Annotated in this window: 64 protein-coding genes (1 of these 64 running past the window's edge); 5 read left to right on the plus strand and 59 right to left on the minus strand. The window is 68.8% G+C overall.

Annotated features, from left to right (window positions below; genetic code table 11):
* Nucleotides 1-576 precede the first annotated feature (576 nt).
* From rplQ to JD276_RS10915, 31 genes are all read right to left on the minus strand, one after another.
* Nucleotides 577-1,086, minus strand: coding sequence for a 50S ribosomal protein L17 (rplQ, locus tag JD276_RS10765; protein WP_200115662.1), 510 nt, complete (start codon nt 1,084-1,086; stop codon nt 577-579).
* 45 nt (nt 1,087-1,131) lie between these two features.
* Nucleotides 1,132-2,118 (minus strand): DNA-directed RNA polymerase subunit alpha, encoded by a 987-nt coding sequence (locus JD276_RS10770; protein ID WP_200115663.1) that lies wholly within the window; start codon nt 2,116-2,118, stop codon nt 1,132-1,134.
* A gap of 109 nt (nt 2,119-2,227) precedes the next feature.
* A complete protein-coding gene (gene rpsK, locus JD276_RS10775) occupies nt 2,228-2,626 on the minus strand; it encodes a 30S ribosomal protein S11 (RefSeq protein WP_200115664.1) in 399 nt (132 codons plus the stop codon).
* Nucleotides 2,627-2,677: 51 nt separating this feature from the next.
* On the minus strand, nt 2,678-3,046 hold the full coding sequence (gene rpsM, locus JD276_RS10780; RefSeq protein ID WP_200115665.1) for a 30S ribosomal protein S13: 369 nt from the start codon (nt 3,044-3,046) through the stop codon (nt 2,678-2,680).
* Nucleotides 3,047-3,186: 140 nt separating this feature from the next.
* Nucleotides 3,187-3,300, minus strand: coding sequence for a 50S ribosomal protein L36 (gene rpmJ, locus JD276_RS10785; RefSeq protein WP_009199219.1), 114 nt, complete (start codon nt 3,298-3,300; stop codon nt 3,187-3,189).
* Between the two features lie 73 nt (nt 3,301-3,373).
* A complete protein-coding gene (gene infA, locus JD276_RS10790; RefSeq protein ID WP_200115666.1) occupies nt 3,374-3,595 on the minus strand; it encodes a translation initiation factor IF-1 in 222 nt (73 codons plus the stop codon).
* Between the two features lie 152 nt (nt 3,596-3,747).
* Complete coding sequence (map, locus tag JD276_RS10795; RefSeq protein WP_200115667.1) at nt 3,748-4,587, minus strand: type I methionyl aminopeptidase; 840 nt, start codon at nt 4,585-4,587, stop codon at nt 3,748-3,750.
* Complete coding sequence (locus JD276_RS10800; protein WP_200115668.1) at nt 4,588-5,178, minus strand: adenylate kinase; 591 nt, start codon at nt 5,176-5,178, stop codon at nt 4,588-4,590.
* Nucleotides 5,175-6,497: a preprotein translocase subunit SecY gene (secY, locus tag JD276_RS10805; protein ID WP_200115669.1), complete on the minus strand. Its 1,323-nt coding sequence runs from the start codon at nt 6,495-6,497 to the stop codon at nt 5,175-5,177. Before secY ends, JD276_RS10800 begins: the two co-directional genes overlap by 4 nt.
* A 201-nt stretch (nt 6,498-6,698) precedes the next feature.
* Nucleotides 6,699-7,160 carry a 50S ribosomal protein L15 gene (gene rplO, locus JD276_RS10810; RefSeq protein ID WP_200115670.1) on the minus strand — a complete coding sequence of 154 codons (462 nt, stop codon included), beginning with the start codon at nt 7,158-7,160 and terminating at the stop codon, nt 6,699-6,701.
* Nucleotides 7,157-7,345, minus strand: a complete 189-nt coding sequence (gene rpmD, locus JD276_RS10815) for a 50S ribosomal protein L30 (RefSeq protein WP_200115671.1) — start codon at nt 7,343-7,345, stop codon at nt 7,157-7,159. Before rpmD ends, rplO begins: the two co-directional genes overlap by 4 nt.
* Nucleotides 7,345-8,055 carry a 30S ribosomal protein S5 gene (rpsE, locus tag JD276_RS10820; protein ID WP_200115672.1) on the minus strand — a complete coding sequence of 237 codons (711 nt, stop codon included), beginning with the start codon at nt 8,053-8,055 and terminating at the stop codon, nt 7,345-7,347. Before rpsE ends, rpmD begins: the two co-directional genes overlap by 1 nt.
* Entirely contained in the window at nt 8,052-8,426 is a 375-nt protein-coding gene (gene rplR / locus JD276_RS10825) for a 50S ribosomal protein L18 (RefSeq protein WP_200115673.1), read from the minus strand. Before rplR ends, rpsE begins: the two co-directional genes overlap by 4 nt.
* A 3-nt stretch (nt 8,427-8,429) precedes the next feature.
* Nucleotides 8,430-8,966: a 50S ribosomal protein L6 gene (gene rplF, locus JD276_RS10830; protein WP_200115674.1), complete on the minus strand. Its 537-nt coding sequence runs from the start codon at nt 8,964-8,966 to the stop codon at nt 8,430-8,432.
* A 6-nt stretch (nt 8,967-8,972) separates the two neighbouring features.
* Nucleotides 8,973-9,371: a 30S ribosomal protein S8 gene (gene rpsH / locus JD276_RS10835; RefSeq protein WP_200115675.1), complete on the minus strand. Its 399-nt coding sequence runs from the start codon at nt 9,369-9,371 to the stop codon at nt 8,973-8,975.
* Between the two features lie 119 nt (nt 9,372-9,490).
* The gene (gene rplE, locus JD276_RS10840; protein ID WP_307866547.1) at nt 9,491-10,069 is read right to left on the minus strand and encodes a 50S ribosomal protein L5; all 579 of its coding nucleotides are present in this window, start codon (nt 10,067-10,069) and stop codon (nt 9,491-9,493) included.
* Nucleotides 10,066-10,428: a 50S ribosomal protein L24 gene (rplX, locus tag JD276_RS10845; RefSeq protein WP_200115677.1), complete on the minus strand. Its 363-nt coding sequence runs from the start codon at nt 10,426-10,428 to the stop codon at nt 10,066-10,068. Before rplX ends, rplE begins: the two co-directional genes overlap by 4 nt.
* Before the next feature lie 3 nt (nt 10,429-10,431).
* On the minus strand, nt 10,432-10,800 hold the full coding sequence (rplN, locus tag JD276_RS10850; RefSeq protein ID WP_200115678.1) for a 50S ribosomal protein L14: 369 nt from the start codon (nt 10,798-10,800) through the stop codon (nt 10,432-10,434).
* 30 nt (nt 10,801-10,830) lie between these two features.
* On the minus strand, nt 10,831-11,103 hold the full coding sequence (rpsQ, locus tag JD276_RS10855; RefSeq protein WP_200115679.1) for a 30S ribosomal protein S17: 273 nt from the start codon (nt 11,101-11,103) through the stop codon (nt 10,831-10,833).
* Between the two features lie 2 nt (nt 11,104-11,105).
* The gene (rpmC, locus tag JD276_RS10860) at nt 11,106-11,420 is read right to left on the minus strand and encodes a 50S ribosomal protein L29 (RefSeq protein WP_200115680.1); all 315 of its coding nucleotides are present in this window, start codon (nt 11,418-11,420) and stop codon (nt 11,106-11,108) included.
* Nucleotides 11,420-11,839 carry a 50S ribosomal protein L16 gene (gene rplP / locus JD276_RS10865; RefSeq protein WP_200115681.1) on the minus strand — a complete coding sequence of 140 codons (420 nt, stop codon included), beginning with the start codon at nt 11,837-11,839 and terminating at the stop codon, nt 11,420-11,422. Before rplP ends, rpmC begins: the two co-directional genes overlap by 1 nt.
* Nucleotides 11,840-11,841: 2 nt before the next feature.
* Nucleotides 11,842-12,600: a 30S ribosomal protein S3 gene (gene rpsC, locus JD276_RS10870; RefSeq protein ID WP_200115682.1), complete on the minus strand. Its 759-nt coding sequence runs from the start codon at nt 12,598-12,600 to the stop codon at nt 11,842-11,844.
* A complete protein-coding gene (rplV, locus tag JD276_RS10875; RefSeq protein ID WP_200115683.1) occupies nt 12,600-12,983 on the minus strand; it encodes a 50S ribosomal protein L22 in 384 nt (127 codons plus the stop codon). Before rplV ends, rpsC begins: the two co-directional genes overlap by 1 nt.
* Before the next feature lie 26 nt (nt 12,984-13,009).
* Nucleotides 13,010-13,291, minus strand: a complete 282-nt coding sequence (rpsS, locus tag JD276_RS10880) for a 30S ribosomal protein S19 (protein ID WP_105804995.1) — start codon at nt 13,289-13,291, stop codon at nt 13,010-13,012.
* Between the two features lie 24 nt (nt 13,292-13,315).
* Nucleotides 13,316-14,152, minus strand: a complete 837-nt coding sequence (rplB, locus tag JD276_RS10885) for a 50S ribosomal protein L2 (protein ID WP_200115684.1) — start codon at nt 14,150-14,152, stop codon at nt 13,316-13,318.
* A gap of 24 nt (nt 14,153-14,176) precedes the next feature.
* A complete protein-coding gene (gene rplW, locus JD276_RS10890; RefSeq protein ID WP_200115685.1) occupies nt 14,177-14,476 on the minus strand; it encodes a 50S ribosomal protein L23 in 300 nt (99 codons plus the stop codon).
* Entirely contained in the window at nt 14,473-15,126 is a 654-nt protein-coding gene (rplD, locus tag JD276_RS10895) for a 50S ribosomal protein L4 (RefSeq protein ID WP_200115686.1), read from the minus strand. Before rplD ends, rplW begins: the two co-directional genes overlap by 4 nt.
* A gap of 3 nt (nt 15,127-15,129) precedes the next feature.
* Nucleotides 15,130-15,786: a 50S ribosomal protein L3 gene (gene rplC, locus JD276_RS10900; protein WP_200115687.1), complete on the minus strand. Its 657-nt coding sequence runs from the start codon at nt 15,784-15,786 to the stop codon at nt 15,130-15,132.
* 13 nt (nt 15,787-15,799) lie between these two features.
* Complete coding sequence (rpsJ, locus tag JD276_RS10905) at nt 15,800-16,108, minus strand: 30S ribosomal protein S10 (protein WP_200115688.1); 309 nt, start codon at nt 16,106-16,108, stop codon at nt 15,800-15,802.
* Between the two features lie 439 nt (nt 16,109-16,547).
* Nucleotides 16,548-17,684 carry an MraY family glycosyltransferase gene (locus JD276_RS10910; protein ID WP_200115689.1) on the minus strand — a complete coding sequence of 379 codons (1,137 nt, stop codon included), beginning with the start codon at nt 17,682-17,684 and terminating at the stop codon, nt 16,548-16,550.
* The gene (locus JD276_RS10915; protein WP_200115690.1) at nt 17,681-19,480 is read right to left on the minus strand and encodes a polysaccharide biosynthesis protein; all 1,800 of its coding nucleotides are present in this window, start codon (nt 19,478-19,480) and stop codon (nt 17,681-17,683) included. Before JD276_RS10915 ends, JD276_RS10910 begins: the two co-directional genes overlap by 4 nt.
* Before the next feature lie 245 nt (nt 19,481-19,725).
* Between JD276_RS10915 and JD276_RS10920 the strand changes: the two genes are divergently transcribed.
* The gene (locus JD276_RS10920) at nt 19,726-19,962 is read left to right on the plus strand and encodes an antitoxin (protein WP_200115691.1); all 237 of its coding nucleotides are present in this window, start codon (nt 19,726-19,728) and stop codon (nt 19,960-19,962) included.
* 90 nt (nt 19,963-20,052) lie between these two features.
* Here the strand turns inward: JD276_RS10920 and tuf are convergent, their stop codons facing one another.
* From tuf to rpoB, 24 genes are all read right to left on the minus strand, one after another.
* Nucleotides 20,053-21,246, minus strand: coding sequence for an elongation factor Tu (gene tuf, locus JD276_RS10925; protein ID WP_200115692.1), 1,194 nt, complete (start codon nt 21,244-21,246; stop codon nt 20,053-20,055).
* A gap of 160 nt (nt 21,247-21,406) precedes the next feature.
* Nucleotides 21,407-23,521, minus strand: a complete 2,115-nt coding sequence (gene fusA / locus JD276_RS10930) for an elongation factor G (protein ID WP_200115693.1) — start codon at nt 23,519-23,521, stop codon at nt 21,407-21,409.
* Nucleotides 23,522-23,638: 117 nt separating this feature from the next.
* The gene (gene rpsG / locus JD276_RS10935; protein WP_024356767.1) at nt 23,639-24,109 is read right to left on the minus strand and encodes a 30S ribosomal protein S7; all 471 of its coding nucleotides are present in this window, start codon (nt 24,107-24,109) and stop codon (nt 23,639-23,641) included.
* On the minus strand, nt 24,109-24,483 hold the full coding sequence (gene rpsL / locus JD276_RS10940) for a 30S ribosomal protein S12 (protein ID WP_200115694.1): 375 nt from the start codon (nt 24,481-24,483) through the stop codon (nt 24,109-24,111). The genes rpsG and rpsL overlap by 1 nt, the downstream gene beginning before the upstream one ends.
* 271 nt (nt 24,484-24,754) lie before the next feature.
* Nucleotides 24,755-25,402: a spermidine/putrescine ABC transporter substrate-binding protein gene (locus JD276_RS10945; RefSeq protein ID WP_200115695.1), complete on the minus strand. Its 648-nt coding sequence runs from the start codon at nt 25,400-25,402 to the stop codon at nt 24,755-24,757.
* Nucleotides 25,399-25,992 (minus strand): DUF6121 family protein, encoded by a 594-nt coding sequence (locus tag JD276_RS10950; RefSeq protein ID WP_200115696.1) that lies wholly within the window; start codon nt 25,990-25,992, stop codon nt 25,399-25,401. The genes JD276_RS10945 and JD276_RS10950 overlap by 4 nt, the downstream gene beginning before the upstream one ends.
* Entirely contained in the window at nt 25,989-27,047 is a 1,059-nt protein-coding gene (locus JD276_RS10955) for a hypothetical protein (protein ID WP_200115697.1), read from the minus strand. The genes JD276_RS10950 and JD276_RS10955 overlap by 4 nt, the downstream gene beginning before the upstream one ends.
* A gap of 147 nt (nt 27,048-27,194) precedes the next feature.
* Entirely contained in the window at nt 27,195-28,109 is a 915-nt protein-coding gene (locus JD276_RS10960) for an NAD(P)-dependent oxidoreductase (RefSeq protein ID WP_233615621.1), read from the minus strand.
* Nucleotides 28,110-28,160: 51 nt separating this feature from the next.
* Nucleotides 28,161-29,618 carry a four-carbon acid sugar kinase family protein gene (locus JD276_RS10965; protein WP_200115698.1) on the minus strand — a complete coding sequence of 486 codons (1,458 nt, stop codon included), beginning with the start codon at nt 29,616-29,618 and terminating at the stop codon, nt 28,161-28,163.
* 11 nt (nt 29,619-29,629) lie between these two features.
* Nucleotides 29,630-30,019 (minus strand): RidA family protein, encoded by a 390-nt coding sequence (locus JD276_RS10970; RefSeq protein ID WP_200115699.1) that lies wholly within the window; start codon nt 30,017-30,019, stop codon nt 29,630-29,632.
* 65 nt (nt 30,020-30,084) lie between these two features.
* A complete protein-coding gene (locus tag JD276_RS10975) occupies nt 30,085-30,858 on the minus strand; it encodes an SDR family NAD(P)-dependent oxidoreductase (RefSeq protein ID WP_200115700.1) in 774 nt (257 codons plus the stop codon).
* Nucleotides 30,855-31,823 (minus strand): sugar phosphate isomerase/epimerase family protein, encoded by a 969-nt coding sequence (locus JD276_RS10980; RefSeq protein WP_200115701.1) that lies wholly within the window; start codon nt 31,821-31,823, stop codon nt 30,855-30,857. Before JD276_RS10980 ends, JD276_RS10975 begins: the two co-directional genes overlap by 4 nt.
* The gene (locus tag JD276_RS10985; protein WP_200115702.1) at nt 31,820-33,109 is read right to left on the minus strand and encodes an NAD(P)/FAD-dependent oxidoreductase; all 1,290 of its coding nucleotides are present in this window, start codon (nt 33,107-33,109) and stop codon (nt 31,820-31,822) included. Before JD276_RS10985 ends, JD276_RS10980 begins: the two co-directional genes overlap by 4 nt.
* Nucleotides 33,106-33,888, minus strand: a complete 783-nt coding sequence (locus JD276_RS10990; RefSeq protein ID WP_200115703.1) for an amino acid ABC transporter ATP-binding protein — start codon at nt 33,886-33,888, stop codon at nt 33,106-33,108. Before JD276_RS10990 ends, JD276_RS10985 begins: the two co-directional genes overlap by 4 nt.
* Nucleotides 33,885-34,847 carry an amino acid ABC transporter permease gene (locus tag JD276_RS10995; protein WP_200115704.1) on the minus strand — a complete coding sequence of 321 codons (963 nt, stop codon included), beginning with the start codon at nt 34,845-34,847 and terminating at the stop codon, nt 33,885-33,887. The genes JD276_RS10990 and JD276_RS10995 overlap by 4 nt, the downstream gene beginning before the upstream one ends.
* A gap of 7 nt (nt 34,848-34,854) precedes the next feature.
* Nucleotides 34,855-35,847: an ABC transporter substrate-binding protein gene (locus JD276_RS11000; protein ID WP_200115705.1), complete on the minus strand. Its 993-nt coding sequence runs from the start codon at nt 35,845-35,847 to the stop codon at nt 34,855-34,857.
* A gap of 118 nt (nt 35,848-35,965) precedes the next feature.
* Nucleotides 35,966-37,126, minus strand: coding sequence for an alpha-hydroxy acid oxidase (locus tag JD276_RS11005; protein WP_200115706.1), 1,161 nt, complete (start codon nt 37,124-37,126; stop codon nt 35,966-35,968).
* Nucleotides 37,127-37,170: 44 nt separating this feature from the next.
* Nucleotides 37,171-37,938 (minus strand): amino acid ABC transporter ATP-binding protein, encoded by a 768-nt coding sequence (locus JD276_RS11010; RefSeq protein WP_307866543.1) that lies wholly within the window; start codon nt 37,936-37,938, stop codon nt 37,171-37,173.
* Nucleotides 37,935-38,903: an amino acid ABC transporter permease gene (locus tag JD276_RS11015; RefSeq protein WP_200115707.1), complete on the minus strand. Its 969-nt coding sequence runs from the start codon at nt 38,901-38,903 to the stop codon at nt 37,935-37,937. The genes JD276_RS11010 and JD276_RS11015 overlap by 4 nt, the downstream gene beginning before the upstream one ends.
* Before the next feature lie 11 nt (nt 38,904-38,914).
* Nucleotides 38,915-39,832 carry a transporter substrate-binding domain-containing protein gene (locus JD276_RS11020; protein ID WP_200115708.1) on the minus strand — a complete coding sequence of 306 codons (918 nt, stop codon included), beginning with the start codon at nt 39,830-39,832 and terminating at the stop codon, nt 38,915-38,917.
* A 31-nt stretch (nt 39,833-39,863) separates the two neighbouring features.
* Entirely contained in the window at nt 39,864-40,826 is a 963-nt protein-coding gene (locus tag JD276_RS11025) for an NAD(P)-dependent oxidoreductase (protein ID WP_200115709.1), read from the minus strand.
* Between the two features lie 113 nt (nt 40,827-40,939).
* Nucleotides 40,940-41,647, minus strand: a complete 708-nt coding sequence (locus tag JD276_RS11030; RefSeq protein ID WP_200115710.1) for a GntR family transcriptional regulator — start codon at nt 41,645-41,647, stop codon at nt 40,940-40,942.
* A gap of 199 nt (nt 41,648-41,846) precedes the next feature.
* On the minus strand, nt 41,847-45,740 hold the full coding sequence (locus JD276_RS11035; RefSeq protein ID WP_200115711.1) for a DNA-directed RNA polymerase subunit beta': 3,894 nt from the start codon (nt 45,738-45,740) through the stop codon (nt 41,847-41,849).
* Nucleotides 45,741-45,780: 40 nt separating this feature from the next.
* The gene (rpoB, locus tag JD276_RS11040) at nt 45,781-49,278 is read right to left on the minus strand and encodes a DNA-directed RNA polymerase subunit beta (protein WP_200115712.1); all 3,498 of its coding nucleotides are present in this window, start codon (nt 49,276-49,278) and stop codon (nt 45,781-45,783) included.
* Nucleotides 49,279-49,555: 277 nt separating this feature from the next.
* On the opposite strand from rpoB, the gene JD276_RS11045 reads away from it, so the two are divergent.
* Genes JD276_RS11045 through JD276_RS11060 form a run of 4 tightly spaced genes read left to right on the plus strand, consistent with a single transcriptional unit; the run spans nt 49,556 to nt 51,914 of the window.
* Nucleotides 49,556-50,245 carry a phosphatase PAP2 family protein gene (locus JD276_RS11045; RefSeq protein WP_200115713.1) on the plus strand — a complete coding sequence of 230 codons (690 nt, stop codon included), beginning with the start codon at nt 49,556-49,558 and terminating at the stop codon, nt 50,243-50,245.
* 10 nt (nt 50,246-50,255) lie between these two features.
* Nucleotides 50,256-50,594, plus strand: coding sequence for a glutaredoxin domain-containing protein (locus JD276_RS11050; RefSeq protein WP_200115714.1), 339 nt, complete (start codon nt 50,256-50,258; stop codon nt 50,592-50,594).
* A complete protein-coding gene (locus tag JD276_RS11055) occupies nt 50,591-51,469 on the plus strand; it encodes a spermidine synthase (protein ID WP_200115715.1) in 879 nt (292 codons plus the stop codon). The genes JD276_RS11050 and JD276_RS11055 overlap by 4 nt, the downstream gene beginning before the upstream one ends.
* The gene (locus JD276_RS11060) at nt 51,462-51,914 is read left to right on the plus strand and encodes a SprT-like domain-containing protein (protein WP_200115716.1); all 453 of its coding nucleotides are present in this window, start codon (nt 51,462-51,464) and stop codon (nt 51,912-51,914) included. The genes JD276_RS11055 and JD276_RS11060 overlap by 8 nt, the downstream gene beginning before the upstream one ends.
* Before the next feature lie 15 nt (nt 51,915-51,929).
* Here JD276_RS11060 and JD276_RS11065 read toward each other — a convergent pair whose 3' ends face one another.
* The 4 genes in view from JD276_RS11065 to JD276_RS11080 are tightly spaced (at most 14 nt apart) and all read right to left on the minus strand, a layout consistent with a single transcriptional unit that may run on beyond the window.
* Nucleotides 51,930-52,502 (minus strand): NUDIX hydrolase family protein, encoded by a 573-nt coding sequence (locus JD276_RS11065; RefSeq protein ID WP_200115717.1) that lies wholly within the window; start codon nt 52,500-52,502, stop codon nt 51,930-51,932.
* Complete coding sequence (locus tag JD276_RS11070) at nt 52,499-53,341, minus strand: ATP-binding cassette domain-containing protein (RefSeq protein ID WP_200115718.1); 843 nt, start codon at nt 53,339-53,341, stop codon at nt 52,499-52,501. The genes JD276_RS11065 and JD276_RS11070 overlap by 4 nt, the downstream gene beginning before the upstream one ends.
* Nucleotides 53,338-54,378: an ABC transporter permease gene (locus JD276_RS11075; RefSeq protein ID WP_307866544.1), complete on the minus strand. Its 1,041-nt coding sequence runs from the start codon at nt 54,376-54,378 to the stop codon at nt 53,338-53,340. The genes JD276_RS11070 and JD276_RS11075 overlap by 4 nt, the downstream gene beginning before the upstream one ends.
* A 14-nt stretch (nt 54,379-54,392) precedes the next feature.
* On the minus strand, nt 54,393-54,455 hold the 3' portion of the coding sequence (locus tag JD276_RS11080) for a substrate-binding domain-containing protein (RefSeq protein ID WP_200115720.1). 927 nt of this gene lie beyond the right edge of the window; 63 of the gene's 990 nt are visible here — the last part of the coding sequence; its start codon lies beyond the right edge, outside the window; its stop codon occupies nt 54,393-54,395.

The raw sequence follows: 54,455 nt of genomic DNA on the forward strand, positions 1-54,455 counted from the left end.
TGTGTCCAAAAGGAATCTCCCACACCCACCACACAGGCAGGTGCCGGGGATAATAAAATTTGGCATTTGACAATCAAGTGCACACTATTGAGTTCTCAAGGACCAGACACCCCCCGTACACACCCTGACCGGGCTTCCGAGAGACACTGCCACTTCCCCGACCACCACGTGACCGGAGAGCGCATACGAACCGGCGGGACCACTTCCTGGCCCCGCTGCGTTGCGCTGACAAGGGAATACATTACGCACCCCGACCCGTACCCCGCAACACGACCCCACATCCCGGGCGTGTCGCACACCCCCACATGCATCCCCCACACGCACCCCGCTCCCCCACACGCACCCCCGCCCCCAAGGTGGCGGCCCGTTCAGCGGTCACGGAAACGCAGCAACGCGGCGCACACCGCACCTCCCCGACCACCGAAAACACGCGAACACCGCAGACACGCGATCAGCACCGCAGACACGCGACCACCACCGCAGACACGCGAGCGGAGAGCCCGCTCCGCCCGGATACGCGAGAACCCCGCCACGCGGTGCGTGACGGGGTTCTCGACGATCGCCGGAGCGCCGACCCTACTCGGCCTTCTCCTCGGCAGCAGCCTCAGCGGGAGCCTCGGCCTCAGCGGTCTCCTCGGCCTCAGCGGTCTCCTCCGCGGGAGCCTCCTCGGCCTGCGGCTCCTCGGCGACCGGAGCCTCGGCCTTCTGGGCCTTCGGCTTCGGGTTCACCGGCTCGAGCACCAGCTCGATCACCGCGAGGGGGGCGTTGTCGCCCTTGCGGAAACCGGTCTTGATGATGCGGGTGTAGCCGCCCTCACGGTTCTCGACGAGCGGAGCGATCTCGGTGAAGAGCTCGTGCACCACGGACTTGTCGAGAATCTGACGCATGACGCGACGGCGGGCGTGCAGGTCGCCGCGCTTCGCGAAGGTCACCAGACGCTCGGCGACGGGCTGCAGCCGCTTCGCCTTGGTCTCGGTGGTCTGAATGCGCTTGTGCTCGAACAGCTGTGCAGCCATCTGGTTCAGCATCAGGCGCTCGTGAGCGGGGCCGCCTCCGAGGCGGGGGCCCTTGTTGGGCTTGGGCATTGTTTACTCCAGTAGATGTGCGATCAGGCGGACGGCGCCGGATCGTTAGTTGTTGTCGTCTTCGTAGCTGTAGAACTGAGCGCCGTCGAAGCCGGGCACCGCGTCCTTCAGCGACAGGCCCATCTCGGTGAGCTTGTCGCGCACCTCGAAGACGGACTTCTGGCCGAAGTTGCGGATGTTCATGAGCTGCGCCTCGGAGAGCGCCACCAGCTCGCTCACCGTGTTGATGCCCTCGCGCTTGAGGCAGTTGTAGCTGCGCACCGAGAGATCCAGATCCTCGATCGGGATCGAGAGCTCCCCGTCGCTGGCCACCTCGACCGGCGCGGGACCGATCTCGACGCCCTCTGCAGCGGTGTTCAGCTCGCGCGCAAGACCGAACAGCTCGACCAGGGTCGAACCGGCCGAGGCGATCGCGTCGCGGGGGCTGATGGCCGGCTTGGTCTCGACGTCGACGACCAGACGATCGAAGTCGGTGCGCTCACCGGCGCGCGTGGCTTCCACGCGGTAGGTGACCTTCAGCACCGGCGAGTAGATCGAGTCGACCGGGATGCGGCCGACCTCTGCGTCCTCGTTGCGGTTCTGCGCGGCGGAGACGTAGCCGCGGCCGCGCTCGATGGTCAGCTCGAGCTCGAACTGGGCCTGATCGTTCAGCGTGGCGATGACGAGCTCGGGGTTGTGCACCTCGACCCCGGCCGGAGCCGAGATGTCAGCGGCGGTGACCTCACCGGCGCCGGTCTTGCGCAGGTAGGCGGTGATCGGCTCGTCGTGCTCGCTGGAGACCACGAGATCCTTGATGTTCAGGATGATCTCGGTCACGTCCTCGGTCACGCCGGGGATCGTGGTGAACTCGTGAGCGACGCCCTCGAAGCGCACGCTCGTGACGGCCGCGCCGGGGATCGAGGAGAGCAGGGTTCGGCGGAGCGAGTTGCCGAGGGTGTAGCCAAAGCCCGGCTCGAGGGGCTCGATGGCGAAGCGCGAACGGTACTCGGAGATTGACTCTTCAGTCAGAGTGGGTCGCTGTGCAATGAGCACGGTGTTGGTTCCTTTCGCTGGAGTCCGCTATATGACTCGTGCGGTATCGGGATAGAGGATGGGGATGGTGCGCGGGCCCCGCCCGCGCACCATCACGCGCTCGTGCTCCTTAGACGCGGCGCCGCTTGGGCGGGCGGCAGCCGTTGTGCGTCTGGGGGGTGACATCGTTGATCGAACCAACCTCGAGACCCGCGGCCTGCAGCGAGCGGATCGCGGTCTCGCGGCCCGAACCCGGGCCCTTCACGAAGATGTCGACCTTCTTCATGCCGTGCTCCTGCGCCTTGCGAGCGGCGGACTCGGCCGCGAGCTGCGCGGCGAACGGGGTCGACTTGCGCGAGCCCTTGAATCCGACGCCGCCCGAAGAGGCCCAGCTGATCACGGCACCGGTGGTGTCGGTGATCGAGACGATCGTGTTGTTGAAGGTCGACTTGATGTGGGCCTGGCCCACGGCGACGTTCTTCTTGTCCTTGCGACGCGGCTTCCGAGCCGCGGTCTTGGCTGCTGCCATGAGTGATGTTCTCCTGAAAAGCTCTGTGTGATGGTCGCGGTGAACCGGTGGTTACTTCTTCTTGCCGGCGACGGTGCGCTTCGGACCCTTGCGGGTGCGAGCGTTCGTCTTGGTGCGCTGACCATGCACGGGCAGGCCCTTGCGGTGGCGGAGACCCTGGTAGCTGCCGATCTCGACCTTGCGGCGGATGTCGGCGGCGACCTCGCGGCGGAGATCACCCTCGACCTTGAAGTTGCCCTCGATGTAGTCGCGGAGGGCGACGAGCTGCTCGTCGGTCAGATCCTTGACACGGATGTTGCCGTCGATGCCGGTGTCGGCGAGGGTCTTCAGCGCGCTGGTACGGCCGACGCCGTAGATGTAGGTGAGTGCAATCTCTACTCGCTTGTCGCGAGGGATGTCGACTCCTGCGAGACGTGCCATTCTGGCTCTCCTCTGTGATGGTGGAGGTGTGGTGCGCATCGGGGGTTCGGGCCTCCGCCCCGAGGTGTCCCCCTTCGCCGAGCTCAGGGTTCTTCGATGCGCTGGATCAGATGTTGAGTTGTGTGATGGTTCCGCGTCGGTTAACCCTGGCGCTGCTTATGGCGCGGGTTCTCGCAGATCACCATGACGCGGCCGTGGCGGCGGATGACCTTGCACTTGTCGCAGATCTTCTTGACGCTGGGCTTGACCTTCATGATGTTTCCTTTGCGTAGTTCGCTGTCCTCGTGCTCGCGGGGTGCCGCGAGCCGTTACTTTCCAGCGTTCGACCTACTTGTAGCGGTAGACGATACGACCGCGGGTCAGGTCGTACGGGGTCAGCTCCACGATCACGCGATCCTCGGGGAGGATCCGGATGTAGTGCTGGCGCATCTTGCCCGAAATGTGTGCGAGGACCTTGTGCCCGTTGGTCAGCTCAACGCGGAACATCGCGTTGGGCAGTGCCTCGAGAACCTGGCCCTCGATTTCGATGACGCCGTCTTTCTTGGCCATAGCCTCACTATCGCTCGTGTAGATGATTACTGGTCATGCGAATGCTGAGCGCCGCGTCGGACGTCGCCCGATGAAGACACAAAGCACCAAAGAGCAACGATACACCGAAACGCCCGGCTTGTAAAGCCGGGCGTTTCGCTACGGAGACGTCCTCAGGGGATCGGGACCGGGGTGATGCCCAGGGGCGCGAGGCCGGCCGCTCCCCCGTCCTCGGCGGTGAGCACCCAGATCCCGTCGGCGTGGACCGCGACCGAGTGCTCCCACTGGGCGCTCAGCGAACCGTCGGCCATCGAGACGGTCCAGTCGTCGTCCTGCACCACCGTGTCGATGCCGCCAGCCGAGATGATCGGCTCGATGGCCACGACGAGCCCGGGCTTCACCTCGGGGCCCTTCCGGCTGACGGGGACGTTGAACACCGGCGGATCCTCGTGCATCCGCCTGCCGATCCCGTGACCGATGTAGTCCTCGAGGATCCCGAAGTCGCTGTTGGCCCGGACGTACTCCGCGACGGCCTCGCCGATCTCATTGACGTGCTTCGCCGTCGCGAGCCGCGCGATGCCGCGCCACATGGCCTGCTCCGTCACGTGGCTGAGCCGCTCGATGTCGGCCGTGCGGTCGGGCCGCGCCGGGTCCGGGAGCGCGACCGTGATGGCGGCGTCGCCGTTCCAGCCGTCGATGATGGCGCCCGCGTCGAGAGCGACGATGTCGCCGGGTTCGAGCGGGCGATCGGTCGGGATCGCGTGCACGACGTGCTCGTTGACGTTCGCGCAGATGGTGTGCCGGTACCCCGGCTCGAGCGCGAAGTTCGGGGCGCCCCCGCGAGCGCGGATCGCGTCCTCGGCGATCGCGTCGAGCTCGAGCGGCGTGATGCCCGGGCGCACCGCGTCGCGCATCGCCGCCAGAGCGGCGCCCGTGGCCTCCCCCGGCGCCCGCATCAGGCGCAGCTGAGCGGGCGACTTGTAGATGGAACGGCGCAGGATCCCGCGGGCCATCTACCGATCGCCCAGCTTCGCGTCGAGGCCCGCTGCGATGCGCTCCGCGACGTCGTCGATGCTGCCCAGGCCGTCGACGCGGACCAGGATCCCCCGCTCGGTGAAGAGGTCGACGAGCGGAGCCGTCTGCTCGGCGTAGACCTCCTGACGGTGGCGGATCACCTCTTCGGTGTCGTCGGCGCGGCCCTCGATCTCGGCGCGCTTCAGCAGGCGCGCCACGACCTCGTCCACATCGGCCTCGAGCAGCACGACCGCGTCGAGGGCGTCGCCGTCGAGCATGCCGTCGAGGGCGTGCACCTGGTCGACGTTCCTGGGGTAGCCGTCGAGCAGGAAGCCGTCTGCGGCGTCGCTCTGCTGCAGACGGTCCGCGACGATCTCGTTGGTGAGCGAGTCGGGGACCAGCTCGCCGCGCTCGATGATCTGCTGGACCCGCGCGCCGAGCTCCGTGCCGCCCTTGATGTTGGCTCGGAAGATGTCGCCCGTGGAGATCGCGGGAACGCCGTAGCGCTCGGCGATCTTCGAGGCCTGGGTGCCCTTGCCCGCGCCGGGCGGGCCGATGATGAGCAGGCGAGCGGTACGGGTTTCGATCATTTCAGGAGTCCTTCATAGTGGCGCTGCTGGAGCTGCGCATCGATCTGCTTCACCGTCTCGAGGCCCACGCCCACGATGATGAGGATCGATGCGCCGCCGAACGGGAAGTTCTGGTTCGCTCCGAAGAAGGCGAGCGCGATCAGCGGGATGAGCGCGATGACGCCGAGGTACAGCGATCCGGCGCTCGTGATGCGGGTGAGCACGTAGTTGAGGTACTCGGCGGTGGGGCGGCCGGCCCGGATGCCCGGGATGAAGCCGCCGTACTGCTTCATGTTGTCGGCGACCTCTTCCGGGTTGAACGTGATCTGCACGTAGAAGAAGGTGAAGCCGATCGTGAGCAGGAAGAACACGACCATGTAGAGGGGCTGGTCGCCCTGCACGAGGTTGTTGGAGATCCAGACGACCCAGGGCTTCGGCTCCTCGCCGATGCCGGGCTCGTTGAACTGCGCGATCAGCATCGGCAGGTACAGGATCGCCGAGGCGAAGATGACGGGGATGACGCCCGCCATGTTCACCTTGATCGGGATGTAGGTGCTCGAGCCGCCGTAGGTGCGACGGCCCACGACGCGCTTGGCGTACTGCACCGGGATCCGGCGCTGCGACTGCTCGACGAACACCACGGCCGCGACGACGACGAGGCCGACCGCGATGACGAAGAAGAAGACCTCCCAGCCCTGCGAGTCCTTGATCGTCCACAGCGCGCTGGGGAAGGTCGCCGCGATCGAGGTGAAGATGAGCAGCGACATGCCATTGCCCACGCCGCGCTCGGTGATGAGCTCGCCGAACCACATGATCAGGCCGGTGCCGGCCGTCAGCGTGATGATCATGATGAGGATCGCCCACCACTCCTGCGAGATCAGGTTGGAGCAGGCGGGGCTGTTCGAGGCGCCGAAGAGCATGCCCGAGCGCGCCACCGTGATGAGGGTCGTCGACTGCAGGATCGCGAGCGCGATGGTCAGGTATCGCGTGTACTGGGTGAGCTTCGCCTGGCCCGCCTGCCCCTCCTTGTGCAGCGCCTCGAAGTGCGGGATGACCACGCGGAGCAGCTGCGTGATGATGGAGGCGGTGATGTACGGCATGATACCGAGCGCGAAGATCGAGAGCTGCAGCAGCGCGCCGCCGCTGAAGAGGTTGATCATCTCGTAGAGGCCGGAGGTGCCGGACTGGTTCGCGACGAGACACGCCTGGACGTTGTCGAAGTTCACGAACGGCGCGGGCACGAACGACCCCAGCCGGAACAGGGACACGATGGCGAGCGTGAAGACGATCTTCCGCCGCAGATCGGGCGTCTTGAAGATTCGTCCGATGGCGCTGAACAAAACCTGCCTCCTGGGAGCGTCGTTGAGGGCTTCGCCTCACGACGATAACCGATACCCCAGCAGCCTACACGGCACCAGGGCGCATACGTTTCGGAACGCTCAGGTCGAGCGCCCCGGATAACAGAATAGAGGGACGGTCCGGATCCGGCACTCACGCCGGACCCGCACCGTCCCCCTCAATTCCGAACCGTGTTCGAAATCTTACTTGATCTCTCCGCCTGCGGCGACGATCTTCTGCTCCGCGGAGGCGGAGACCTTGTCCACCTGCACGGTCAGCTTGACCTGGAGATCGCCGTCGCCCAGCACCTTGACGGGCTGGTTCTTGCGGACAGCGCCCTTGGCCACGAGGTCGGCCACGGTCACGTCGCCGCCCTGGGGGTACAGCTCCGCGAGCTTCGCGACGTTGACCACCTGGTACTCGGTGCGGAACGGGTTCTTGAACCCGCGCAGCTTCGGGGTGCGCATGTGCAGCGGCATCTGCCCACCCTCGAAACCGGCCTTCACCTGGTAGCGCGCCTTGGTGCCCTTGGTGCCGCGACCCGCGGTCTTACCCTTGGATGCCTCGCCGCGACCCACGCGGGTCTTGGCCTTCTTCGAGCCCGGAGCGGGGCGAAGGTGGTGAGCCTTCAGCACCTGCTCGCGCTCCTCGTTGTTCTCGCTCATGCGTCGATCTCCTCAACCTCTACCAGGTGAGCGACCGTGCGGACGTAGCCGCGGTTGGCCTGGGTGTCCTCGCGGACGACCGAGTCGCCGATCCGCTTGAGGCCGAGGCTCCGCAGCGTGTCGCGCTGGTTCTGCTTCTCACTGATAACGGACTTCGTCTGCGTAATCTTCAGGCTCTTGGCCATTACGCACCTGCCTTCGCCTTGGCGGCAGCGTCGGCCGCGGCCTTCGCCTCGGCGCGCACGATGCGGGCCGGAGCGACGCGGTCGAAATCGAGACCGCGGCGAGCAGCGACGGAGCGGGGCTCCTCCAGCTGCTGCAGCGCCTCGACGGTCGCGTGCACGATGTTCAGGGTGTTGGACGAGCCGAGCGACTTGCTCAGCACGTCGTGGATGCCCGCGCACTCGAGGACGGCGCGGACGGGGCCGCCGGCGATCACACCGGTACCCGCGGCAGCGGGGCGCAGCAGGACGACGCCGGCCGCGGCCTCACCCTGCACGGGGTGGGGGATGGTGTTGCCGATGCGGGGCACGCGGAAGAAGTTCTTCTTGGCCTCCTCGACACCCTTGGAGATGGCGAGGGGCACCTCCTTCGCCTTGCCGTAGCCGACGCCCACGGTGCCGTTGCCATCGCCCACCACGACGAGCGCGGTGAAGCTGAAGCGGCGACCGCCCTTGACGACCTTGGACACGCGGTTGATGGTGACGACGCGCTCGAGGAACTGGCTCTCGGTGCGATCGCGCCCGCCGCGCTCGCCACGGGTGCCGCGATCGCGGCTGCCGCGGCGCTGCTCGCGGGGCTCGTTGCGGTGGTCCTGAGCCGGGGCCTGCGCGGCCGCGGACTCAGTGGCCTGGGTCTCTGCAGACACTTCCTGCTCCTTCGTTTCGTTGCTCACAGGGTCAGCCCTCCCTCGCGAGCACCATCTGCGATGGCGGCGACGCGACCCGCGTACTTGCTTCCGCCGCGGTCGAAGACCACGGCCTCGACACCGGCGCCCTTCGCGCGCTCGGCGACGAGCTCGCCGACCTTGCGCGCCTTGGCCGTCTTGTCGCCGTCGAAGGCGCGCAGATCGGCTTCCATGGTCGATGCCGAGGCCACGGTGAAGCCCTTGGAATCATCGATCACCTGGACGAAGACGTGACGCGCCGAGCGGGTCACGACGAGACGGGGACGAGCCTCCGTGCCGACGATCTTCTTACGCAGCCGGGCGTGACGGCGGATGCGCGCCGCCGAACGGCCCTTGGCCCGAGTAACTGAAGCGGCCATGGGTTACTTACCAGCCTTTCCTGCCTTGCGGCGGACATTCTCGCCCGCGTAGCGAATGCCCTTGCCCTTGTAGGGCTCCGGCTTCTTCAGCTTGCGAATGTTCGCAGCGGCCTCTCCGACCGCCTGCTTGCTGATTCCGCTCACGGTGATCTTGGTGTTGCCCTCGACCGAGAGGGTGATGCCCTCGGGGGCCTCGACGTTCACCGGGTGCGAGAAGCCCAGCGCGAGCTCCAGGCCGGAGCCCTTCTGCTGCACGCGGTAGCCGGTGCCGACGACCTCGAGGCCCTTGGAGTAGCCCTCGGTGACACCGATGATGTTGTTGTTGATGAGCGTGCGGGTCAGCCCGTGCAGAGCGCGCGACTCGCGCTCGTCGTCGGGGCGGGTGACCAGCACCTGGCCGTCCTCGAGGGCGACGCGGATGGGCTCGGCGACGACGAGCGCGAGCTCGCCCTTCGGGCCCTTGACCGTGACCGACTGCCCGTCGATCGAAACGGTGACGCTGCCGGGGACGGTGATGGGAAGCTTACCGATACGTGACATGACGGACTACCACACGTAGGCGAGGACTTCTCCGCCTACGCCCTTCTGCTCGGCCTCGCGGTCGGTGAGGAGCCCCGAGGAGGTGGACAGGATCGCGATGCCGAGGCCGCCGAGCACGCTCGGGATCTCGGTCGAGCGTGCGTAGACCCGCAGACCGGGCTTGGACACGCGCTTGAGGCCCTCGATGGAGGGCTCGCGGTTGGGGCCGTACTTCAGCGACATGGTGAGGGTGGTGCCGACGCGCGCGTCCTCCACCTTCCAGTCCGCGATGTAGCCCTCGCGCTTGAGGATCTCCGCGATCCGCTCCTTCAGCTTCGAGCCGGGGAGCGAAACGTCGTCATGATGCGCGCCGTTGGCATTGCGCAGCCGGGTCAGCATATCTGCGACCGGATCAGTCATCGTCATGAGTGACTCTTCTTTCTCGCCTGGTATCGCAAGCCGGTACACGACTTACGACCTGGGTGACACGGATGCAGGCGCCCCGGGGTGATCCCCGGGGCGCCTGCCCCGCTTGGACTATTCAGTTATTCGGCCTTGAACGGGAAGCCGAGCGCGCGAAGCAGCGCACGACCCTCGTCGTCGGTCTTGGCAGTGGTCACGACGGTGATGTCGAAACCGCGCACCCGATCAATCTTATCCTGATCGATCTCGTGGAACACACTCTGCTCGGTCAGACCGAAGGTGTAGTTCCCGTTCCCGTCGAACTGCTTGGCCGACAGACCGCGGAAATCGCGGATGCGGGGCAGCGCGAGGTTGATGAGGCGGTCGAGGAACTCCCAGGCGCGGTCGCCGCGGAGGGTGACGTGAGCGCCGATCGCCTGCCCCTCGCGCAGCTTGAACTGCGCGATGGACTTGCGGGCCTTCGTCACCATCGGCTTCTGACCGGTGATCTTCACGAGGTCGGCGATAGCCCCCTCGATCACCTTGCTGTCGCGAGCGGCCTCGCCGACGCCGGTGTTCACGACGACCTTCACGAGGCCGGGAACCTGCATCACGTTCTCGAAGCCGAACTCCTCGGTCAGCGCCGGAACGATCTCGCTGCGGTACTTCTGCTTCAGGCGCGGCTGGATTTTGCCAGCGGGCGCAGCAGTCTCAGTCATCAGAGGTCCTTCCCAGACTTCTTGGCGTAGCGGACGCGGACGGTCTTCTTCTTCCCGTCCTTCTCGACCTCTTCGACGCGGAAGCCGACGCGAGTGGGCTTCTTGGTCTCGGGATCGACGAGCGCGACGTTGGAGACGTGGATCGGTGCCTCGTGGGTCTCGATCCCGCCCTCGTTGGTGCCGCGGGCGGACTGGCCCTGACGCACGTGCTTCGTGACGTAGTTCACGCCCTCGACCACGACGCGATCACTGTCGCTCAGGACCGCGATCACCTTGCCCTGCTTGCCCTTGTAGCCGCCGCGCTCCTGCGACGGGCCCGAGATGACCTCGACGAGGTCACCCTTCTTGATCTTGTTAGCCATGGACTAGATCACCTCCGGTGCGAGCGAGACGATCTTCATGAACTTCTTGTCGCGAAGCTCACGGCCGACCGGCCCGAAGATACGGGTGCCGCGGGGCTCCCCGTCGGCCTTCAGGATCACGGCGGCGTTCTCGTCGAAGCTGATGTACGAGCCGTCTGCGCGACGGGTCGACTTGCGGGTGCGGACGATGACGGCCTTGACCACGTCGCCCTTCTTCACGTTGCCGCCGGGGATGGCGTCCTTGACGGTCGCGACGATGGTGTCACCGACACCCGCGTAGCGGCGCTTCGAACCCCCGAGCACACGAATCGTGAGCAGCTCCTTGGCGCCGGTGTTGTCGGCGACCTTGAGCCTGGATTCCTGCTGAATCACTTGTAACTCCTTCTTCCGTAAGCCGGAGGCTTACTTCGCCTTCTCGAGGATCTCGACGAGGCGCCAGCGCTTCGTGGCGCTCAGGGGACGGGTCTCGTGGATGAGCACGAGATCGCCGATGCCCGCGCTGTTCGCCGCGTCGTGCGCCTTGACCTTCGACGAGCGGCGCATGACCTTGCCGTACAGGGGGTGCTTCACGCGATCCTCGACCTCGACGACGATGGTCTTGTCCATCTTGTCGCTGACGACGTAGCCGCGACGGGCCTTACGGTAGCCGCGCTGTTCCTTCTCGACCTCAGCCATTCCTAGGCCTCCTTCGTCTCAGCGGCGGCGTCCGCCTGCTCGGTCTTCTTGGTGCTCTTCTTCGCCTTGGCGGGAGCCTGCTCCACGGGGGCCGGGGTGGCCCGGATCCCGAGCTCGCGCTCGCGGAGGACCGTGTAGATGCGCGCGATGTCGCGCTTCACCTGGCGCACACGACCGTGGCTCTCCAGCTGGCCGGTGGCCGACTGGAAACGCAGGTTGAAGAGCTCGGTCTTCGCCTTCTTGAGCTCCTCGGCCAGACGCTCGTTCTCGAACGTGTCGAGTTCGGTGATGGCCAGTTCCTTGGTACCGATCGCCATTACGCGTCGCCCTCCTCGCGCTTGATAATGCGGGCCTTGAGAGGCAGCTTGTGGATGGCGCGGGTCAGCGCCTCACGAGCGAGCTCCTCATCGACACCGGCGACCTCGAAGAGGACGCGGCCCGGCTTGACATTGGCCACCCACCACTCGGGGGAGCCCTTACCGGAGCCCATGCGGGTCTCGGCGGGCTTCTTGGTGAGGGGGCGGTCGGGGTAGATGTTGATCCACACCTTGCCGCCGCGCTTGATGTGACGGGTCATCGCGATACGAGCGGACTCGATCTGACGGTTCGTCACGTACGCGGGGGTCAGCGCCTGGATCCCGAACTCGCCGAAGGCGACCTTGTTGCCGCCCTTCGACTGGCCGCTGCGGCTGGGGTGGTGCTGCTTGCGGTACTTGACTCGACGGGGAATCAGCATGCTTACTTCTCCGCTCCTGCTGCGGCGGGCGCAGCCTCGGCCTGAGCGCCCCGGGGCGCACGGCGGCGGTCGCCGCGATCGCGCGACGGCTTCTGGGCCGCCTGCTCGCGAGCGAGTTCCTTGTTGGTGAGGTCGCCCTTGTAGATCCAGACCTTCACGCCGATGCGGCCGAAGGTGGTCTTCGCCTCGTAGAAGCCGTAGTCGATGTTCGCGCGGAGGGTGTGCAGCGGCACGCGCCCCTCGCGGTAGAACTCCGAACGGCTCATCTCGGCGCCGCCGAGACGGCCGGAGACCTGGATCCGGATGCCCTTGGCGCCGGCGCGCTGCGCGCCCTGCAGGCCCTTGCGCATCGCGCGGCGGAACGCCACGCGGGCGGCGAGCTGCTCGGCGATGCCCTGGGCGACCAGCTGAGCGTCGGCTTCGGGGTTCTTCACCTCGAGGATGTTCAGCTGGATCTGCTTGCCGGTGAGCTTCTCGAGCTCGGCGCGGATGCGCTCGGCCTCGGCGCCGCGGCGGCCGATGACGATGCCGGGGCGCGCCGAGTGGATGTCCACGCGGACGCGGTCGCGGGTGCGTTCGATCTCGACGCGGGACACGCCCGCGCGATCCAGCTGCTTCGTCAGGTGCTGACGGATCCGGATGTCCTCGGCGAGGTAGTCGGCGTAGCGCTGACCCTTCTTCGTCGAGTCCGAGAACCAGCGAGACACGTGGTCAGTGGTGACCCCGAGGCGGAAGCCGTAGGGATGAATCTTCTGGCCCATTACTTGGCTCCCTTCTTCGCGGTTGCGAGCTCATCCGCGGTCTGAAGCACGACCGTGATGTGGCTCGTCCGCTTGTTGATGCGGAATGCGCGGCCCTGTGCACGAGGGCGGAAGCGCTTGAGCGTCGCACCCTCGTCGACGAAGGCGCGGGCTACGACGAGCTCGTCCTCGTTGAGACGCAGGTTGTTCTGGTCGGCCTTGACGCGCGCGTTGGCGATCGCCGAGGCGACGAGCTTGAACACCGGCTCCGATGCTGCCTGCGGTGCGAACTTCAGGATGGCCAGGGCCTCCTGCGCGTTCTTGCCGCGGATCAGATCGATGACGCGACGGGCCTTCTGGGGGGTGATGCGGATATGACGCACGCGGGCGATCGACTCCACCATTTCTCTTCCTCCTTCACGTCACCGCGTTAGCGGCGACGGCCCTTCTTGTCGTCCTTCACGTGACCACGGAAGGTGCGGGTCGGGGCGAACTCGCCCAGCTTGTGACCGACCATGGTCTCGGTGACGAACACCGGGATGTGCTTGCGACCGTCGTGCACCGCGATGGTGTGCCCCAGCATGGCGGGGATGATCATCGAGCGGCGCGACCAGGTCTTGATCACGTTCTTGGTGCCGGCTTCGTTCTGGGCAACCACCTTGTTCAGCAGGTGGTTGTCGACGAAGGGGCCCTTCTTGAGACTACGAGGCATCTTCTACTCTCTCCTACCTGCCGACTAACGCTTCTTGCCAGTGGTCCGGCGACGCACGATGAGCTTGTCGCTTTCCTTGTTCGGACGGCGCGTGCGGCCTTCCTTCTGGCCCCAGGGGCTGACCGGGTGACGACCGCCCGAGGTGCGGCCCTCGCCACCACCGTGCGGGTGGTCGACCGGGTTCATGACGACACCGCGGACGGTCGGGCGGACGCCCTTCCACCGCATGCGGCCGGCCTTGCCCCAGTTGATGTTCGACTGCTCGGCGTTGCCCACCTCGCCGACGGTCGCGCGGCAGCGCGCGTCGACGTTGCGGATCTCGCCCGAGGGCAGGCGCAGCTGGGCGTAGGGGCCGTCCTTCGCCACGAGGCGGACCGACGCTCCGGCGGAGCGCGCCATCTTGGCGCCGCCGCCCGGCTTCAGCTCGATCGCGTGGATCACGGTACCGGTGGGGATGTTCTTCAGCGGCAGGTTGTTGCCCGGCTTGATGTCGGCCGAGGGGCCCGACTCGACGGTGTCGCCCTGCTTCAGCTTGTTCGGAGCGATGATGTACCGCTTCGCGCCGTCCTCGAAGTGCAGCAGCGCGATGCGCGCGGTGCGGTTGGGATCGTACTCGATGTGCGCGACCTTGGCGTTCACGCCGTCCTTGTCATTGCGACGGAAGTCGATGACGCGGTACTGGCGCTTGTGGCCACCGCCGATGTGACGGGTGGTGATCCGGCCCTGGTTGTTGCGGCCGCCGGTCTTCGGCAGCGGGCGGAGCAGCGACTTCTCGGGGGTCGAGCGGGTGATCTCTGCGAAATCGGCGACGCTCGAGCCGCGACGACCCGGGGTCGTCGGCTTGTACTTACGAATAGCCATGTTGTGTTCCTCTTCGCTTCCGAGCTACAGCGCAGCCGTGAAGATGTCGATGGAGCCCGACTTCAGGGTGACGATGGCACGCTTGGTGTCCTTGCGCTTGCCGAGGCCGGTCCTCGTGCGGCGCGTCTTGCCCTTGCGGTTGAGCGTGTTGATCTTGTCGACCTTCACACCGAAGACCTCTTCGATGGCGAGCTTGATCTCGGTCTTGTTCGCGTTCGGAGCCACCTCGAAGGTGTACTGGCCGTTGGCGTCGATGAGACCGTAGCTCTTCTCGGAGACGATCGGACGGATGATGACGTCGTGCGCGTTCTTGTTCAGGCTCACTTCGTGTCCTCCTTGGCGGCGCGGCCAGCGACGAACGCGTCGAAGGCGGCCTTGGTGAAGACGAGATCGTCGCTGACGACCACGTCGTAGGCGTTGAGCTGATCCTGGAAGAGGACGTGCACGCCCTGCAGGTTGCGCAGGCTCAGGATGCTGACCTGATCCTCGCGGTCGACGACCACGAGCACGCGCTTGCCGGGAGCGACCGAGCCGAGGTACTCGCGCGCGGTCTTGGTGCTCGGCTTGTCGCCCAGGCCGAAGGACTCGACGACGTGCAGGCGGTTCGCGCGGGCGCGGTCCGAGAGCAGGCCGAGGAGCGCCGCGGCGATCATCTTCTTGGGGGTGCGCTGCGAGTAGTCGCGGGGCACGGGTCCGTGGACGATGCCGCCGCCGCGGTGCTGCGGCATGCGGACCGAGCCCTGGCGTGCGCGGCCAGTGCCCTTCTGCTTGAACGGCTTGGCGCCCGAACCTGAGCGCTCACCGCGGCCCTTGGCCTTGTGGGTGCCCTGGCGCGCAGCGGCGAGCTGAGCGGTGACGACCTGGTGGATCAGCGGGACGTTGGCCTCGACGCCGAAGATGGCCTCGGGAAGGTCGACAGACCCAGCCTTCTTGCCCTTCGCGTCGACGACCTCGAGCTTGGTAGCGGTAGCCATGAACTACGCCCCCTTCACAGCGTTGCGAACGAATACGAGACGGCCGCGCCCGCCCGGAACCGCACCCTTCACGAGGATGAGGCCCTTCTCGGCGTCGATCGCCTGGACGGTCAGGTTCTGCACGGTGACGCGGTCGCCGCCCATGCGGCCGGCCATGCGCTGGCCCTTGAACACGCGACCGGGGGTCGCGGCGCCGCCGATCGAGCCCGGCTTGCGGTGGTTGCGGTGCGCACCGTGGGATGCCGAGACGCCCTTGAAGTTGTGACGCTTCATGGTGCCGGCGAAGCCCTTGCCCTTCGAGGTGCCGACGACGTCGATCTTCTGACCGGCTTCGAAGGTGGTGTCGACGGTGAGCTCCTGACCCAGGCTGTACTCGGCGGCGTCCGCCGTGCGCAGCTCGGTGAGGTGACGGCGGGGGGTGACCCCGGCCTTCGCGAAGTGACCGGCGGTGGGCTGGTTCACCTTGCGGGGATCGATCTGACCCGCGGCGATCTGCACGGCGCTGTAGCCGTCGACCTCGGGGGTGCGGATCTGGGTGACCACGTTGGGGGCCACCTCGATGACGGTGACGGGAACGACCTTGCCGTTCTCGTCCCAGACCTGAGTCATGCCGAGCTTGGTGCCCAGGAGACCCTTCACGTTCTTCTCTGCGTGAGACATATCCGGACCCCCTTTAGAGCTTGATCTCGATGTTGACATCGGCCGGAAGGTCGAGACGCATGAGCGAGTCGACGGCCTTGGGGGTGGGATCGACGATGTCGATCAGGCGCTTGTGGGTGCGCTTCTCGAAGTGCTCCCGGCTGTCCTTGTACTTGTGAGGCGAACGGATCACGGCGATCACGTTCTTCTCCGTGGGAAGCGGCACGGGGCCGATCACGGTCGCGCCCGCGCGGGTGACCGTGTCGACGATCTTGCGCGCGGAGGTGTCGATGACCTCGTGGTCATACGACTTCAGTCGAATGCGGATTTTCTGTCCCGCCATGTGACTCTCTACTTTCTACTTGCGTCGTACCGCGCTGCTCGTGGCCCGCGCGGCATTGGACGTCTTGCGTATCAGCGCCCTGGCACCGGAGTGCTGGGTCTCTGTTCACCTGTCAATATCGCCACTTCCGTGACAACCCCGCACACACACGAAGACGGCCGGACGAAGTCTGGCCGCCGAATGGCGTGCGGGTCTTGTTCGCTACCCGCGGCCTAGCCCCGGCCCGGGAGAACCCGAGCGGCTATGCACTGCCTGGCAGTGATCCCCGCAAGGCGAGGAGTACTGAACTCATCTATTTTGCCACAGGGCTCAGGGACTTTGCAACCCGGGCGTGTCGCGGCTCGCGGCCGGGAGCTCGCTTCTCGCATCGAGCCTCCGCGGGGGCATCGGAACCACGGTGGTTTCGATGCGACCGGTCGGGACACGGGGCCGGGCGACGCTAGGCGGAGGCGGGGAGCAACCGAGGCAGCGCGAGGTACAGCACGAGCACCGCCAGGCCGAGGACGAGCAGCAGCAGCCACCACACCGGGGCCACCACGCAGGAGACGAGGCCGAGCGCGGAGGCGAGCAGCGACGCGCCCGCCGTCATCCCCGAGGCCTGCACGTGGGAGTAGCCGAGCTGCTGGATCCGCTGGTAGACGTGCTCCTTGTGCGGCTCGTCCCACTTGTGCCCCGACCGCACCCGCTTGACGAGGGTGACGCCGACGTCGCCGAAGTAGATGATCATCGGCCCGATGGTCGCGAGGATCGGCACGCCCGCGAGCAGGGCGGCGAAGCTCGTGATCGCGATCGCCCCGCCGAGCAGGTAGCTGCCGACATCGCCGAGGAAGGCGCCGGGCTTTGTGAGGTTCCACGGCAGGAACCCTGCGAACGCCGCGGCGATCACGATCCCCGCGATCGTGAGCCACGGCAGCCCCGTGAGGCCGCCCGCGACGGCGAACGCGAGCCCCGCGATCACGCCGTGGAAGCCGCTGATGCCGTTCAGCCCGTCCATGAAGTTCGCGACGTTGATGTAGCTCGAGACGAACAGCAGCGCGTAGGGCACGAGGACGATCCCGAGCCAGAGGGGCAGCGGCGTCGCGCCGACCGCCTCCGAGAGCGGCGCCGACGCCTCCGCAGCCGCCGGATCCCACCCCTGCCACTGGAACCCGGCGACGAACGCGAAGTCGCCCCCGACCGGCGGGAAGCTGAAGAGCAGGACGAGCGCGACCGGCACCAGCAGCCCGAGCAGCAGCAGGCACGCGCTGCGCATCTTCACGCTGAGCCCGCGCAGATCCTCGCCCAGGCCGAGCAGACCGGCCAGCACCGAGCCGATCAGCACGACGAGCAGCAGATCCCAGCGCTGGAACCCGGGCCCCGTGGACAGCAGCCAGACGGCCGCTCCGCCTCCGGCGACCATCGCGAGGAGCACCGCGAGCCCGAGCCCGCGGAGCACCGGACGGGTGTGCGAGGAGCGCTCGTTGGGAACGTCCATGATGCCGAGTCGGACGAGCAGCGGACGCACCGCGACCGGGAGCGCGAGGCTGAGCAGGAGCGTCAGTGCGCCCGCGACCACGGCGATGTGCAGGCCGCTCATCGCACCCGCCCCCCGGCCTCGTCGGTCAGACTCATGCGGGCGATCCAGCCGGCGTGGTCGAGCACCTCGGGGGACATGGAGTCGACCTTCGCGTGCGAGATCATCGGGTGGAACGGGCGCTCGCCCCGCTCCCCCGCTCCCACGAGCTCCTCGTGCAGCTTCTCGCCGTGCCGCAGCCCAGTGAAGACGATCTCGACCTGCTTGCCCGACTGCGCGATCATGCGCTTCGCGACGTCGAGGATCCGCACCGGCTCCCCCATGTCGAGGATCAGCACCTCGCCCGGGCGCCCGATGCCTCCGGCCTGGATGACGAGCTGGCTCGCCTCGGGGATCGTCATGAAGAATCGCGTCACGTCGGGGTGCGTGACCGTGAGCGGCCCGCCCGACTCGATCAGCGCGCGGAAGGTCGGCAGCATCGATCCGCGGCTGCCGATGACGTTGCCGAAGCGCACCGAGAGGTAGCGCCGGCCTGTTTCCTGCGCCATCCAGGCCGTGAGCTTCTCGGCGACGCGCTTCGAGTGCCCCAGCACGCTGGTGGGGTTCGCGGCCTTATCCGTCGACACGTTCACGAACGTCCCGACTCCGGCGGCTCGAGCGGCCCTGAGCACGTTGAGGGTTCCGAGGACGTTCGTCTTCCACGCCTCGTCCGGATACTGCTCGAGCATCGGCAGGTGCTTGAGCGCCGCCGCGTGGAACACCACCTGCGGCTTGCGCTCCAGGAAGATCTGCTTGAGCGCGACCTCGTCGCGGATGTCGGCGAGCACGACGTCTCTCGTGTCGAGCAGCCCGTGGCCGCTGATCGAGAGCTGTGTCTCCTGCAGGGCCGTCTCGTCGCGGTCGAGCATCACGAGCTCGCGCGGGGCGAAACGGGCGAGCTGCCGGCACAGCTCCGCGCCGATGGAGCCGCCCGCTCCGGTGACCAGCACGACCCGATCCTGCAGGTACTCGGCGATGGACTCGGTGTCCAGGCGCACCGGATGCCGCCCGATGAGATCCTCGATCGACAGCTCCCGCGTCTCGCTCATCGCCGCCGAGTTGCGCAGCAGCTGCTCGAGCGGCGGCAGCACGAGCGCCTTCAGGCCCGCGGAGTCGGCGGCATCGTCGACGCGGCGCATGAGCGAGGCGTCGGCGTCGCCGATGCACACCATGAGCGTCGTCGCCCCGGTGTCGAGGGCGAGCCGCTTCAGATCCTCGAGCGCGCCGAGCACCCGGATCCCGCGCACCTCGTGGTTCCGCTTCGTCGCATCGTCGTCGATGAACCCCACCGGCAGGGCCGAGGCGTTCGGATCGGTGAGGAGGCGCTTGACCGTCTGGGTGCCGAGATAGCCGGCGCCGTAGATCAGCGTGCGCTCGGCCTCCTCCCCCGGCTTGAGCTGCTTCTCGGCGGAGAGCCGCAGCAGGTAGCGCACGAAGCCCATGACGCTGAACGTGATCGGGGCCGCGATCACCAGGGTGCTCCGAGGGATCCCGTTGCCGTACCCGACCAGGTAGGCGAAGACCCACGCGATCACCATCACGGCGGTGATGTTCAGCACGAGCGCTCGCACCTCGTCGAAGCTGCCGAGCTCGTACCGGCTGCGGTAGAGCCAGAACAGCCATCCGCCGAGCAGCTGCAGCAGCGCGGTCACGCCGATGACGGCGAGGGTCCAGCCCCAGTGGATGCGGGAGAAGTTGAAGTCGAAGCGGAGCACGAGGGCGGCGAGGATGCCGACGGTCCACGCGAAGACGTCGAGGAGGTACAGGGGACCGTACTGACGCGTGAAATGCGCGAATCGTCCGGCAGGTGTCGTCGGCACTCGTTCTCCGTTCTCCTGCGGCCACCCGATGGCGGAAGCCCGGACGGGCTCACGATCGAGGATACCGGCCGGTCGGCGGCCGAGCTGACAGCTCGCTGGTGCGCCGCCCACACGGCGTCGCGCCTCTCCGGGAGCGCACGCTCGGGGCCTCACGGCGAAGGGCGCCGTAGACAGGCGCCGCGGGATCGCGGTATGAATGTTCCAGCGGGGGCGGGCCCCGCGAGCATACTCCGAAGGGGAAGCACATGAGCGCCGACGATCTGGGGAAGAGAGCATCGGATTTCACGAGGAAGGCGGGTGACTTCGCGGACCAGCACCGGGACAAGATCGAGGAGGCGCTGCAGAGCGAGCAGGCCGAGCAGGTGAGCGACAAGCTCCTCGACGGCGCGGCCGGGTTCGCGAACAGGGTGACCGGCGGCAAGTTCGCCGACCGGGTCGAGGGCGTCAGGTCGAACCTCGACGACCGCCTCGGCAACGAGTGACCTCGGCCCGAGGAGGCCGCAGACGGGAAAGGCCCCGGGGATCACCCCGGGGCCTTTCCTCTGCAGATCGATGCTGCGAGGCGTCTGAGACTACTCGACGATCTTGGTCACCGTGCCGGCGCCGACGGTGCGGCCGCCCTCACGGATCGCGAAGCCGAGGCCCTCCTCCATGGCGATGGGCTGGATCAGCTCGACCACCATGTCGGTGGTGTCGCCGGGCATGACCATCGGCTTGTCCTCGGGAAGGGTGATGACACCGGTCACGTCAGTCGTACGGAAGTAGAACTGCGGACGGTAGTTCGTCTCGAACGGGTTGTGACGGCCGCCCTCATCCTTCTTGAGGATGTAGGCGGTGCCCTCGAACTTGGTGTGCGGGGTGATCGAGCCCGGCTTCACGACGACCTGACCGCGCTCGACGTCCTCGCGCTTGGTGCCGCGGAGCAGCAGACCGCAGTTCTCGCCGGCCCACGCCTCGTCGAGCTGCTTGTGGAACATCTCGATGCCGGTGACGGTGGTCTTCTGCGTCGGGCGCAGACCCACGATCTCGACCTCGGAGTTGATGGCGAGGGTACCGCGCTCGGCGCGGCCGGTCACCACGGTGCCGCGACCGGTGATGGTGAAGACGTCCTCGACGGGCATGAGGAACGGCTTGTCCTTGTCACGCACGGGATCGGGGATGTTGTTGTCGACGGCCTCCATGAGCTCGACGATGGAGTCGACCCACTTCTCGTTGCCCTGCAGCGCCTCGTAGCCCGAGACGCGCACCACGGGGACGTCGTCGCCCGGGTAGCCCTGCTTGGAGAGCTCCTCGCGGACCTCCATCTCGACGAGCTCGAGGATCTCCTCGTCGTCGACCATGTCGCTCTTGTTGAGGGCGACGAGCAGGTAGGGGACGCCGACCTGCTTGGCGAGCAGGATGTGCTCCTTGGTCTGCGCCATCATGCCGTCGGTCGCCGCGACCACGAGGATCGCGCCGTCCATCTGAGCGGCACCGGTGATCATGTTCTTGATGTAGTCGGCGTGGCCGGGGGCATCGACGTGAGCGTAGTGACGCTTCTCGGTCTCGTACTCGACGTGCGAGATGTTGATGGTGATGCCGCGCTGGCGCTCCTCGGGAGCCGAGTCGATCGTGTCGAAGTCGCGCTTGACGTTGACGTCAGACGGGAACTTCTCGGCCAGAACCTGCGAGATCGCAGCGGTAAGGGTGGTCTTACCGTGGTCGACGTGACCGATCGTTCCGATGTTTACGTGCGGCTTGGTCCGCTCGAACTTGGCCTTCGCCACTATGGTCCTCCTCAGGACGTCAGGTACCGTTCTCCCCCGATGGTTTCGGAGGGCGCGAGTACGGGTTTCTTCACTATGTTACTTGCTCGGGCCTGCTCACGCGAGCCGAGCAGCCGACCCGGCGGCGGGATTCCCGCCCGCCGCCGGACCGCGGACGATGTTACTCGCCCTTAGCCTTCTGAACGATCTCATCGGCCACGGCCTTCGGCACCTCTGCATAGGAGTCGAAGGTCATCGAGAACACCGCGCGACCGCTGGTCTTCGACCGGAGGTCGCCGATGTACCCGAACATCTCGGAGAGCGGCACGAGCGCGTTGACGATCTTGACGCCGCTCGCGTCCTCCATCGACTGGATCTGACCGCGACGGGAGTTGATGTCGCCGATCACGTCGCCCATGTACTCCTCGGGGGTGCGCACCTCGACCGCCATCATGGGCTCGAGCAGCACGGGCTTCGCCATGCGCGCGGCCTCCTTGAAGGCCATCGAGCCGGCGATCTTGAACGCCATCTCCGACGAGTCCACGTCGTGGTACTGGCCGTCGAGCAGCGTCGCCTTGACACCCACGACGGGGAAGCCGGCGAGGATGCCGTACTGCATCGCGTCCTGGATGCCCGCGTTCACCGAGGGGATGTACTCCCGAGGCACGCGACCGCCGGTCACCTTGTCCTCGAACTCGTAGATCTTGTCGCCCTCGACCTCGAGCGGCTCGAGCGCGATCTGCACCTTCGCGAACTGACCGGAACCACCGGTCTGCTTCTTGTGGGTGTAGTCGTACTTCTCGACCGTCTTGCGGATCGTCTCGCGGTACGCGACCTGCGGCTTGCCGACGTTCGCCTCGACCTTGAACTCGCGCCGCATCCGGTCGACGAGGATGTCGAGGTGCAGCTCGCCCATGCCGGCGATGACGGTCTGGCCCGTCTCGGCGTTGAGGCTCACGCGGAACGTGGGATCCTCTTCGGCGAGCTTCTGGATCGCGGTCGACAGCTTGTCCTGATCGCCCTTGGTCTTCGGCTCGATGGCCACCTCGATGACCGGCTCGGGGAAGGTCATCGACTCGAGCACCACCTGGTTGTTCGGGTCGCAGAGGGTGTCGCCCGTGGTCGTGTCCTTGAGGCCGATCACCGCGTAGATGTTGCCCGCGGTCAGGTTGTCGACCGGGTTCTCCTTGTTGGCGTGCATCTGGAAGATCTTCCCGATGCGCTCCTTCTTGCCCTTGGTCGAGTTGACGACCTGCGCGCCCGAGTCGACCTGGCCCGAGTACACGCGGACGTAGGTCAGGCGGCCGAAGAAGGGGTGCACCGCGACCTTGAAGGCGAGCGCGGAGAACGGCTCCGAGGCGTCGGGCTTGCGATCGATCTCGATCGACTCGTCGCGCGGATCGTGCGCCTTGATCGAGCCCACGTCGAGCGGGTTCGGCAGGAAGTCCACCACGGCGTCGAGCATGGGCTGCACACCGCGGTTCTTGAACGCGGAGCCGCAGTACACCGGGAAGGTGTCGCCCTCGAGCACGAGCTTGCGGATGCCGCCCTTGAGCTCGTCGATCGTCAGCTCCTCGCCGCCGAAGAACTTCTCGAGCAGGTCGTCGTCGGACTCGGCGACGGTCTCGACGAGCTTCGCGCGGTACTCCTCGGCCTTCGCCTGGAGCTCGGCCGGGATCTCGCGGGTCTCGTAGGCGGCGCCGAGCGCGACGTCGCCCTTCGCGTCGCCCGGCCACACGAGCGCCTGCATCGAGAGCAGGTCGACGACGCCGACGAAGTCGGCCTCGGCCCCGATGGGGAGCTGCATCACGAGCGGCTTGGCGCCGAGACGGTTGATGATGGTGTCCACCGTGAAGTAGAAGTCGGCGCCCATCTTGTCCATCTTGTTGACGAAGCAGATGCGGGGCACGTTGTACTTGTCGGCCTGACGCCACACGGTCTCGGACTGGGGCTCGACGCCCTCCTTGCCGTCGAACACGGCGACGGCGCCGTCGAGCACGCGGAGCGAGCGCTCCACCTCGACGGTGAAGTCGACGTGCCCGGGTGTGTCGATGATGTTGATCTGGTTCTTGTTCCAGAAGCAGGTCACCGCGGCACTGGTGATGGTGATGCCGCGCTCCTTCTCCTGCTCCATCCAGTCGGTCGTCGAGGCACCATCGTGGGTCTCGCCCAGCTTGTGGTTCACACCCGTGTAGAACAGGATGCGCTCGGTGGTGGTGGTCTTGCCGGCATCGATGTGGGCCATGATGCCGATGTTGCGGACCTTGCTCAGGTCGGTGAGCACGTCTTGTGCCACAGGGGTCTCCTCCAGGGTGGGGATGGAAGTTGGTGCGGGATCGGGTTCGGCCGATCGTTCATCGGGCCTGTCGGGATGGGGCGAACCGCCACCCCGACAAGCCCGATGTGCGGATCACTACCAGCGGTAGTGGGCGAAGGCGCGGTTCGACTCGGCCATCTTGTGCGTGTCCTCGCGGCGCTTGACAGCGGCGCCGAGCCCGTTGGAGGCGTCGAGGATCTCGTTGGTGAGGCGGTCGGTCATCGTGTTCTCACGACGAGCCTTGGCGTAGCTGGTCAGCCAGCGCAGCGCGAGGGTGTTCGCGCGGTGCGGCTTCACCTCGACGGGCACCTGGTAGGTGCTGCCGCCGACGCGGCGCGAGCGGACCTCGAGGGTGGGACGCACGTTGTCGAGCGCCTTCTTGAGGACCGTCACGGCGTCCTGGCCGGACTTCTCGGCCACGTTCTCGAGAGCACCGTAGACGATGCGCTCGGCGAGGCCCTTCTTGCCGTCCAGGAGGATCTTGTTGACGAGCTGGCTCACGACGGGAGAGCCGTAGACCGGATCGGCGACGACGGGGCGCTTCGGAGCAGGACCCTTACGAGGCATTACTTCTTCTCCTTCTTCGCACCGTAGCGGCTGCGAGCCTGCTGACGATCCTTGACCGCCTGCGTGTCGAGCGCGCCGCGCACGATCCTGTAGCGGACACCGGGGAGGTCCTTCACACGACCGCCGCGCACGAGCACCATCGAGTGCTCCTGCAGGTTGTGGCCCTCACCGGGGATGTAGGCCGTGACCTCGGTTCCGTTCGAGAGCTTCACACGTGCGACCTTGCGCATCGCCGAGTTCGGCTTCTTCGGGGTGGTGGTGTACACACGGGTGCACACACCGCGCTGCTGAGGGTTCGCCTTCAGAGCGGGCGCCTTGGTCTTGGAGACCTTCGGCGTCCGGCCCTTGCGAACCAGCTGCTGAATAGTAGGCACTGATTCTCCTAGTTGGTCCTGCACGGTGACAGGAATGCTTCATTTCGAACAAGCATGTGCGACCGCTTGCGCCGCCGCTGACCTGCTGCCGCTCGCGCGGCCGAGTGCAGGTATGCCGTGGGGGTTTCGCCCGTCTGGGCCAGGGACCCGAGGAGTCCTCCCTCGAGCTCTCCCGTGCTGGCACGACAAACCTCGGTGGAGTACACCAAAAGACAACTATAGGCGGTGATGTCCCGTTACCGCAAGGGTTCGAGCGCGAACCGGGCGACCGTCACTGCGGAGGTTCGAGGTGGCGGCTCAGCTCGTCGAGCATGCTCCGGATCTGCGGCTCCACGAAGCGGTGGACGGCGGCCTCGACCCGGTGCCGGTGCGCCATGAGCGCGAAGCACACCTGCCTTCCGGCCTCCTCCGCGCAGCGGTCGGCGAGCTCGATCTCCGCCTGCAGCCTCCGCTTCTCCTCCGCGCTCAGCGGCGGCCTGGGCAGCGGGGGCTCCGGGCGGCTCTCCTCCGCGAGCCCCGAGAAGGTGAAGAGGAAGGGCTGCTCGCTGTCGGCCGGTTCGGGATCGGGGTCGATGCCCTCGTACTCCGGTGCGAGCCCCGCCGACGGGTCGAATCCGCCGGTCGCCCACATCTCGGCGCCGCTCAGCTCCGCGTGCAGCGCGGGGAGCTCGGCGGCCGTGTAGTCGTCGACGCGGCGGTCGATGATCCGCTGCATGCGGGAGACGAGGGCGTGCGTCACCTGGTGCGGCACATCGCCGCCCAGCCCGGCCGCGGTGAGGAACGGCGATCCGGTGCAGCGGCGGCACAGGCGCGCCCTGCCGCGGTGCGTTCCCGGGGTCCAGCGGGGCACCCACCGCAGCCAGGCGTCGACGGCGGCGCTCACGCGCTCCTCGACAGTCTCGCCGGTCGCCACGATCACCGGTCACCACCCTTCGGGTCGTCATCGTCTCCGCGGGCGCCTCCGCCCCCTCCGAGGGTACCTCCGTCGCCCTCGCTCCAGGGGTCGATGCCGTAGTTCGCCCAGTCGGGCCCCAGATCGTCCTCGCGCTCCCAGGGCCACTTCGGCACCCCCCGGTCGCTGTACACCCGGCGCGCGAGCACCGCCCAGAAGAGCAGCGAGGCGGTCGCCCAGATCGGGACGAGCGACCAGGCGAAGGGACTCGCCCAGGTCTCCGCGCCGCCGAGCCCCACCGCGAATCCGACCAGGCACCACAGCAGGTACGCCACCGCCGCCGCGGCGAGCGTCGCGCCCCAGTGGGGCGTGCGCCGGCCCCGCAGCAGGGAGAGCGCCTGCAGCCAGAGCAGCCACGCGAGCAGGCCGAGCGCCGCGGCCACGACGACCGGCGCGACCCACCGGGGTCTGTCCCGGGTCGACACCGGGTCGATCCCCAGGCCGAGCGAGAGCAGCCCCCACACGGCGACGGTGAGGGCTGCCGCGACGATCACGGCGGCGAAGATCAGGCCCGCGACGTAGCCGCGGGTGACTCCTCGCCGAGCCGGACCCGTCACGGCTTCTTCGCTCGGACCTCGGCGAGGGCCGTCTCGTACTCGGCGAGCAGCTCGGCGTTCTTCGCGGTCATGCGACGCCCGCGCGCACCGATCCAGGCGCCGAACCAGATCGTCGCCTCACGGGCGACGAGGCCGGCGGCGATGGCGGGGACGGCGAGTCCGAACTGATCGACCAGGGAGAGTGGAGACCGCTCGAGCAGCGCGCCGAATCCGGCCCGGTCCACCGCTCCCCCGGCGGTGCCCGCGAACCACACGAGAGCGCCGACGAGGAACCCTCCGAGCACGTAGGCCCACCAGCCAGCCCGGCCGACGACGAGCACGAGCACGATGAGCCCGACCAGGAAGGCGGCAGCGGCGGCGATGAAGCTCCAGGAGGTGAGCTGCTCCACGATCCCGTCGACGAACTGCGACGGCGCCAGCTCGGGCGCCGCCCACAGCGCGAGCACGCCCGCGTACACGAGCGCGAATCCGAGCGTCGCGAGCACGGCGATGAGCACGCCGGCGCCGCGGTTGCCCCGCAGCTCGGGCGGCATCGGCGTCTGCATGTAGAGCGCGGCCATCGGATGATCGGCGCTGATGCGGATCTCCCCGTCCCGCTCGGCGTCCGCGCGTTCGCGGGCGGCCTCGCGCTCCGGCGCGTCCACGCTGTCGAGGCCGGGCAGGCCCGCGGCGTCGGCGTCGCGCTCGGTGGGTCCCGCGCTCGGCAGCTCCTCGAGCTCGACGATCGAGGTTCGCTCAGTCGCGGGTTCGGGGCCGAGGCTCCGGCCGGACTGGTTACTCGGACCGGCGGCGCCCGTCGAGGCGACGACGACAGCGCTCTCCGAGCGATCGGCGGCCGCCCCGGTCTCCTCTCGCTCGACCGGCTCCCCGACGGGCGGCAGGTCCTCGGCCGGGACCGCGATCGAGCCCTCGTCGTCGAGGCGCTCCCCGCCGGCGGTCTCGGGCTCGGTCCGGGCGTCCTTGGCGCGCTCGACGGCCGCGAGAACCTCGTTGAGGCTGGCCTCGGTCTCTTCGACGGGCGAGCCCGCCGGTCGCGTTTCGCGATCTTCGCTCATCGCTTCACCTCTCGTCGCGGCGTGTGCTGCCGGTTTGCTGGAAACAGTAGCAACGCCGAGCAGGCGCGGACCGGATTCACCCCGTGTGTTCCCGATCCGGTGCGCGCGCTCGCGCGGCTGCCCCGTCCTTTCCCGACGCCTCGATGCTCAGGGACGCATGCGTCTCGGCACGACGACCCGGATCACCGAGGAGTCGTCGGCGTCCCCGAGCCCGTCGGCGCGTCCACGGAGGAAGAGTTCGCGGGCGGCGCCTGCGACGGGCGCCTCGATCCCTCGCGCCCGAAGCGCGTCCGCGACGATCCCCATGTCCTTCACGAAGATGTCGAGTCGACTGAGCACCTCCACGCCCTCATCGTCGTATGCCCGCAGCATGCGGCGGCCTCGATCGCCCAGCATGAAGGAGGCTCCGGCACCCGCACCGAGCGCCTCGAGCGTCGTCTCGGGCTCGAGTCCGAGCGCGTCTGCGAGCGCGAGCGCCTCGGCGGCTGCCGCGATGTGCACGCCGCAGAGCAGCTGGTTGACGGTCTTGAGCGCCTGACCGTCGCCCGGCCGATCCCCCACGACGGTGAGGGTCGAGGCCAGCCGAGTCAGCACCGGTTCCGCGCGCTGGCGCGCCTCCGGTGTCGCGCCCACCACGATCAGCAGATCTCCCTCTCCCGCCCGCGCCGGTCCGCCGCTGAGGGGAGCGTCCACCAGTGCGATGCCGAGGTCGGCGAGCCTGGCCGCGACGGCCGCGATGCCGTCGGTGCCCACCGTGCTCGTGAGGATCGCGACGGTTCCGGACCCCATCTCCTGCGCCACGCCGTGCTCCCCGAAGAGCACGTCCTCGAGCTGTGCGGAGTCGCGCACCGCGAGCAGCACGGCGTCGGCTCCGCGCACCGCGTCCCGCGCCGACTCGCACGGGGTCACGCCCGCCTCGCGCCCCAGCTCGAGCCGCCCCGGAGCGATGTCGAAACCGCGCACCTCGAGATCCTCCGCGAGCCTGCGCGCCATCGGCAGGCCCATCGCCCCCAGGCCGAGCACGGCCACCATCGTGCCGTCGCCCCTCGTCGTATCCGTCATCGTTCCGCTCCTCCTCGTCTTCGTCGTTCTCGTGTCGCGCTCGCGCCGTCTTCAGCGTTCCGAGAGCTTCTCGACGGCCTCGGCGAGGGTCGCCTCGGCACCGACGTTGCCCGCGAACACGACGTACGGGATTCCCTGCGCGGGGCCGTCGGCCGGCTCCCAGAGCGAGACGATTCCCGGGAACAGTGAACCGCGCACCACGGCCCGCGCGATCGACAGCCCGCGAGTCGCGACGTCGCTCGACGTGATCCCGCCCTTCGCGACGACGAACCGCGGCCGGGTCAGGGCGACGGCACGCCGCACGATCTGGACGAGCGCGTCCGACACCGCGCGCGATATCGCAAGGCTCTCCTCAGGATCATCGGCGCGGATCAGCGTGCGGCTCGAGTGCAGGATGGCGTCGCCCTCCTCGAGGCCGCGGACGACGGCCAGGGTCGCTTCGTCCAGCGCGTCTCGGGCGGTCGCGGGATCCAACACGGCCGGCACGTCGAGCTCGACCACCCTCGCCTCGGGGCGCTGCGCGACGAGGTGCTCCAGCTGCCGGCTCGTCAGCCCGACGTGCGAGCCGACCACGACCAGCCCGCCCCGGGAGGCGGGGAGACCGCGCGAGCCGCCGCCGGAGACCGGGTCGGCGAACTCCGCGGCGTCGAGCGGCTCTCGCCGCTCCTGCCCGATGCGGGCCCGCACGAAGGGCGGGCCGACTCGATAGACGTAGCTGCGCCCCTCGGCCTCGACGAGGTCGAGCCCGAGTGCGAATTGCCTGAGGTCGTCCTCCTCCACGGCGTCGACCACGATCGTCGAGCCGTCGCCCGCCGCGCGCAGTGCCTCCGCGACGGCCTCCGGCCCCGAGCGGTTCGTTTCGAGCCCGATCTCCACGACCGAGGCGGCGGAGATCCCTCCCCCCGACCTCTCCTCGACCCAGTCCGCGAGCCGTGAGGAACGGTACCCGAAGGTCGGATCCCGCGCGAACTCGCTCTCGCCCACCGGCGCGTACCCGTCCCGGGCTCCCGCGTAGTGCACCCCGCCGACCGTCACCCGGCCGGCCTCGGGAAAGGCGGGCACCAGGACGACGCCCGACGGCCTCGGCTCCCCCGCCTCGACGAGCGCGTCGGAGATGACGTCCGGCTCGAGGGGGAAGTGCCCCCGCAGCGTGGAGTCGCTCCGGCTGACGAACGCGATCCCGACGCCGCGGGAGCGCCCCGCGGTCACGGCCGCGGCCACCACCTCGCGGTTGACCTGCTCGGCGGCTCGCGCCTCGAGCGCGCGCGAGTTCGTGAGCACGTAGGCGGCGGGGGCTCCCGAATCGATCGCCCACTCCAGATCCTCGACCCTCCAGCGCGCGAGCACGGGCAGGTCGACGACCGACTGGGTGCCGGTCGGGTCGTCGTCGAGCACCACGAGCATCCGGCGGGCCGCCCCGAGGCGGCCCGCGAGCCCGGCGAAGGCGACGGGATCCGCGGGCCTGACCGCAGGGAAGCCCTCGAGGATCGATGCGAGCGATCGGCGCATGTTCGCGAGGGTCAGGAGGCGACGGCGGCGAGCGCCGTCACCTCGACCTTCATCCCCTCGATCGCGAGTGCGGGGGTGCCCACCGCGCAGCGCACGGGGAACGGGTGGGAGAACACCTCGCGGTAGACGTCGTTGAAGCCGTGGCGCTCCTCGATGTCGGTGAGATAGATCGTGAGGTGGGCGACCTCGTCGAGGCTCGAACCCGCGTCCTCGAGCGCCCGGCGCAGGTTCGCGAGGGTCTGCCGGGACTGGGCCTCGATGTCGCCGAGCTCGACGGTGCCGTCGGGCCGGTCCGGGATCTGCGTCGTGACGAGCATGCCGCCGACGATCGCGACGTCCGAGGAGAGCTCGGTTCCGTCGTCGCCTGCGACGGGGATCCGGGTGACGATGGTGTCGGTCATGATGAGTGTCCTTTCGATGCTGGTGTTCCTGATCGTGCGCGGCGTCGCCGCGGCCGGCGGTCGGCCTAGTGCATGTAGAGGCCGCCGTCGACGTTGAGGGTGTGGCCGGTGACGAAACCGGCGTCCTCGCCTATGAGATAGGAGACCGCCGCGGCGATGTCCCTGGGCGTGCCGATCCTCGGCAGCACGCCGTCGGCCGCCATCTCGCGCTTGCGCTCCTCCGAGAGCGTGCCTCCCATGATGTCGGTGTCGATGGGGCCGGGCGAGATCACGTTCGCGGTGACGCCGTAGGGTCCCAGCTCTCGCGCGATCGAGCGCATGAGACCGACGATGCCGGCCTTGGACGCCGAGTACGGGGTCTTCGAGAAGGTGCCCCCGCCGCGCTGCGCGGAGACGGAGGAGATGCCGACGATGCGGCCGAGGCCGTTGCGCTTGAGCGAGCGCGCGACGCGCTGGGTGATCCAGTGCGTGCCGTCGAGGTTGATGGAGACCACGCGCCGCCACTCCTCCGGGGTGACGTCGAGGTAGTCGACGGGCGACGAGACGCCGGCGAAGGCGACGAGCGCCACGATCTGCGGGAGGCGCTCCTCGATCTCGTCGACGGCGCGGATCGACGACTCCGCATCCGCCACGTCGGCGCCGACGCCGATCACGTCGGCACCGGTGCTCTCGGCGATCTCCGCCGCGGCCGCCCCGGCCGCCTCGGCGTCGATGTCGACGATGCCGACGCTCCAGCCCTGCTCGGCGAGGAGGCGCGCGGTCTCGCGCCCGATACCCCTGGGGCTCGCGGCTCCGGTGAGCACGACGGTCTTCTCGTCGGGGAAGCGATTGGTGTTCAAGATGCCCTCTTCTCGTTCGGTTCGGGGAGCGGACTGATTCGTCCGAGGTTCGCCTGGTCGGCGAGGAGCCCCTCGAGGTAGCGCCGGTTCACCGCGCAGACCCCGAGGCTGTCGCCGCCGTACTGCTCCATCGTGTAGTGGCCCTCGTACCCCAGCTCGCGCGCCCAGCGCACGACCTGACGGTAGTTGATCACGCCGAGCTCGAGCGTCGACGGGGTCGAGGTCCACCAGCTGCCGTCGCCCGCCTCGTCGCGGGCGTAGTTCTTGAGGTGCCAGTAGTTGGCATGCGGCAGCAGGCGGCGGTAGGTCTCCCGCCAGTCGTCGACGGGCCGGTGGAGGCGGACGAGGTTGCCGACGTCGGGGTTCAGCCCGACGTTGTCGAGACCGATGTCCTCGATGAGCGCGATCGCACTGTCGGCGGTTCCGCAGTAGGTGTCCTCGTAGACCTCGAGCGACATCTCGAGCCCGACACTCGCCGCGTGGCTCCCCAGCTCGCGCAGGCGGGTCACCGCGAGCTCCCGGATCTCCGGATCGTCGGGATCGGAGGCGCCCGGCGCGGTCCAGAACCACAGTGAGCGCCGCTGCGCCTCCGTGAACGGCCGATGGAGACCGGTCGAGAAGACCTCGATCCCGAGCTCCGCCGCCGCGTCGATGGACCGGTGGGCGTAGGCGAGGTTCTCCTGGCCCAGGCCGGGCATGATCACGCTCCTGCGCTGCACGTGCAGGGACAGCAGGTCGACGCCGGTCTCTCGCGCCACGTCGCCGAGGTCGCCGAGAGCCGACGGCGAGAGGTCGCCCGGTCTGATGTGGGAGTCGGCGATCTCGACCGCGTCGAAGCCGACCGCGGCGGCCTCCCCCAGGACGGCGTGCCACTCCTCGGCCCCGGCGTCGTGCAGCGGGGTGCCGTCGGCGAGCTCGGTGTCGAAGCCGAGCATGCAGGTGAGGATCCGCTGCCGCCCCGTCATTTCCGGCCCCAGAGACGGAAGCGGCCCGGGCGGAAGGCGGCCACGACATCGGCCCGGGGGCGGCCCTGCATGTGGTCGGCGATCGCAGCAGCGGAGGCGGGGCCGAGGCTCAGGCCGAGCATGTTGTGGCCGGCGCAGACGAAGACCCGGCTGCGCCCCGGCACGAGCCCGATGTGGGGCAGCCCGTCGGGTGTCATGGGCCGCGGCCCCACCCACTCGTCGCGGATCCCCGCCCAGTCGGCGCCCGCCAGGTGCGGGGCGGCTGCGGCGACGATCGCGTCGATGCGGCGCCGGTCGAGGCCTCCGGTCGAGCCGTCGAACTCCATGGTGCCCGCGATCCGGACGGTGCCGGGTCCCGTGGGGAGGGCGCCGACGTGGGCGTCGCCGAACATCGTGACGCTCTTCGGCGCCCGTTCGACATCGACGGTGAAACTGTACCCCTTGCCCGGCTTGATGATCGAGCGCATGCCCTGCTGCTTCAGCAGGGGCGCCGACCACGCGCCGGCCGCCACGAGCGCCTGCTCGGCGACGAGGGTGCGCTGGGACGTGGTGATCCGCACACCGACCGCCGTCTCCTCGATGTCCCTCACCGACTCGCCCTCGAGCGCTTCGACCCCGAGCTCGCGGACCTTGGCGATCAACTCGTCGACGAGCGCCGACGGCTCGGCGAACAGCTCGCCGGCCTGCACGAAGCCCCACTGCGGCTCAGATCCGAGGGCGGGCTCGTGCGCGACGAGCGCGTCGCGGTCCATGAGCGCGCCGGGCGCGGGTCCGAGCCCGCGGGCGGCGAGCTCGACCGCGTAGGCGTGCCCGGCCTCGGCCTGCTCCCTCGTCGTGTAGCTGTAGAGGAACGGCTCGTCGTGCACACCGGTGCCGATGCCGTCCTGCCGCAGCTCCCGGTAGAGCTCCACGGTCCGCCGGTTGAGCACGTCCATGCGGGCGAGCGAGCTGCGGAACTTCGAACGGCGCGAGTTCAGTGCGAAGCGCACGAGGAAGGCCGCCATTCCAGGGAGGCGGCTCGGCTTCACGAAGAAGGCGCTGGTCGGGCTGAAGAGAAGCTTCATGCCCTCCCCGACCATGCCGGGCGCCGGCAGCGGCGCGCAGTCGACGCTCACGATCTGCCCTCCGTTGCCTCGCGCAGCCCCGCCGCCGAGCCGTTCGCGCTCGACGATCGTGACGCGGCGCCCCTCGCGCAGCAGGTAGTAGGCCGTGAAGAGCCCGATGAGGCCTCCCCCGAGGATGACGGCGTCGCGCCGACCGTCGGCGTGGTTTCCGTGTCTGTTCATGCTTCCTCTCTCAAGAATGCTCGCGTGCGAGGATCGCTCGGGTCGTCGAGCACCTGCTCGGGCGGCCCGCACTCCACGATCACCCCGTCCTCCATGAAGGCGACGCGATCCGCCACGTTCCGCGCGAATCTGATCTCGTGCGTCACGATCAGCATCGTCATGTCCTCGCGTGCGAGGTCCTGGATCACACCGAGCACCTCGCCGACGAGCTGGGGATCCAGCGCGCTGGTGGGCTCGTCGAAGAGCATCAGATCGGGCCGCATCGACAGGCCCCTCGCGATCGCGACCCGCTGCTGCTGACCGCCGGAGAGCTGGCGCGGATACGCCTGCTCGCGGTGGCCGAGACCCACCCGTTCGAGGTGCCTGCGCGCTTCGGCCTCGGCCGCGGCACGCGGCATCCCGAGCACCCGGCGCGGGCCGAGGGTGATGTTGTCGAGCACCGTCAGGTGGTTGAACAGGTTGAACTGCTGGAACACCATCGCGGTCTTCAGCCGCTGCCGGCAGATGGCCTCCTCCCGCAGTTCGTGCAGGCGGCCGCCTGCCAGCCTGAAGCCCATCAGCTCGCCCCCGATGAGGATCTCGCCGTCATCGGTGCGCTCCAGCTGGTTGATGCTGCGCAGCAGGGTGGACTTGCCCGAGCCGCTCGGACCGATGAGCGCCAGCACCTCCCCGCGTCGCACGGTGAGGCCGATGTCGCGCAGCACCTCCTGGTCGCCGTAGCGCTTCACCACCCCCCTCATCTCGAGGAGCGGCTGCTCGTCTTCGCGCGTCGCGGTCATGGGCGGGCTCCCGTCTCTCGAGGCAGTGTGACGAGCCGCGTCCGGCGGCCGGCCGTCGCGCGGTTCAGCAGGCGGCGGGCCATCGTCTCCGGCCGCACCTTCAGCGAGACCTCGAAGCGCTTCTCGAGCATCGACTGCAGCACCGTCGCGATCGTCGTCATCACGAGGTACCAGAAGCTCGCCACCAGCAGCAGCTCGATCGTGAAGAAGTTGCGCGCGTAGATCTGCTGGGCCGAGGTCAGCAGCTCGGCGGTCGCGATGACGCTGACGAGCGAGGTCGACTTCAGCATGCCGATGAACTCGTTGCCCCAGGGCGGCAGGATCGTGCGGACCGCCTGCGGCAGGATGACGCGGGCCATCGCCTTCCTGCGGGTCATTCCGATGCTCGACGCCGCCTCCCCCTGGCCGGGATCGACGGAGAGGATGCCGCCGCGGACGATCTCGGCCATGTAGGCGGCCTCGTTCAGACCGAGGGCGAGCACGGCCGCCGTGAATGCCGTGATGACCTGGTTCGTCGGCACCGAGAAGCCGAGATCGGTGAACGGGATCCCGATGCCGAGCGTGGGGAACACGAGCGCGAGGTTGAACCAGAAGATGATCTGGATCAGCACGGGCGTGCCGCGGAACAGCCAGATGTAGAACCAGCTGATCGAGTTCAGCACGGGGTTCTCGGACAGTCGCATGACCGCGAGCAGCACGCCCCCGACGGTGCCGAGGAGCTGCGAGACCACCGTGAGCACGATCGTCAGCCACATGCCGCGGATGATGGTCGGGAAGGTGAGGAAGTGAGAGACCTGATCCCAGTGGATCTGGGGGCTCAGGGCGAAGGCGCCGACGATGTAGGCGGTGACCGCGAGGGCCACCACCGCGCCGATCCAGCGCTCGGGGTACCGGGCGGGGATCGGCGACTGCCGCGCGGGGTCTGGCCCGCGCGCCGGGATGGATGCCGCTGCGTGCATGCTGTGCTCAGCCGTCGCTCTCGGGCAGCGCCTCGAAGGTCTCGGTGCCGTCGACGACGCCCTGCGTTCCGCCGTTGATGAGCGCCTCGGTGATGGCGGCGGCCGGCACGGAGTAGTCGTCGAGGATCTGCTCGTAGGTGCCGTCCGAGATCATGTCGTTCAGCACCATCTGCACGGCCTCCGCCAGCCCGTCGTGCTGGTTGTCGATCGCGATGCCGTACGGCGTGAGGTGGTAGAGCCCGTCGAGGACCGTCGCGTAGGATCCCTTGCCGGTCTCGCTCGACTGCTCGAAGTAGGCCGAGAGCGAGTCCATGACGTGGGCGTCGACACGACCGCTGCGCAGCGCCAGGAGGCCCGCGTTGTCGTCGGGGAAGCCGGCCATCGAGATCGGCTCGAGCCCGGCCTCGGCGCACTCCGTCTCGGAGAGGGTCGTGAGGATGCTCTCCGCTGCGACGCCGGTCTGGTACCCGACCTGCTTGCCGCACAGGTCGGTGTTCTCCGAGTAGTCCCCCTCGTTCTCGGGGTCGACGACCGCTGCCATCCCGGTGACGGCGTAGTCCACGAAGTCGACCGTGTCGCGGCGCTCGGGGCGGTCGCCGATGGAGGCGATGGCCACGTCGTAGCGGCCGGCACGCAGCGCCGTGAGCAGACCGTCCCAGTTGGTGTTGTCCCAGTCGTTCTCGAGCCCCAGGCGGGCGGAGATCTCGTCCATGAGGTCGACCTCGACGCCGGTGAGCGTCGTCCCGTCCTCCTCGAACATCACCATGGGCGCGTAGGGCGCGTTGGTGCCGACCGCGAGACGGCCGGCCTCGCGGACGTCGTCGGGCAGCAGCTCGACGGCCTCCTCGTTGACGTCGACCTCCCGTCCCGGCTTCTCCTCGGCCGCGCCTCCCGAGCAGCCGGTGGCCGCGAGCCCCAGGGCCAGCAGCGCGGCGAGGCCCGCCGTACGATGCCAAACCTGTCCGATGCCGGCGCTGTCGCGCCGTGTCAAGATCCTCATCGATCTCTCCGTTCTTCGTACATTCGACTGATAATTTATTCTATAGGATGTAGTTCTTGCCGGATTACTCGCCTCTCGCTCCCCGCCCCCGAGTCCGAGGGGCGGGGACGAAGCGATGTCACCGGAGCGGTGCGCCGAACGGCGGTACGTGGACCAGCGCTTCGGGCCCGAGATCCGCGACGCTCTGCGCGCCGACGAACCCCAGTGTGGTCTCGAGCTCGTCCTTGAAGATCTCGAAGGCGCTGCGCACCCCCGCTTCGCCCCCGGCCGCCAGGGCGAAGGCGAACGGCCGCCCGCCCGAGACGAGGTCGGCGCCCTGGGCGAGCATCTTCGCGATGTCGGATCCCCGCCGCACGCCCCCGTCGACCATGACGGCCGCCCGACCGCCCACCGCCTCCGCGATGCGCGGAAGCACCTCCACCGTCGCGGGGACGGCGTCGAACTGCCGCCCGCCGTGGTTGGAGACGAACACGCCATCGGCTCCGAGATCCACCGCCATCTTCGCGTCGACCGGCGACATGACCCCCTTCACGATCAGCTTGCCCTTCCACGTCTTCCGAAGCGCCGTGAAGTGCTCCCAGCTCGCGGCCGGGTTCTCGTTCTTCATCATCCAGGGGTCCATGTCGCGCATGCGGAGCCTGCGGCCGTCGATGCGGTAGTTGCCGAAGGTGATCGGGCGCCCCGTGAGCCACCTGGCCATCCACCCCGGATGCAGCGCAGTGTTCACGACGTCGCGCAGGGGCGGCTTCGGCGGCATTGCGGTGCCGTGCCGGATGTCCCGCTCCCGGCGCTGCGAGACCGCGACGTCCCCGGCGACCACGAGGGTGTCGAGGCCCAACGCTGCGGCGCGATCCTCGAGCTGACGACTCTCGCGCTCGTCCTTCCAGAACGACATCTGGGTCCATACCCGGCCCGGAGCGCTCTCGGCGACCTCCTCCATCGCGCACGACGACCACGCGCTGTGGATGAAGATGCTGCCGGCCGCCGCCGCGGCCCTGGCGACCGCCGGATCCGACGACGGGTGGAAGCCCGTCAGCATCCCCATGGGCGACACGGTCATCGGGATCGCGAAGTCGGTGTCGAGCACCCTGGCCCCCAGGGCGGGTCGGCTCGCGTCGAACAGCACCCGCTCGTCCATCAGGATGGCCTCGAGCACCTGGCGGTTGCGCCGGAGCGCGAGCTCGTCGAGCACACCGCCGTCCAGAAAATCGAACACCATGGCCGGCAGCCGGCGGCGCGCGATCAGGCGCAGGTGCTCGATGCTGTAGGGCTTCTTCATCTCTGCTCTCTTCTCTACTGTCTCTACTCGTCGGGCCGGTCGCTCTACAGCACCTTGGCCAGGAACTCTTGCGTCCTCGGATTGCTCGGGGCGCCCAGCACCTGCTCGGGTGCGCCCTGCTCCATCACGACGCCCTCGTCCATGAACAGCACACGGTCGGCGACCTCGCGGGCGAAGCCGATCTCGTGCGTCACCACGATCATGGTCATCCCGCTCTGCGCCAGCTGCTTCATGGTGTCGAGCACCTCTCCCACCAGCTCGGGGTCGAGCGCGCTCGTCGGCTCGTCGAACAGCATGAGCGAGGGCTGCATGGCCAGGGCTCGGGCGATCGCCACGCGCTGCTGCTGGCCGCCCGAGAGCTGCCCCGGATAGAGGCGCTCGCGGCCGCCGAGGCCCACCCGCTTCAGGAGGTCGATCGCGCGGGCGTTCGCCTCTCCCGCTCCGAGGCCGAGCACGGCCCGCGGTGCGACCGTGATGTTCTGCAGCGCGGTCAGGTGCGGGAACAGGTTGAACCTCTGGAACACCATGCCGATCTGCTCGCGGCTCTTCGCCGCCTCGGCCCTGGAGCTGCGCCGCACCCGCCCGCCCTGGAGCTTCACGCCGATCGGCGCCCCGTCGACGAGGATGTAGCCGCCGTCGATCTGCTCCAGCTGGTTGATGCAACGCAGGAATGTCGACTTCCCCGAGCCGGAGGGGCCGATGATGCACGAGACCTCACCACGGTTCACCGTGAGATCGATGCCCTTCAGCACCTCGTTGTGCCCGAAGCGCTTGCGCACGTCACGGGCCTCGACCAGAACGTCGGCGCTCATCGCAGACCCCCTCCCCTCTGCGGAACCACGATCGAGGCGGTCAGCTCGCCCGGCTCCTGCTCGGCGTCCACCACCGGCGCCCCCTGCTGGGCGCGACCCGTGTGCCCGCGGTTGAAGTGACGCTCAATGAGCCACTGGATCGCCGACAGGATGCTGGTCACGATGAGGTACCAGAGGCTCGCCGAGATGAGCAGCGGGATCGTCTTGTAGTTCGCGCTGTACACGAGCTGCGCCGAGTAGAGCAGATCCGGGAACGCGAGCACGCTGACGAGCGAGGTGGTCTTGAGCATGTTGATCGTCTCGTTGCCCGTGGTGGGCACGATGATCCGCATCGCCTGGGGAAGCACGATCTTGAAGAACACGTTCCCCGGCCGCATGCCGAGTGCGCTGGCGGCCTCGGTCTGCCCCTTGTCGACGCTCAGCAGGCCCGACCGGACGATCTCGGCCATGTACGCGGCCTCGTTGAGGCCGAGACCGAGGATCGCCGCGACGAAGGGGGTGATCACAACGTTCGCGTCGAGCGACACCCAGGGGTCGAGGAAGGGGATCCCGAACTCGATGCGCGGATAGAGCGCGGCGATGAAGCCCCAGAAGAGCAGCTGGACGAACACCGGCGTGCCCCGGAACACCCAGAGATAGGCCTGCGCGACCGTCTTGAAGAACGGGTTCTTCGACATGTTCATGACCGCGACCAGCACGCCCAGCACCAGGCCGATGAGCATCGCCACGACGGTCAGCCACAGCGTGGCCAGCAGTCCCGTGAACAGCTTCTCCGATGCGAACCAGCCCCAGACGACCTCCCACTCGAAGCGGGAGTTCGTCCAGAGGGAGTAGATCACGCCGGCGAGGAGCACGCAGAGGGCGAGGACGCCCGCGACGACTCCGAGGTGGCGTCTGGGCGGCCCCGCCTTCAGCAGCTCGAGCTCGGCTGCGGAGTACTCCCTCCGCGCTCTCCTGTCGCTCATGCCTTCGCCCCCTACGCCTCGACGTTGATCGTGAACTCGTCGACCATGTTCGCGCTCAGGCCCCAGTGCTCGAAGGCGGCCTCGTAGACCCCCTGCTCCTTGAGCGATTCGAGCGCGGCCTGCACGGCGGCGTCGAGGCCGTTGCCCTTCTTCGAGCCGATGCCGACGATGCCGACGTTGACCTCTTCGGCGACCTCGAGCTGATCCGATTCGTTGGCGGCGTAGTTGCCGGCGGGCCCGTCGATCAGGAAGGCCTCGATGCGATTCGCCTGCAGCGCGAGCACCGGCCCCTGCATGTCGGGGTAGGTCGAGACGTCGAGCGCGGGTTCGCCTGCGGCCGCGCAGGCCTCGTCGAGGCCGGGGACCACTTCGAGCTGCTGCCAGGATCCCTTGAGGGCGCCCACCTTGTGGCCGCATAGCGAGTCGATCGAGAGATCCTCCGGATTGCCCGCCGCGACGCCGAGCGCGTCGCCGGCCTGCGCGTAGGTGACGAAGTCGAGCACCTCCATGCGCTCCGCGGTCGGCGACATCTGCGCGATGGAGAGGTCGAACTTGTCGGCAGCGATGCCGGGGATGATGCCGTCGAACGTGGTGGGCTGCACGACGACCTCGACGCCCAGCGCCTGGCCGAGCGCGACTGCGAGGTCGGCGTCGAGGCCGACCACGTCGTCGCTCCCCGCCTCGACGTAGTGCATCGGCGGCGCGCCGGTGTCCATCGCCGCGACGATCTTCCCCTTCGAGCGGATCTCATCGGGGATCAGCTCGTTGGCCTCGGTGGACATCTCGGCCTCGGGCAGCGCCTCGGCCGGTGCCGAGTCGGACTTCTCCGAGCCCTTGCCGGCATCGGGGTTGCTGCAGGCGGTCATCCCGAGCAGGGCTGCGGGGAGGAGCAGCAGCGCCAGGGCGCGTGCGCGCTTGGTGCTGTTCATGATGTTCTCCATTGATGCTTCATGGTTCGGATTACGGTTCGTTCGATGCGGTGGCGAGGGCCGAGCTCAGCTTGCCGAGCGCCTCGCGGAGGGTGCCCTCGGCGAACGCCTGGCCCCACGCCGCGCTGTGCGGCGTCTGCACGAGACCCGTGACGCTCTCGTGCGGAGCGGGCCTCGGCTCGCCCTCGAAGACGTCGAGCACCAGGTGGCGGATCTCCCCCCGCCCGAGCGCTTCGAGGGCCGCACGCTCATCGACCACGCCACCGCGGCTGACCGCGACGAGGGAGGCGTGGTCCTGCATGAGCGCGATCTCCGACTCCCCCAGCAACGCCGGGGAGCCGGCTCTCGGCGGAGACAGCACGACGACGGCGTCGGAGGCCGCGAGCAGCTCGGAGAGCGGCACCCGCCCGCCGGGCTTGACGCCGAGCTCGGCATCGGCAGCGGCCCGCGAGAAGAACCGCGGCTCGACCCCGAGCGCCGCGAGCGAGGCTGCGGCGCGCCGGGCGATCCGCCCCACGCCGACGAAGCCGACGGCCGTCCCCGAGACGCCGCGAGCCCTCCGCAGGTCGTAGCGGCTCTCCCACCCCTCCCGCTCGAAGCGGGCGGGCTTCTCCGGAAGGTCGAGCAGGCAGTTGAGCACCTGGGCCACGACCATGCCAGCCATCTCGACGCACACGGTCGACGGGGCGTTGTCGACCGCTACGCCTCGCTCGGCACAGGCGTCGACGTCGACCGTGTCCATTCCGGATCCGAAGCGCGCGACGGCTGCGAGGGAGGGGAACCTCTCGAGCTCCTCGGCTCCCAGCGGGTCGCTGCTCAGCAGCAGTCCGCGGATCCTGCCGGCGAGCTCGGGATCCCCGTTCGTCTCGCTCAGGCGGTGCAGCCGCATTCCGGACTCGGTCGCCTCACGCGCGGCGAAGGCGGACCATCCTCCCGAACAGCGGAACCGCAGCAGATCGTCCGAGATCGCCACGGGTACCGACTGCATCTTCATCGATCCTCGCCTTCGGAGTCCGGAGGGCTCGGCGCCCCGCCTCATCGAACTCTAGCACCGATGGAGGAACGATCCTATAGAATCGTCAAGATAGTTTTCAGGCGATTCTCGTGTCACTCCCCCGGAGGTTCTCCGTGCAGGGCCTCGGTCTCCGGCCCTGAACCGTCGGCGACGGTCCGCTCGCGCACCGCCACGAGGTGGGCGATCATGTGCGCCTCTGCGGCGACCGCATCGCCCTTGCGGAGCGCGTTGAGCACCGCGGTGTGCTCCGCGATCGCCTGATTGCCGTCGGACACCCCGGTCGCCCCGAACTGCCGGAACCGCTGCACGAGCCCGCCGAGCGCGTTGTAGGAGGCGAGCAGGTAGTCATTGCCGGCACCCTCCGCGATGAGGTGGTGGAACTTCTCGTCCGCCTCGAAGTACTGCCGGTAGTCGGAGAAGGAAGGACCGACGGGAGCCGAGCGCTGCTGCTCGAGCGAGGCCTCCAGCTCGGTCAGCAGCTCATCGGAGATCCGCGCCGCGACGAGGCGGGCGTTGACGGGCTCGATGACGAGCCTCGCATCCATGAGGTCGCGATACTCCTGCTCGGTGGGCAGCGGCGCGACGGTGTATCCGCGCAGCGCCACGCGCTTGACGATCCCGGTGGACTCGAGGCGCGCCATGGCCTCGCGCACGGGCGTCGCCGAGACCCCGAAGTCTCGCGAGACCTGCTCGATGCCGATCGCCTGGCCCGGCTCGTAGGCCGAGTCCAGGAGCGCCTCGAGCAGCGCGGCGTACACCTGGTCGGCGAGCACCTCTCGCCCGATGGAGTGCTTCGCCATTCGCGCCACCCCTCTCTCGATCCTGAGCCGACCCCATGGATTCGCTGCCAGAATCCTAAACCAGAAACCCTCGTCACCCCGTAACGGCAGGCGGGATCCTATAGGAAATCGGGAAAAGTGGCCCTGCGGAGCGCCCGAGACGCGGACGAGGCGCCCACCCGAAGGTGGACGCCCCGCGATCCGGAACCGCAGCTCTGGACTAGCTGTAGTTGCCCGGGTTGAACTCATCGGCCGTGAAGCTGTCGAAGTCCACGAACGAGAGGTCGTTCTCGTCGAAGGTGCCCTCGCTGGCGAACAGGCGGTTCGGGTACCGCTCCGCCTTCGCCTCCTCCGTGGCCTCGACCTCGACGTCGCGGTAGACGTTCAGGCCGGTGCCGGCGGGGATGAGCTTGCCGATGATGACGTTCTCCTTGAGACCGATCAGCGGATCCTTCGAACCCTCCATCGCCGCCTGCGTGAGCACGCGGGTGGTCTCCTGGAAGGAGGCCGCCGACAGCCACGACTCGGTCGCGAGAGAGGCCTTGGTGATGCCCATGACCTCGGGACGGGCCGTCGCGGCCCGCTTGCCCTCGAGCAGCGCCTCGCGGTTCATGCGCTGGTAGCGCGCGCGGTCGACCAGCTCGCCGGGGAGCATCTCGGTCTCGCCGTGATCCACGACGGTGACCTTGCGCAGCATCTGCCGCACGATGACCTCGATGTGCTTGTCGTGGATCGGCACGCCCTGCGAACGGTAGACGCCCTGCACGCCCTCGACGAGGTACTTCTGCACCGCGCGCTCGCCCGGGATGTGCCGGCCGCGCTCGGTCGAGCCCACCTGCAGGATGTCCTTCGGATCGAGCGTGCCCTGGATGAAGGGCTGGCCGAGCTCGACGTGCTGCCCGTCCTCGACGAGGAGGGTGGCGCGCTTCAGCACCGGGTACGCCTTCTCCTCGCTGCCGTCGTCCGGCGTCAGCAGGATGCGGCGGCCCTTCTCTGTGTCCTCGATCACGATGCGGCCCGCGGCCTCCGCGATCGGGGAGGCGCCCTTCGGGGTGCGGGCCTCGAAGAGCTCCTGCACGCGGGGCAGACCCTGCGTGATGTCGTCGGCCGAGGCCGAGCCGCCGGTGTGGAAGGTACGCATCGTCAGCTGGGTGCCGGGCTCGCCGATCGACTGCGCCGCGATGATGCCCACGGCTTCGCCGATGTCGACGCGCTGGCCGGTGGCCAGCGAGCGGCCGTAGCAGGTCGCGCAGACGCCGACCGCCGACTCGCAGGTGAGCACGGAGCGCACCTTGATCTCGGTCACGCCGGCCGCGACGAGGCGGTCGATGAGCACGTCGCCCACGTCCTCGCCCGCGGAGGCGACGACGGTGCCGTCGGGCGCCGTGGCGTCGGCCGCGAGGGTGCGGGCGTAGACCGAGTTCTCGACGTTCTCGTCGCGGACCAGAACCCCGTTGGCGTCCTCGGCGGCGATGGGCATGTCGAGACCGCGACGCGTGCCGCAGTCGTCCTCGCGGATGATGACATCCTGCGAGACGTCGACCAGACGACGGGTCAGGTAGCCCGAGTCGGCCGTGCGCAGCGCCGTGTCGGCGAGACCCTTGCGCGCACCGTGGGTCGCGATGAAGTACTCGGCCACCGACAGGCCCTCGCGGTACGAGTTGAGGATCGGGCGGGGGATGATCTCGCCCTTCGGATCGCTCACGAGACCGCGCATGCCCGCGATGTTGCGGATCTGCAGCCAGTTGCCTCGGGCGCCCGACGACACCATGCGGTAGATGGTGTTGTCCTCGGGGAACGCGTCGCGCATTGCCGCGGCCACCTCGTCGGTCGCCTTGGTCCAGATGTCGACGAGCTCGCTGTGCCGCTCGGCGTCGGTGATCAGACCGCGGTCGAACTTCTTCTGCACCGCGGCGGCTTCCTTCTCGTGCCCGGCGAGGATCTCGGCCTTGTTCGACGGGGTGACGATGTCGGAGAGCGCCACCGTGACGCCCGAACGGGTCGCCCAGTAGAAGCCGGCGTCCTTGATCCGGTCGAGGGTCGCCGCGACCTCCACCTTCGGGTAGCGCTCCGCCAGGTCGTTGACCAGGCCGGAGAGGCTGCCCTTGTCGGCCACCCGCTCGAAGTACGGGTAGTCGACGGGCAGCGCCTCGTTGAAGATCGCGCGGCCCAGCGTCGTCTCGACCACCATGGGTCGCTCGTGGGTCACGCCGTTCCCGTCGGTGTAGCCGCTGAGACGGATCTTCACCTGCGCGCCGAGGTCGAGGGTGCCCTCGTCCTTCGCGAGCAGCGCCTCGGCGATCGAGCCGAACGCGCGGCCCTCGCCGGGGACGCCGGTCTTCACCGTGGTGAGGTGGTGCAGACCGATGATCATGTCCTGCGAGGGCAGGGTGACCGGGCGGCCGTCGGAGGGCTTCAGGATGTTGTTCGAGGCGAGCATCAGCACGCGCGCCTCGGCCTGGGCCTCGACCGACAGCGGCAGGTGGACCGCCATCTGGTCGCCGTCGAAGTCGGCGTTGAAGGCGGTGCAGACGAGGGGGTGCAGCTGGATGGCCTTGCCCTCGACGAGCTGCGGCTCGAACGCCTGGATCCCGAGACGGTGCAGGGTCGGTGCGCGGTTCAGCAGCACGGGGCGCTCGCGGATGATCTCCTCGAGCACGTCCCACACCTCGGAGCGCGCGCGCTCGACCATGCGCTTGGCGGACTTGACGTTCTGCGCGTGCGACAGGTCGATGAGGCGCTTGATCACGAACGGCTTGAAGAGCTCGAGCGCCATCTGCTTGGGCAGACCGCACTGGTGCAGCTTCAGCTGCGGGCCGACGACGATGACCGAACGGCCCGAGTAGTCGACGCGCTTGCCGAGCAGGTTCTGACGGAAGCGGCCCTGCTTGCCCTTGAGCATGTCGCTGAGCGACTTCAGGGCGCGGTTGCCCGTGCCCGTGACCGGGCGGCCGCGGCGGCCGTTGTCGAACAGCGCGTCGACGGCCTCCTGCAGCATGCGCTTCTCGTTGTTCACGATGATCTCGGGGGCGCCGAGATCGAGCAGGCGACGCAGACGGTTGTTGCGGTTGATCACACGACGGTAGAGGTCGTTGAGATCGGAGGTCGCGAAGCGGCCGCCGTCCAGCTGCACCATCGGACGCAGCTCCGGCGGGATCACCGGGACGACGTCGAGCACCATCGCGGCCGGGCTCGCCCCGGTCTGCAGGAAGGAGTTGACGACCTTCAGGCGCTTGATCGCGCGGATCTTCTTCTGACCCTTGCCCTCGGCGATCTGCAGGTGCAGCGCCTCGCTCTCCGCGGCGAGGTCGAAGGCCTCGAGGCGCTTCTTGATCGCCTCGGCGCCCATGTACGCCTCGAAGTAGTCGCCGTAGCGGTCCATCAGCTCGGCGAACGTCGCGTCCTCCGGCTTGAGATCGCCGACCTTCAGGTTGCGGAAGTCCTCCCACACGCGCTGGAGGCGGGCGATGTCGTCGTCGAATCCCTTGCGGATCGCCGACATCTCCTTCTCGGCCGAGGCCTCGGCGCGTCGGCGCTGCTCGGCCTTCGCACCCTCCGCCTCGAGCGCGGCGAGATCCGACTCGGCCTGCTGCTGGCGCTGCGCGATCGCGATGTCGCGCTGATCCTCGAGGCTCTTCAGCTCGAGGCGCAGCTCGTTCTCGAGCTCGCCCAGATCCTCGTGGCGGCCCTCCTCGTCGACGTCGATGATCATGTACGCCGCGAAGTAGATGACCTTCTCCAGGTCCTTCGGCGCCATGTCGAGCAGGTAGCCGAGACGGCTCGGCACCCCCTTGAAGTACCAGATGTGCGTGACGGGCGCGGCCAGCTCGATGTGGCCCATGCGCTCGCGGCGCACGCTGGACTTGGTGACCTCGACGCCGCAGCGCTCGCACACGATGCCCTTGTAGCGGACGCGCTTGTACTTGCCGCACGCGCACTCCCAGTCGCGGCTGGGGCCGAAGATCTGCTCGCCGAACAGACCGTCCTTCTCAGGCTTCAGCGTGCGGTAGTTGATGGTCTCCGGCTTCTTGACCTCGCCGAACGACCAGCTGCGGATGTCCTCGGCGGTCGCCAGACGAATCTGCAGCTCGTTGAAATCTGTACCCTCGAGCAATGGTTCTCCTTGGTCGATTCTGTAAGTCTGGTGATCCGGCTCAGATCTCGTCGATCGACGAGGACTCGAAGCGGGTGGACAGGTTGATGCCGAGCTCTTCCGCGGTGCGGTGCGCCTCGTCGTCGTTGTCGCGCAGGTTGACGGCGTTGCCGTCGGCACCCAGCACCTCGACGTTCAGGCAGAGCGACTGCATCTCCTTCATGAGCACGCGGAACGACTCGGGCACGCCGGGCTCCGGGATGTTCTCGCCGCGCACGATCGCCTCGTACACCTTCACGCGGCCGAGGATGTCGTCCGACTTGACGGTGAGCAGCTCCTGCAGCGCGTATGCGGCGCCGTAGGCCTCGAGCGCCCACACCTCCATCTCACCGAAGCGCTGGCCGCCGAACTGGGCCTTACCGCCGAGCGGCTGCTGGGTGATCATCGAGTAGGGGCCCGTCGAGCGCGCGTGGATCTTGTCGTCCACGAGGTGGTGCAGCTTCAGGATGTACATGTAGCCGACCGAAATCGGGTACGGGAAGGGCTCGCCCGAGCGGCCGTCGAAGAGACGAGTCTTGCCGCTCGAGTCGATCAGACGCTCGCCGTCACGGGTGAGCAGCGTCGAGTCGAGGAGCCCGGCGATCTCGGCCTCGGACGCGCCGTCGAACACGGGGGTCGCGACCTTGGTGTTCGGGGCGGCCTCGAGGGCCTCCTGCGAGAGCTTCGACGCCCACTCCTGCGCACCGTCGACCTTCCAGCCCTGCTTGGCGATCCAGCCGAGGTGGATCTCCAGCACCTGGCCGAAGTTCATACGGCCCGGGATGCCGAGCGGGTTCAGGATCACGTCGACCGGGGTGCCGTCGGCCAGGAACGGCATGTCCTCGACGGGCAGGATCTTCGAGATGACGCCCTTGTTGCCGTGGCGGCCGGCGAGCTTGTCGCCCTCGGTGATCTTGCGCTTCTGGGCGATGTAGACCACGACGCGCTGGTTGACGCCCGAGCCGAGCTCGTCGTCGTTGTCGTTCTCCGCGTCGAACACCTTGACGGCGGTGACCGTGCCCGAGACGCCGTGCGGCACCTTGAGCGAGGTGTCGCGCACCTCGCGGCTCTTCTCGTTGAAGATCGCGCGGAGCAGGCGCTCCTCGGCGGACAGCTCGGTCTCGCCCTTCGGGGTCACCTTGCCGACGAGGATGTCGCCGGGCTCGACCTCGGCGCCGATCCGGATGATGCCGCGCTCGTCGAGATCCTTCAGGGCCTCCATGCTGGCGTTGGGGAGGTCGCGGGTGATCTCCTCCTTGCCGAGCTTGGTGTCGCGGGCGTCGACGTCGTACTCCTCGATGTGGATCGAGGAGAGGGTGTCGTCCTTCACCAGGTTCTGGCTCAGGATGATCGCGTCCTCGTAGTTGTGGCCCTCCCACGACATGAACGCGACGAGCAGGTTCTTGCCGAGCGCGAGCTCGCCGTTCTCGGTCGCGGGGCCGTCGGCGATGACCTCGCCGGCCTCGATCCGCTCCCCCGCCTTGACGATGACGCGGTGGTTGTAGTTCGTGCCCTGGTTCGAGCGGTCGAACTTGCGCATGTAGTAGCTCTTGCGGGTGCCGTCGTCGTTCTGGAGCGTGACGAAGTCCGCCGAGACCTCCTCGATGACGCCCGACTTCTCGGCCACGACCACGTCGCCCGCGTCGATGGCCGCGTAGCCCTCCATGCCGGTACCGACGACGGGGCTCTCGCTGCGCACGAGCGGCACGGCCTGGCGCTGCATGTTGGCGCCCATGAGGGCGCGGTTCGCATCGTCGTGCTCGAGGAACGGGATGAGCGAGGTCGCCACCGACACCATCTGGCGCGGGGAGACGTCCATGTACTCGACCGATCCGGCGGCGACGAGCTGCACCTCCGAGCCGCGGGGGCGCGCGAGCACCTGCTCCTCGGCGAAGTGGCCGTCGCTCGTGAGCGGCGCGCCCGCCTGCGCGATGAGGAACTCGTCCTCCTCGTGTGCGGTGAGGTAGTCGACCTGGTCGGTCACCTTGCCGTCGATGACGCGGCGGTACGGGGTCTCGATGAAGCCGAAGGCGTTGATGCGCGCGAAGGTCGCGAGCGCGCCGATCAGGCCGATGTTCGGGCCCTCAGGGGTCTCGATGGGGCACATGCGGCCGTAGTGCGACGGGTGCACGTCTCGCACCTCGACGCCGGCGCGGTCGCGCGAGAGGCCGCCGGGGCCGAGCGCGGAGAGGCGGCGCTTGTTGGTCAGACCCGCGAGCGGGTTGTTCTGATCCATGAACTGCGAGAGCTGCGAGGTGCCGAAGAACTCCTTGATCGCCGCCAGCACGGGGCGGGTGTTGATCAGGGTGTTCGGGGTGATCGCCTCGATGTCCTGGGTGGTCATGCGCTCGCGCACGACGCGCTCCATGCGGCTGAGGCCGGTGCGCACCTGGTTCTGGATCAGCTCGCCCACCGCGCGGATGCGGCGGTTGCCGAAGTGATCGATGTCGTCGGTGTCGAGACGCACGTCGATGGGCTCGCCGTCGCGGACGCCCGGAAGGGTCTCGGTGCCGGCGTGCAGTCCGACGAGGTACTTGATCGTCGCGACGATGTCCTCGAGCGACAGCACCGAGTCGGTGATCGGCGCGTCGATGCCGAGCTTGCGGTTGATCTTGTAGCGGCCGACCTTGGCCAGGTCGTAGCGCTTCGGGTTGAAGTAGCTGTTGTCGAGCAGGGCGCGCGCCGCCTCGATGGCCACCTGCTCGCCCGGACGCTGCTTGCGGTAGATGTCCTTGAGCGCCTCCTCCTGGGTGAGGATGCCGTCCTTCTCGAGGGTGAGCGCGATCGACTCGTAGCCGGCGAACTCCTCGAGGATCTCCTCGCTCGTCATGCCGAGCGCCTTGAGGAACACGGTGACGGACTGCTTGCGCTTGCGGTCGATGCGGACGCCGACCTGGTCGCGCTTGTCGACCTCGAACTCGAGCCACGCGCCGCGGCTCGGGATCACGCGGGCGGTGAAGACGTCCTTGTCGCTCGTCTTCTCCTGGGCGCGCTCGAAGTACACGCCGGGGCTGCGGACGAGCTGCGACACGATGACGCGCTCGGTGCCGTTGATGATGAAGGTGCCCTTGTCGGTCATGATGGGGAAGTCGCCCATGTAGACCGTCTGGCTCTTCAGCACCTGGGTCTCGGTGTTGTAGAACGCCGCCTCGACGTAGAGGGGGGCGGCGTAGGTCTTGCCGCGCTCCTTGCACTCCTCGATGGAGAACTTCTGCTCGTCCAGGATCGGGTTCTCGAACGACAGCTGCATCGTGCCGGCGTTGTCCTCGATCGGCGAGATCTCGTCGAAGATCTCCTCGAGGCCGCTCTTCAGGGCGATGTCGTCGCGCCCCTCGGCCTGTGCCTGGACGACGCGCTCCTTCCACGCGTCGTTGCCGACGAGCCAGTCGAAGCTCTCGAGCTGCAGCGCCAGAAGGTTCGGCACCGACAGCGTGTCGGAAATCTTGGCGAAGGAGAGTCGCGAGTGGTTGCGACCGTTCTTCGGTGAAATGGTGGAAGATGCGTTGGGCGCAGCAGCCAAGGAAACTACCTCCGTGGGCCCCGTCGGGCCGGTTGACCTGGTCTTGCGGTGAGTTGCTTCGGATCACGTGGGCGGGGCGTATCTGCGCTCTCGCGCCAGCTCCCGGGGCCGACCACTATATGAAGGCATACTGGTGTCCGTAGTGCAACTATCAACTGTAACCCATCCTGTACCGCCTGTCCAGCGCGATATCTGCGATCTTGCTGGGCGTGTCCCGAACGCGTCGGAGCGGTGATCGTACCGGTTCCTCCGATCCCGGTCTCCTAGTCTGGTGGCCATGTCGAGTCGACCGCCCGCGGGGCCGCCCCGCTCCGCCCGCGCCGCCGCCCTGCCCGGCGCGGCGATCGGCGTCGCCACCCTCGCCCTGCTCGCGGTCGTCGCGTTCGGGGTCTGGCTGCGGTTCGTCGACCGCGCCCCGCTGCCGGTCGACCTGTGGTGGCACGACCTGCTGCAGCTGGATCGCGGCACCCCCGCGTTCGCGATCGCGGTGTTCCTCGCCGACGTCGGCGGCGGCGTCGGAGCCGCCGCCTGCACCGCGATCGCCGCGGCGGCGCTGCTCGCGCTCCGGCGGCCCCGCGACGCGGCCGCCGTCGCCACGGCGATGTTCGCGGGGGTGCTCTGCTCGGAGCTCGCGAAGGCCCTGATCGCGCGTCCCCGTCCCTGGGATCCGCTCTACCACGCCTCGGGGTACTCCTATCCCTCCGGCCACTCCATGGGGGCCGCGGCGCTCGCGCTGTCCGTGCTCCTCGTCGTCGCGGGATCCGGGAGCGTGCACCGCGGGGTCGCGCGGGCGGTCGGCATCGCCGCGACGTGCTGGATCCTGCTCATGATGTGGAGCCGGGCCGCGCTGCACGTGCACTGGCTCACGGACACCCTCGCGGGCGCGCTGCTCGGGATCGCCGTCGCCGTCCTGGCGCGCCGGTTCTGGCTGGCCGCACCGGCCGGCGATGTCGGCGGTCGCGCGTAGGCTTGCTGGCATGACCGACACCATCATCTTCGGCGCCGACTGGTGCGGCGACTGCCGCCGCGCGAAGCTGGTCTTCGACCGCGCCGGCGCCCCCTACCGCTACGTCGACCTGGTCGCCGACCCCGCGGCCGCCGAGGTCGCGAAGGACATCAGCGGGCGCTCGAACATCCCGGTGATCCTCTACTCCGACGGCAGCCACCAGGTCGAGCCGTCGAACGCCGACATGGCCCGCAAGATCGGCGAGCTCGGCCTGGGCGCCGCGCCGGCGCCCGGCCGCCCGGCGCCCGGATCGGCTCCGGTCCCGGGGCCGGAACCGGAACCGGAACCGGAACCGGGGCCGGAGGCGTGATCCTCCCCCCGCCCCGCACGCTCTCCTCGGGGCTCGTCGCCGAGTTCAAGGAGGACCGCTTCGTGCCCGGCGCCCTGCAGCTCGTGGTCGACGGCACGCCCCAGTCGCACGTGAACCTGCGCAACCCCGCCGATCTGTTCTTCGAGTACGTGCGCCGCATCGGCTTCGTCATCGACCTGTTCCGCGATCCGGGAGCCCCCATCTCGGCGCTGCACCTCGGCGGCGGCGCGTTCACGCTGCCGCGCTACGTCGAGGCGACGCGCCCCGGCAGCCGGCAGCAGGTCGTCGAGCTCGAGGGGGCGCTCGTCGATCTGGTCCGCGAGGCGGCGCCGCTGCCCAAGCGGGCGAGCATCCGGGTGCGGCGGGGCGATGCCCGGGACGTGCTCGGCAGGCTCCCCGACGGCATGCGCGGCGCGATGGACATCGTGGTCGTCGACGTCTTCGCCGGGTCGCGCACCCCCGCGCACGTGTCGAGCGTCGAGTTCTACGAGCTCATCCGGCCGCTGCTGGCGCCGGGCGGCGTGGTCGTCGCGAATGTCACCGACGGCTCCGGGCAGCGGTTCACGCGCAGCCAGGCGGCGACCCTCGGCGCGCTCTTCCCCGCCGTCGCGGCGATCGCCGAGCCGCAGGTGCTCAAGGGCCGCCGCTTCGGCAACGTCGTGCTGCTCGCCTCGGGCGAGGCCGATGCGACCGGGCGGGCGGGCTCCGCCGGCGACCTCGACTGGCTGCCGCGCCTCCTCGCGAGCGGCCCGCATCCCGCGCGCATGCTCGCGGGGCGCGAGCTCGACGAGTGGTTGCGGGGCGCGAAGCCGGTGACCGACGCCGATGCGACGCCGAGCCCCGAGCCGCCGGCCGAGGTGTTCGGCCGTGGCTGAGCTCGCGAGGGTGCGCGTGTGGGCCGAGGCGCTGATCCGCATGCACCTCGATCCCGGGCAGTGGAGCTTCGGCTTCGACAACGCCAAGCGGCGGGCCGGGGTCTGCAACTTCACCGACCGGCGCATCACGGTCTCGCGGTACCTCGCCGCCAAGTTCGCGGACGACGAGATCCATCAGGTGCTGCTGCACGAGGTGGCGCACGCGCTCGCCGGCCCGAAGGCGGGGCACGGCCCCGCGTGGAAGCGGATCGCCGCCGAGCTCGGCTACGTCGGCGGGCGCACCCACGACGGCGAGATCGCGCACGAGCACGCGCCGTGGCTGGGGGCCTGCCCGGCCGGGCACGAGCACGTGCGGTTCCGTCGTCCCACGCGGCCGCTCTCGTGCGGCAGATGCGCCAGGGGGTTCTCCGAGCGGCACCTCATCGCCTGGCGCCGCCGGGCGTAGCCGTCGCGGGCGCGCTCAGCAGCCGACGGACGCCAGGGCGAGCCGCAGCAGCTTGCCGCGACCGCCGAGCATCTCGGAGAGGGTGCCCTCGGAGAGCGCCTCCTCGGGCGACATCCAGGTCACCTCGAGCGCGTCCTGACGGGGGCTGCAGCTGCCGGTCACGGGCACCACGTAGACCAGCGAGACGGCGTGCTGCCGCTCGTCGAGATACGGGAGGATGCCGGGCACCGGGAAGAACTCGGCGATCTGGGCCGGGACCGGAGACGCCGGTATCTGGGGGAAGGCCATCGGGCCGAGGTCGTTCTCGAGGTGCCGGAAGAGCGCCTCCCGGATGCTCTCCCCGTAGCGCACCCGCCCGGCCACGAGGGCGCGGGCCATCACCCCGTCGGGGGTGCTGCGCAGCAGCAGGCCGACCTCCGTGACGCGGCCCGTGCCGTCGAGCCGCACGGGCACCGCCTCGACGTAGAGGATCGGCAGGCGCCGCCGCACGAAGCCCAGCTCGTCCTCGCTCAGCCACCCGGGATTGCTCCCCGGGGCCGGCCGGTCCTGGGGATCCGGCTCCGGCAGGTCCGCGGTGTCGATGCTCATGGTGCCATTCTGCCTGCTCGATCCGCGCGAAGCTCCGAGACCTCCCGGTAGAGCTCGTCGAGCTCGGCTCCGCCGGCCATGAGCTTCGCGAGCTCCTCGGGGGTCACCTCGTCGCGGAGGCGGTGCGCGAACGTCTCGCCGCGGCGCAGCAGCACGAAGCGGTCGCCCACGGCGTAGGCGTGCGCGGGGTTGTGCGTGATGAGCACGACGCCGAGGCCGCGCTCGCGCGCACGCACGATCTGGCGCAGCACGATGCCCGACTGGTGGACGCCGAGCGCCGCCGTCGGCTCGTCGAGGATCAGCGCGCGGGCCCCGAAGTAGGCCGCCCTCGCGATGGCGACGCACTGCCGCTCGCCGCCCGAGAGCGTGCCGACCGGCTGGTCCGGATCCCGGAGCTCGATCCCGAAGCGCGCCAGCTCGGCGACGGCGACGCGCCGGCACTCCGCCGCTCTGAGCAGGCCCCGCCTCGTGGGCTCGGCCCCCAGGAAGAAGTTGCGCCACACGGGCATCAGCGGGGCGAGCGCCAGATCCTGGTGCACCGTGGCGATGCCCCGGGCTCGAGCGTCGCGCGGCGAGGCGAACCGCGTCACCTCGCCGTCGACCACCAGCTCCCCGGAATCGGGGGCGTGCATCCCCGAGAGCAGGCCGATGAGGGTCGATTTGCCGGCGCCGTTGTCGCCGAGCACCGCCGTCACCTCACCGGCGCGCACGACGCAGTCGACGCCGCTCAGCGCCCGCACCCCGTCGAAGCGCTTGCCGACCCCGCGGGCCTCGATGATCGCCGGTGCACCCGCTGCCGGATCCGCCGCGGGGAGGCCGCTTCGCCGCCCGGCGCTCATCGGCCCGCTCCCCTCGCGCGGCGCGCGACGGCGAGGTTCACGAACACCGCCACGAGCAGGATCGCGCCCAGGAAGAACTTGAAGAGCTCGCTCGGCAGGCCGGCGAGCGGCATGCCCTGCTGCACCATGCCGAAGATGAGGGCGCCGATCGAGGCCCCGACCACCGAGCCGGCGCCCCCGATCAGCAGGCACCCGCCGATGACCGCGGCGATGATGAAGTTGAATTCGGCCCCGATGCCGGTGGTCACCGTCGCCGACGCGTACCTGATGACGGTCAGCTGGCCCACGAGCCAGGCGGCGACCGCGGTGCCGACGAACAGGACGATCCTCACCCGCCCCACGGGGACGCCCACGGCGAGCGCGCCCCGCGCGTTGCCGCCGACCGCGGCGACCCAGTTGCCGAAGCGCGTGCGCCCGAGCACGATCGCGCCGAGGACGGTCGCGCCGATCCACCACAGCAGGGACACCTGGAAGCCGCCCGCGGAACTCGCGAAGACCGCGTGCGCGCTGTCGTAGCCGAGGTAGTCGGCGATCCCGCCGACCGTCACCTGATCGGTGAGCGCCGTCGTCACCGCGTAGTTCAGCCCCCACAGCATGAACATCATGGCCAGGGTGATGATGAAGCTCGGCAGGCGGGTGCGGTGCACGAGGACGCCGTTGATCAGGCCCACGAGGATCGCGAAGCCGAGGGAGGCGAGGATCCCGAACCACACGTTCGCGTTGAGCTGCGTCACGACCAGGGCGGTCACGAGCGCGCTGCTGCCGGTGAGCACGCCGGCGGAGAGGTCGAACTCGCCGCCGATCATGAGGAGCGCGACGGCGACCGCCATGATGCCCAGCGTGGCCGTGGGGTCGAGGACGTTGGCGATCCCCTGCCGCGTCGCGAAGGCGGGGGCCGCGAGCGAGAAGCCGACGAAGATCACGATCGCGGCGATGGCCGCGCCGAACTCCGAGCGGCGCAGGATCAGGCCTCGGAGGCGGCCGGCGCGGGCGCGTCGCAGCGGCGGGGCCGCGGAGGCCGGGCGTTCCGCGCTCACGGCGGCTCCCCCGCTCATCGGGTGCCCCGTCGCACGAGGTCGGCGATCTCGTCGACGTTCTCCCGTGTCACGTAGGC

It is taken from the genome of Leucobacter chromiisoli (assembly GCF_016522505.1).
In the GTDB taxonomy this organism is placed as follows: domain Bacteria; phylum Actinomycetota; class Actinomycetes; order Actinomycetales; family Microbacteriaceae; genus Leucobacter; species Leucobacter chromiisoli.

What these genes read in the sequence shown, in the direction of transcription:
- JD276_RS11030 (WP_200115710.1), bottom strand. Translation starts at nt 41,647, where the DNA reads ATGGCGAAGCACTCCATCGGGCGAGAGGTGCTCGCCGACCAGGTGTAC.
- JD276_RS11045 (WP_200115713.1), top strand. Translation starts at nt 49,556, where the DNA reads ATGTCGAGTCGACCGCCCGCGGGGCCGCCCCGCTCCGCCCGCGCCGCC.
- rpsQ (WP_200115679.1), bottom strand. Translation starts at nt 11,103, where the DNA reads ATGGCTGAGGTCGAGAAGGAACAGCGCGGCTACCGTAAGGCCCGTCGC.
- JD276_RS10960 (WP_233615621.1), bottom strand. Translation starts at nt 28,109, where the DNA reads ATGACGGATACGACGAGGGGCGACGGCACGATGGTGGCCGTGCTCGGC.
- rpsM (WP_200115665.1), bottom strand. Translation starts at nt 3,046, where the DNA reads ATGGCACGTCTCGCAGGAGTCGACATCCCTCGCGACAAGCGAGTAGAG.
- rpmD (WP_200115671.1), bottom strand. Translation starts at nt 7,345, where the DNA reads ATGGCCAAGAGCCTGAAGATTACGCAGACGAAGTCCGTTATCAGTGAG.
- JD276_RS11025 (WP_200115709.1), bottom strand. Translation starts at nt 40,826, where the DNA reads ATGAAGATGCAGTCGGTACCCGTGGCGATCTCGGACGATCTGCTGCGG.
- rplD (WP_200115686.1), bottom strand. Translation starts at nt 15,126, where the DNA reads ATGGCTACCGCTACCAAGCTCGAGGTCGTCGACGCGAAGGGCAAGAAG.
- map (WP_200115667.1), bottom strand. Translation starts at nt 4,587, where the DNA reads ATGGCCCGCGGGATCCTGCGCCGTTCCATCTACAAGTCGCCCGCTCAG.
- JD276_RS10800 (WP_200115668.1), bottom strand. Translation starts at nt 5,178, where the DNA reads ATGATCGAAACCCGTACCGCTCGCCTGCTCATCATCGGCCCGCCCGGC.
- rplQ (WP_200115662.1), bottom strand. Translation starts at nt 1,086, where the DNA reads ATGCCCAAGCCCAACAAGGGCCCCCGCCTCGGAGGCGGCCCCGCTCAC.
- JD276_RS10910 (WP_200115689.1), bottom strand. Translation starts at nt 17,684, where the DNA reads ATGAGCGGCCTGCACATCGCCGTGGTCGCGGGCGCACTGACGCTCCTG.
- rpsS (WP_105804995.1), bottom strand. Translation starts at nt 13,291, where the DNA reads ATGCCTCGTAGTCTCAAGAAGGGCCCCTTCGTCGACAACCACCTGCTG.
- JD276_RS10985 (WP_200115702.1), bottom strand. Translation starts at nt 33,109, where the DNA reads ATGAACAGACACGGAAACCACGCCGACGGTCGGCGCGACGCCGTCATC.
- rpsK (WP_200115664.1), bottom strand. Translation starts at nt 2,626, where the DNA reads ATGGCAGCAGCCAAGACCGCGGCTCGGAAGCCGCGTCGCAAGGACAAG.
- JD276_RS10995 (WP_200115704.1), bottom strand. Translation starts at nt 34,847, where the DNA reads ATGCACGCAGCGGCATCCATCCCGGCGCGCGGGCCAGACCCCGCGCGG.
- JD276_RS10955 (WP_200115697.1), bottom strand. Translation starts at nt 27,047, where the DNA reads ATGAGCGAAGATCGCGAAACGCGACCGGCGGGCTCGCCCGTCGAAGAG.
- JD276_RS10990 (WP_200115703.1), bottom strand. Translation starts at nt 33,888, where the DNA reads ATGACCGCGACGCGCGAAGACGAGCAGCCGCTCCTCGAGATGAGGGGG.
- JD276_RS10920 (WP_200115691.1), top strand. Translation starts at nt 19,726, where the DNA reads ATGAGCGCCGACGATCTGGGGAAGAGAGCATCGGATTTCACGAGGAAG.
- rplV (WP_200115683.1), bottom strand. Translation starts at nt 12,983, where the DNA reads ATGGTGGAGTCGATCGCCCGCGTGCGTCATATCCGCATCACCCCCCAG.
- rpsG (WP_024356767.1), bottom strand. Translation starts at nt 24,109, where the DNA reads ATGCCTCGTAAGGGTCCTGCTCCGAAGCGCCCCGTCGTCGCCGATCCG.
- JD276_RS11010 (WP_307866543.1), bottom strand. Translation starts at nt 37,938, where the DNA reads ATGAGCGCCGACGTTCTGGTCGAGGCCCGTGACGTGCGCAAGCGCTTC.
- rplF (WP_200115674.1), bottom strand. Translation starts at nt 8,966, where the DNA reads ATGTCACGTATCGGTAAGCTTCCCATCACCGTCCCCGGCAGCGTCACC.
- JD276_RS11020 (WP_200115708.1), bottom strand. Translation starts at nt 39,832, where the DNA reads ATGAACAGCACCAAGCGCGCACGCGCCCTGGCGCTGCTGCTCCTCCCC.
- JD276_RS11050 (WP_200115714.1), top strand. Translation starts at nt 50,256, where the DNA reads ATGACCGACACCATCATCTTCGGCGCCGACTGGTGCGGCGACTGCCGC.
- JD276_RS11065 (WP_200115717.1), bottom strand. Translation starts at nt 52,502, where the DNA reads ATGAGCATCGACACCGCGGACCTGCCGGAGCCGGATCCCCAGGACCGG.
- rplR (WP_200115673.1), bottom strand. Translation starts at nt 8,426, where the DNA reads ATGGCCGCTTCAGTTACTCGGGCCAAGGGCCGTTCGGCGGCGCGCATC.
- rpsH (WP_200115675.1), bottom strand. Translation starts at nt 9,371, where the DNA reads ATGACGATGACTGATCCGGTCGCAGATATGCTGACCCGGCTGCGCAAT.
- JD276_RS11005 (WP_200115706.1), bottom strand. Translation starts at nt 37,126, where the DNA reads ATGAAGAAGCCCTACAGCATCGAGCACCTGCGCCTGATCGCGCGCCGC.
- rplX (WP_200115677.1), bottom strand. Translation starts at nt 10,428, where the DNA reads ATGGCTAACAAGATCAAGAAGGGTGACCTCGTCGAGGTCATCTCGGGC.
- rpmJ (WP_009199219.1), bottom strand. Translation starts at nt 3,300, where the DNA reads ATGAAGGTCAAGCCCAGCGTCAAGAAGATCTGCGACAAGTGCAAGGTC.
- JD276_RS11000 (WP_200115705.1), bottom strand. Translation starts at nt 35,847, where the DNA reads ATGAGGATCTTGACACGGCGCGACAGCGCCGGCATCGGACAGGTTTGG.
- infA (WP_200115666.1), bottom strand. Translation starts at nt 3,595, where the DNA reads ATGGCCAAGAAAGACGGCGTCATCGAAATCGAGGGCCAGGTTCTCGAG.
- rpmC (WP_200115680.1), bottom strand. Translation starts at nt 11,420, where the DNA reads ATGGCGATCGGTACCAAGGAACTGGCCATCACCGAACTCGACACGTTC.
- JD276_RS11070 (WP_200115718.1), bottom strand. Translation starts at nt 53,341, where the DNA reads ATGAGCGCCGGGCGGCGAAGCGGCCTCCCCGCGGCGGATCCGGCAGCG.
- rplP (WP_200115681.1), bottom strand. Translation starts at nt 11,839, where the DNA reads ATGCTGATTCCCCGTCGAGTCAAGTACCGCAAGCAGCACCACCCCAGC.
- JD276_RS10965 (WP_200115698.1), bottom strand. Translation starts at nt 29,618, where the DNA reads ATGCGCCGATCGCTCGCATCGATCCTCGAGGGCTTCCCTGCGGTCAGG.
- rplO (WP_200115670.1), bottom strand. Translation starts at nt 7,160, where the DNA reads ATGAGCGAGAACAACGAGGAGCGCGAGCAGGTGCTGAAGGCTCACCAC.
- JD276_RS10970 (WP_200115699.1), bottom strand. Translation starts at nt 30,019, where the DNA reads ATGACCGACACCATCGTCACCCGGATCCCCGTCGCAGGCGACGACGGA.
- rpsC (WP_200115682.1), bottom strand. Translation starts at nt 12,600, where the DNA reads ATGGGCCAGAAGATTCATCCCTACGGCTTCCGCCTCGGGGTCACCACT.
- rpsJ (WP_200115688.1), bottom strand. Translation starts at nt 16,108, where the DNA reads ATGGCGGGACAGAAAATCCGCATTCGACTGAAGTCGTATGACCACGAG.
- JD276_RS11015 (WP_200115707.1), bottom strand. Translation starts at nt 38,903, where the DNA reads ATGAGCGACAGGAGAGCGCGGAGGGAGTACTCCGCAGCCGAGCTCGAG.
- JD276_RS10980 (WP_200115701.1), bottom strand. Translation starts at nt 31,823, where the DNA reads ATGACGGGGCGGCAGCGGATCCTCACCTGCATGCTCGGCTTCGACACC.
- rplB (WP_200115684.1), bottom strand. Translation starts at nt 14,152, where the DNA reads ATGGCTATTCGTAAGTACAAGCCGACGACCCCGGGTCGTCGCGGCTCG.
- rplC (WP_200115687.1), bottom strand. Translation starts at nt 15,786, where the DNA reads ATGTCTCACGCAGAGAAGAACGTGAAGGGTCTCCTGGGCACCAAGCTC.